The organism is Novosphingobium chloroacetimidivorans (assembly GCF_014204535.1).
GTDB classification, from domain to species: Bacteria; Pseudomonadota; Alphaproteobacteria; order Sphingomonadales; family Sphingomonadaceae; genus Novosphingobium; species Novosphingobium chloroacetimidivorans.
Map to the genome: position 1 here is coordinate 56,590 of NZ_JACHLR010000011.1, position 57,671 is coordinate 114,260.

The 57,671-nt window shown below is 66.5% G+C and carries 50 protein-coding genes and 1 pseudogene (2 of these 51 only partly in view); 31 read left to right on the forward strand and 20 right to left on the reverse strand.

Going from position 1 to position 57,671, the window contains the following annotated elements; translation table 11 throughout:
- The 7 genes from HNO88_RS13275 to recQ all read left to right on the forward strand — a co-directional run.
- Positions 1–703: the 3' portion of an ArsR/SmtB family transcription factor gene (locus HNO88_RS13275; RefSeq protein ID WP_184246159.1), read on the forward strand. 293 nt of this gene lie to the left of the window's left edge; the window shows 703 of its 996 coding nt (coding positions 294–996); the start codon falls outside the window, past its left edge; it ends in the stop codon at positions 701–703.
- The gene (metF, locus tag HNO88_RS13280) at positions 703–1,632 is read left to right on the forward strand and encodes a methylenetetrahydrofolate reductase [NAD(P)H] (protein ID WP_184246162.1); all 930 of its coding nucleotides are present in this window, start codon (positions 703–705) and stop codon (positions 1,630–1,632) included. Before HNO88_RS13275 ends, metF begins: the two co-directional genes overlap by 1 nt.
- A 1-nt stretch (position 1,633) precedes the next feature.
- Positions 1,634–2,683, forward strand: coding sequence for a homocysteine S-methyltransferase family protein (locus tag HNO88_RS13285; protein WP_184246165.1), 1,050 nt, complete (start codon positions 1,634–1,636; stop codon positions 2,681–2,683).
- Between the two features lies 1 nt (position 2,684).
- On the forward strand, positions 2,685–3,203 hold the full coding sequence (locus HNO88_RS13290; protein WP_184246168.1) for a GNAT family N-acetyltransferase: 519 nt from the start codon (positions 2,685–2,687) through the stop codon (positions 3,201–3,203).
- A gap of 141 nt (positions 3,204–3,344) precedes the next feature.
- Entirely contained in the window at positions 3,345–6,089 is a 2,745-nt protein-coding gene (metH, locus tag HNO88_RS13295; RefSeq protein ID WP_184246171.1) for a methionine synthase, read from the forward strand.
- A gap of 103 nt (positions 6,090–6,192) precedes the next feature.
- Entirely contained in the window at positions 6,193–6,774 is a 582-nt protein-coding gene (locus HNO88_RS13300; protein WP_184246174.1) for an NUDIX hydrolase, read from the forward strand.
- Positions 6,775–6,892: 118 nt separating this feature from the next.
- A complete protein-coding gene (gene recQ, locus HNO88_RS13305) occupies positions 6,893–8,680 on the forward strand; it encodes a DNA helicase RecQ (protein ID WP_184246178.1) in 1,788 nt (595 codons plus the stop codon).
- A 102-nt stretch (positions 8,681–8,782) separates the two neighbouring features.
- Here recQ and HNO88_RS13310 read toward each other — a convergent pair whose 3' ends face one another.
- Positions 8,783–9,070 carry a hypothetical protein gene (locus tag HNO88_RS13310; protein ID WP_184246181.1) on the reverse strand — a complete coding sequence of 96 codons (288 nt, stop codon included), beginning with the start codon at positions 9,068–9,070 and terminating at the stop codon, positions 8,783–8,785.
- Between the two features lie 208 nt (positions 9,071–9,278).
- Between HNO88_RS13310 and HNO88_RS13315 the strand changes: the two genes are divergently transcribed.
- Positions 9,279–10,562, forward strand: a complete 1,284-nt coding sequence (locus HNO88_RS13315) for a cytochrome P450 (protein WP_184246184.1) — start codon at positions 9,279–9,281, stop codon at positions 10,560–10,562.
- Between the two features lie 77 nt (positions 10,563–10,639).
- On the opposite strand, the gene HNO88_RS13320 is transcribed toward HNO88_RS13315, so the two are convergent.
- From HNO88_RS13320 to HNO88_RS13335, 4 genes are all read right to left on the reverse strand, one after another.
- Positions 10,640–11,881 carry a sulfotransferase family protein gene (locus HNO88_RS13320; protein ID WP_184246187.1) on the reverse strand — a complete coding sequence of 414 codons (1,242 nt, stop codon included), beginning with the start codon at positions 11,879–11,881 and terminating at the stop codon, positions 10,640–10,642.
- A gap of 302 nt (positions 11,882–12,183) precedes the next feature.
- Positions 12,184–14,472, reverse strand: coding sequence for an FdhF/YdeP family oxidoreductase (locus tag HNO88_RS13325; RefSeq protein ID WP_184246190.1), 2,289 nt, complete (start codon positions 14,470–14,472; stop codon positions 12,184–12,186).
- A gap of 114 nt (positions 14,473–14,586) precedes the next feature.
- Complete coding sequence (locus HNO88_RS13330; RefSeq protein WP_184246193.1) at positions 14,587–15,120, reverse strand: phosphoribosyltransferase; 534 nt, start codon at positions 15,118–15,120, stop codon at positions 14,587–14,589.
- 299 nt (positions 15,121–15,419) lie between these two features.
- On the reverse strand, positions 15,420–16,589 hold the full coding sequence (locus HNO88_RS13335) for an isovaleryl-CoA dehydrogenase (RefSeq protein WP_184246196.1): 1,170 nt from the start codon (positions 16,587–16,589) through the stop codon (positions 15,420–15,422).
- 268 nt (positions 16,590–16,857) lie between these two features.
- Between HNO88_RS13335 and HNO88_RS13340 the strand changes: the two genes are divergently transcribed.
- The 3 genes from HNO88_RS13340 to HNO88_RS13350 all read left to right on the forward strand — a co-directional run bounded on the left by HNO88_RS13340 (position 16,858) and on the right by HNO88_RS13350 (position 20,133).
- Positions 16,858–17,727 (forward strand): SDR family NAD(P)-dependent oxidoreductase, encoded by an 870-nt coding sequence (locus HNO88_RS13340; protein ID WP_184246199.1) that lies wholly within the window; start codon positions 16,858–16,860, stop codon positions 17,725–17,727.
- A 211-nt stretch (positions 17,728–17,938) separates the two neighbouring features.
- Positions 17,939–19,129, forward strand: a complete 1,191-nt coding sequence (locus HNO88_RS13345; protein ID WP_184246201.1) for a sulfotransferase family protein — start codon at positions 17,939–17,941, stop codon at positions 19,127–19,129.
- On the forward strand, positions 19,126–20,133 hold the full coding sequence (locus HNO88_RS13350) for an alcohol dehydrogenase catalytic domain-containing protein (protein ID WP_184246204.1): 1,008 nt from the start codon (positions 19,126–19,128) through the stop codon (positions 20,131–20,133). Before HNO88_RS13345 ends, HNO88_RS13350 begins: the two co-directional genes overlap by 4 nt.
- Before the next feature lie 17 nt (positions 20,134–20,150).
- Here the strand turns inward: HNO88_RS13350 and HNO88_RS13355 are convergent, their stop codons facing one another.
- From HNO88_RS13355 to HNO88_RS13375, 5 genes are all read right to left on the reverse strand, one after another.
- On the reverse strand, positions 20,151–20,966 hold the full coding sequence (locus HNO88_RS13355; RefSeq protein WP_184246207.1) for a sugar phosphate isomerase/epimerase family protein: 816 nt from the start codon (positions 20,964–20,966) through the stop codon (positions 20,151–20,153).
- A gap of 153 nt (positions 20,967–21,119) precedes the next feature.
- Positions 21,120–21,395, reverse strand: coding sequence for a hypothetical protein (locus tag HNO88_RS13360; RefSeq protein WP_184246210.1), 276 nt, complete (start codon positions 21,393–21,395; stop codon positions 21,120–21,122).
- A gap of 86 nt (positions 21,396–21,481) precedes the next feature.
- Positions 21,482–22,945, reverse strand: coding sequence for an efflux transporter outer membrane subunit (locus HNO88_RS13365; protein ID WP_184246212.1), 1,464 nt, complete (start codon positions 22,943–22,945; stop codon positions 21,482–21,484).
- Positions 22,946–22,948: 3 nt separating this feature from the next.
- On the reverse strand, positions 22,949–26,113 hold the full coding sequence (locus HNO88_RS13370) for an efflux RND transporter permease subunit (protein ID WP_184246215.1): 3,165 nt from the start codon (positions 26,111–26,113) through the stop codon (positions 22,949–22,951).
- Positions 26,114–26,119: 6 nt separating this feature from the next.
- Complete coding sequence (locus tag HNO88_RS13375) at positions 26,120–27,286, reverse strand: efflux RND transporter periplasmic adaptor subunit (protein WP_184246218.1); 1,167 nt, start codon at positions 27,284–27,286, stop codon at positions 26,120–26,122.
- Positions 27,287–27,382: 96 nt separating this feature from the next.
- Here HNO88_RS13375 and HNO88_RS13380 point away from each other — a divergent pair, with 96 nt between their 5' ends.
- From HNO88_RS13380 to HNO88_RS13390, 4 genes and pseudogenes are all read left to right on the forward strand, one after another.
- Entirely contained in the window at positions 27,383–28,009 is a 627-nt protein-coding gene (locus HNO88_RS13380; RefSeq protein ID WP_184246221.1) for a TetR/AcrR family transcriptional regulator, read from the forward strand.
- A gap of 60 nt (positions 28,010–28,069) precedes the next feature.
- Positions 28,070–28,363: pseudogene (locus HNO88_RS22340) on the forward strand (thiamine pyrophosphate-dependent enzyme); the annotation flags it as partial.
- 254 nt (positions 28,364–28,617) lie between these two features.
- Entirely contained in the window at positions 28,618–29,610 is a 993-nt protein-coding gene (locus HNO88_RS13385) for a sterol desaturase family protein (RefSeq protein ID WP_184246224.1), read from the forward strand.
- An 87-nt stretch (positions 29,611–29,697) separates the two neighbouring features.
- Positions 29,698–30,390 carry a hypothetical protein gene (locus HNO88_RS13390; RefSeq protein ID WP_184246227.1) on the forward strand — a complete coding sequence of 231 codons (693 nt, stop codon included), beginning with the start codon at positions 29,698–29,700 and terminating at the stop codon, positions 30,388–30,390.
- A gap of 485 nt (positions 30,391–30,875) precedes the next feature.
- On the opposite strand, the gene pgl is transcribed toward HNO88_RS13390, so the two are convergent.
- On the reverse strand, positions 30,876–31,583 hold the full coding sequence (gene pgl, locus HNO88_RS13395) for a 6-phosphogluconolactonase (protein ID WP_312857075.1): 708 nt from the start codon (positions 31,581–31,583) through the stop codon (positions 30,876–30,878).
- A 262-nt stretch (positions 31,584–31,845) separates the two neighbouring features.
- Between pgl and HNO88_RS13400 the strand changes: the two genes are divergently transcribed.
- Positions 31,846–32,622 (forward strand): 16S rRNA (uracil(1498)-N(3))-methyltransferase, encoded by a 777-nt coding sequence (locus tag HNO88_RS13400; RefSeq protein WP_184246233.1) that lies wholly within the window; start codon positions 31,846–31,848, stop codon positions 32,620–32,622.
- A 10-nt stretch (positions 32,623–32,632) separates the two neighbouring features.
- Positions 32,633–34,018 (forward strand): glutamate--cysteine ligase, encoded by a 1,386-nt coding sequence (locus HNO88_RS13405; protein ID WP_184246236.1) that lies wholly within the window; start codon positions 32,633–32,635, stop codon positions 34,016–34,018.
- Between the two features lie 862 nt (positions 34,019–34,880).
- Here the strand turns inward: HNO88_RS13405 and HNO88_RS13410 are convergent.
- Positions 34,881–37,412, reverse strand: coding sequence for a TonB-dependent receptor (locus tag HNO88_RS13410; RefSeq protein ID WP_184246239.1), 2,532 nt, complete (start codon positions 37,410–37,412; stop codon positions 34,881–34,883).
- Positions 37,413–37,723: 311 nt separating this feature from the next.
- On the opposite strand from HNO88_RS13410, the gene ahpC reads away from it, so the two are divergent.
- The 7 genes from ahpC to HNO88_RS13445 all read left to right on the forward strand — a co-directional run bounded on the left by ahpC (position 37,724) and on the right by HNO88_RS13445 (position 42,628).
- Positions 37,724–38,290 carry an alkyl hydroperoxide reductase subunit C gene (gene ahpC, locus HNO88_RS13415; RefSeq protein WP_184246242.1) on the forward strand — a complete coding sequence of 189 codons (567 nt, stop codon included), beginning with the start codon at positions 37,724–37,726 and terminating at the stop codon, positions 38,288–38,290.
- 183 nt (positions 38,291–38,473) lie between these two features.
- Positions 38,474–40,084, forward strand: coding sequence for an alkyl hydroperoxide reductase subunit F (gene ahpF / locus HNO88_RS13420; RefSeq protein WP_184246245.1), 1,611 nt, complete (start codon positions 38,474–38,476; stop codon positions 40,082–40,084).
- 291 nt (positions 40,085–40,375) lie between these two features.
- Positions 40,376–40,582 (forward strand): cold-shock protein, encoded by a 207-nt coding sequence (locus tag HNO88_RS13425; protein ID WP_184246248.1) that lies wholly within the window; start codon positions 40,376–40,378, stop codon positions 40,580–40,582.
- An 82-nt stretch (positions 40,583–40,664) separates the two neighbouring features.
- Positions 40,665–40,874: a hypothetical protein gene (locus HNO88_RS13430; RefSeq protein ID WP_184246251.1), complete on the forward strand. Its 210-nt coding sequence runs from the start codon at positions 40,665–40,667 to the stop codon at positions 40,872–40,874.
- Between the two features lie 141 nt (positions 40,875–41,015).
- A complete protein-coding gene (locus tag HNO88_RS13435) occupies positions 41,016–41,231 on the forward strand; it encodes a hypothetical protein (protein WP_184246254.1) in 216 nt (71 codons plus the stop codon).
- A 204-nt stretch (positions 41,232–41,435) separates the two neighbouring features.
- Positions 41,436–42,470: a ribosome small subunit-dependent GTPase A gene (gene rsgA, locus HNO88_RS13440; RefSeq protein ID WP_184246257.1), complete on the forward strand. Its 1,035-nt coding sequence runs from the start codon at positions 41,436–41,438 to the stop codon at positions 42,468–42,470.
- 2 nt (positions 42,471–42,472) lie between these two features.
- Positions 42,473–42,628, forward strand: a complete 156-nt coding sequence (locus HNO88_RS13445) for a hypothetical protein (protein ID WP_184246260.1) — start codon at positions 42,473–42,475, stop codon at positions 42,626–42,628.
- A gap of 21 nt (positions 42,629–42,649) precedes the next feature.
- On the opposite strand, the gene HNO88_RS13450 is transcribed toward HNO88_RS13445, so the two are convergent.
- From HNO88_RS13450 to HNO88_RS13460, 3 genes are read right to left on the reverse strand one after another with little or no spacing between them, the layout of a single operon-like run.
- Positions 42,650–43,222: a Smr/MutS family protein gene (locus tag HNO88_RS13450; protein WP_184246263.1), complete on the reverse strand. Its 573-nt coding sequence runs from the start codon at positions 43,220–43,222 to the stop codon at positions 42,650–42,652.
- On the reverse strand, positions 43,219–44,448 hold the full coding sequence (mltA, locus tag HNO88_RS13455; protein WP_184246266.1) for a murein transglycosylase A: 1,230 nt from the start codon (positions 44,446–44,448) through the stop codon (positions 43,219–43,221). Before mltA ends, HNO88_RS13450 begins: the two co-directional genes overlap by 4 nt.
- 2 nt (positions 44,449–44,450) lie before the next feature.
- Entirely contained in the window at positions 44,451–45,125 is a 675-nt protein-coding gene (locus tag HNO88_RS13460; RefSeq protein ID WP_184246269.1) for a Tim44/TimA family putative adaptor protein, read from the reverse strand.
- A 287-nt stretch (positions 45,126–45,412) separates the two neighbouring features.
- On the opposite strand from HNO88_RS13460, the gene secB reads away from it, so the two are divergent.
- The 4 genes from secB to HNO88_RS13480 all read left to right on the forward strand — a co-directional run bounded on the left by secB (position 45,413) and on the right by HNO88_RS13480 (position 49,888).
- Complete coding sequence (gene secB / locus HNO88_RS13465; RefSeq protein WP_184246272.1) at positions 45,413–45,922, forward strand: protein-export chaperone SecB; 510 nt, start codon at positions 45,413–45,415, stop codon at positions 45,920–45,922.
- A gap of 150 nt (positions 45,923–46,072) precedes the next feature.
- A complete protein-coding gene (murJ, locus tag HNO88_RS13470) occupies positions 46,073–47,668 on the forward strand; it encodes a murein biosynthesis integral membrane protein MurJ (RefSeq protein ID WP_184246275.1) in 1,596 nt (531 codons plus the stop codon).
- A gap of 13 nt (positions 47,669–47,681) precedes the next feature.
- On the forward strand, positions 47,682–48,701 hold the full coding sequence (trpS, locus tag HNO88_RS13475; RefSeq protein WP_184246278.1) for a tryptophan--tRNA ligase: 1,020 nt from the start codon (positions 47,682–47,684) through the stop codon (positions 48,699–48,701).
- Positions 48,702–49,198: 497 nt separating this feature from the next.
- On the forward strand, positions 49,199–49,888 hold the full coding sequence (locus HNO88_RS13480; protein WP_376768775.1) for a DUF4136 domain-containing protein: 690 nt from the start codon (positions 49,199–49,201) through the stop codon (positions 49,886–49,888).
- 367 nt (positions 49,889–50,255) lie between these two features.
- On the opposite strand, the gene dut is transcribed toward HNO88_RS13480, so the two are convergent.
- The 5 genes from dut to HNO88_RS13505 all read right to left on the reverse strand — a co-directional run bounded on the left by dut (position 50,256) and on the right by HNO88_RS13505 (position 55,699).
- Complete coding sequence (gene dut, locus HNO88_RS13485; RefSeq protein ID WP_184246284.1) at positions 50,256–50,726, reverse strand: dUTP diphosphatase; 471 nt, start codon at positions 50,724–50,726, stop codon at positions 50,256–50,258.
- Positions 50,713–51,948 carry a bifunctional phosphopantothenoylcysteine decarboxylase/phosphopantothenate--cysteine ligase CoaBC gene (gene coaBC, locus HNO88_RS13490; RefSeq protein WP_184246287.1) on the reverse strand — a complete coding sequence of 412 codons (1,236 nt, stop codon included), beginning with the start codon at positions 51,946–51,948 and terminating at the stop codon, positions 50,713–50,715. Before coaBC ends, dut begins: the two co-directional genes overlap by 14 nt.
- Before the next feature lie 130 nt (positions 51,949–52,078).
- A complete protein-coding gene (locus HNO88_RS13495) occupies positions 52,079–53,245 on the reverse strand; it encodes a hypothetical protein (RefSeq protein WP_246381745.1) in 1,167 nt (388 codons plus the stop codon).
- Positions 53,212–54,786 carry a 2-polyprenylphenol 6-hydroxylase gene (gene ubiB / locus HNO88_RS13500; protein WP_184246290.1) on the reverse strand — a complete coding sequence of 525 codons (1,575 nt, stop codon included), beginning with the start codon at positions 54,784–54,786 and terminating at the stop codon, positions 53,212–53,214. Before ubiB ends, HNO88_RS13495 begins: the two co-directional genes overlap by 34 nt.
- 181 nt (positions 54,787–54,967) lie before the next feature.
- Positions 54,968–55,699: a class I SAM-dependent methyltransferase gene (locus HNO88_RS13505; protein WP_184246293.1), complete on the reverse strand. Its 732-nt coding sequence runs from the start codon at positions 55,697–55,699 to the stop codon at positions 54,968–54,970.
- 84 nt (positions 55,700–55,783) lie between these two features.
- Between HNO88_RS13505 and mutM the strand changes: the two genes are divergently transcribed.
- The 3 genes from mutM to dnaA all read left to right on the forward strand — a co-directional run.
- Positions 55,784–56,596: a bifunctional DNA-formamidopyrimidine glycosylase/DNA-(apurinic or apyrimidinic site) lyase gene (mutM, locus tag HNO88_RS13510; protein ID WP_184246296.1), complete on the forward strand. Its 813-nt coding sequence runs from the start codon at positions 55,784–55,786 to the stop codon at positions 56,594–56,596.
- Positions 56,597–56,840: 244 nt separating this feature from the next.
- The gene (gene rpsT, locus HNO88_RS13515; protein ID WP_184246299.1) at positions 56,841–57,101 is read left to right on the forward strand and encodes a 30S ribosomal protein S20; all 261 of its coding nucleotides are present in this window, start codon (positions 56,841–56,843) and stop codon (positions 57,099–57,101) included.
- 514 nt (positions 57,102–57,615) lie between these two features.
- Positions 57,616–57,671: the 5' portion of a chromosomal replication initiator protein DnaA gene (gene dnaA / locus HNO88_RS13520; protein WP_184246446.1), read on the forward strand. It continues 1,372 nt past the right edge of the window; 56 of the gene's 1,428 nt are visible here — the first part of the coding sequence; it begins with the start codon at positions 57,616–57,618; its stop codon lies off the right edge, out of view.

Below are 57,671 nucleotides of genomic sequence, written 5' to 3' on the forward strand. Positions count from 1 at the left end.
CGCCCGCTGCGCCGAGGATCGCCGCCACCTCGCCGCGATCCGGGCCAGCCGTCAGGCCAGCGCCGAAGCCTACTTCGCGCGCCACGCGGGCGACTGGGATACCCTGCGCTCGCTCCACAGCCCCGACCTTCCGGTCGAGGAAGCGCTCGCCGTGATGCTGGGCGAAGGCTCGCTCGGCACGCTGCTGGATGTCGGCACCGGCACCGGCCGCATGGCCGAGCTGTTCGCACCTCGTGCCGAGCGTGTCGCCGCGCTCGACAAGAGTCCGGAGATGCTCCGGGTCGCGCGGGCCCGATTGGACAAGCTGCCGTCGGGGACGGTCGATCTCGTGCAGGGGGATTTCACCGCCCTCCCCTTTGCCGAAGGTCAGTTCGAAACCGTCCTGTTCCACCAGGTGCTGCACTATGCGCAGGAGCCGCAGCACGTGCTGGCCGAGGCGTCCCGCGTGACGCGCGAAGGCGGGCAGCTGGCCATCGTCGACTTTGCCGCGCACGATCGCGAGGAATTGCGCGAGCGCCACGCCCATGCCCGCCTCGGCTTCACCGACGAGCAGATGCTCGGCTTTTTCGCCGACGCGGGCTTTGCCGGGCAGGCCGTGCGCGCCTTGCCCGGACAATCGCTGACGGTGAAGATTTGGACCGCGCGCAAGAGCGCGGCGGCGCAGGGTGCGGATGCACGCCTGCTGGAACGGGAAGAGGGATGATGAGCGACGTGATCGATGCCGAACGAGCCGCTCCGGCCTCAAGCCCCGCTGCCGGCGTCTCTCCGTTCGCCGAGCTGCCGGGCGACATCGCCGTGTCGTTCGAGTTCTTCCCGCCCAAGACCGAGAAGATGGACGCGCAGCTGTGGGATGCGATCACGCAGCTGGCTCCGCTCTCGCCCAGCTTCGTGTCGGTCACCTACGGCGCCGGAGGCTCCACCCGTGAGCGCACGCACGCCACCGTCGCGCGGATCGCGCGCGAAACCGACCTGCGCCCTGCCGCGCACCTGACGTGCGTCGCGGCGAGCAAGGCGGAGATCGCCGAGGTGGCCGACCAGTACTGGCAGGCCGGCGTGCGCCACATCGTTGCCCTGCGCGGCGATCCGCCACCGGCCGACGGCGGCACCTTCGTGCCCCATCCGGAGGGTTACGCCAGCGCCGCGGATCTCGTCGCCGGCCTGAAGGCGCAGCACGACTTCGAGATCTCGGTCGCGGCCTATCCCGAAGTTCACCCCGAAGCGCTGAGCGACCAGCATGACCTCGACAACCTGAAGCGCAAGCTGGATGCCGGGGCGACGCGGGCGATCACACAGTTCTTCTATTCGACCGATGCCTATTTCCGTTTCCTCGACAAGGTTCTGGCGGCCGGGATCGACGCACCGATCCTGCCGGGGATCATGCCGGTGACCAACTTCGCCGCGATCCGCCGCATGTCGGGCAACACCGAGATCCCCGGCTGGCTGGAGACGATGTTCGAAGGCCTCGACGAACGTCCTGGTCCGCGCGCGCTGGTCGCGGCGGTGGCGGCGGCGGACTTGTGCCGGCGCCTCTACGAAGGCGGCGTGCGCGACTTCCACTTCTATACGCTCAACCGGGCGGAGCAGGCCTATGCGGTCTGCCAGCTGCTCGGCGTGCGGCCCAAGGAGGCCTGACATGACCACCCCCCGCGAACAATTCCTGGCCGAAGCGGCCAAGCGCATCCTCATCACCGACGGCGCATTCGGGACCGAGATCCAGAACTGGAAGCTGGCCGAAGCCGACTACGCCGGCGCGCTGGGGCTGAGCCACGACCAGAAGGGCAATAACGACATCCTCGCGCTGACCAAGCCCGAGGTGCCCGAGTCCATCCACCGCGCCTATTTCGAGGCGGGCGCCGACATCGCCGAAACCAATACCTTTTCCGCCAACCGCATCAGCCAGGCCGATTATGGCGCCGAGCACCTCGTACGCGAGATCAACGTGGAGAGCGCCAGGCTCGCCCGCCGTCTGGCCGACGAATATGCCGCCAAGGACGGCCGCCCCCGCTTCGTCGCCGGCGCGATCGGGCCGACCAACAAGACGCTGTCGCTCAGCCCCGACGTCAACGACCCGGGCTATCGCGAGATCGACTGGGACACGCTGGTCGACGTCTATCTCGAACAAGCCCGTGCCTTGGTCGAAGGCGGAGCCGACTTCATCCTGATCGAGACGGTGTTCGATACGCTGAACGCCAAGGCCGGGATCATGGCCGTGCGCAAGCTGGAAGCCGAACTGGGCCGTGAAGTGCCGATCATGCTGTCGATGACGCTGACCGACCTTTCGGGCCGCAACCTCTCGGGCCATACGGTCGAGGCGTTCTGGCACGCGGTGCGCCACGCCAAGCCGCTGACGATCGGGCTCAACTGCTCGTTCGGCGCCACCCAGCTGCGCCCGCACGTCAAGACGCTGGCCGAGACCGCCGACACGCTGATCATGATCTACCCCAACGCGGGCCTGCCCAACGAACTGGGCGCTTACGATGAGATGCCCGACACCACCGCCGGTTTCGTGTCCGAGTGGGCGATCGCGGGCCAAGTCAACGTACTGGGCGGCTGCTGCGGTTCCACCCCGGCGCACATCGCGGCAATGGCCAAGGCGGTGGCCGGCCTGCCCGCGCGGCAGCTGCCGGCGCTGGAGCCGGTGACGCGTCTCGCGGGCCTCGAACCGTTCATCATGGCCGCCTGACTTGGCCGAGAGACCTGCCTGGACCGTCCGGACCGCCGGACCCGACGACGCGAGCGCACTGGCTCTCGTGGGCGCGGCGACGTTCCTGGATACGTTTGCCGGCGTGATCGAAGGGTCGGCCATCGTCGGGCACTGCGCCGCCAATCACACTGCGGAAAGCTATGCCGACCTGTTCGCCAAGGGCGCGCAGGCCTGGCTCGGCGAAGCGGAGGGCGGCGCTCCGGTCGGTTATGCGCTGATCGCAGAGCCGGACTTGGCAGCGGCCCTGCCCGGCGATGTCGAACTGAAGCGCATCTATTCACTCTCCCGCTTCCACGGCAGCGGCCTGGGCGGAGCGCTGATGTCGGCCGCGGTCGCGGGTGCAGCTGAGCATGACCGCTTGCTGCTCGGCGTCAAGGCCGACAACCATCGCGCTATCGCTTTCTACCGCAAGCAAGGCTTTGACCCTCTCGCCACGCGCCAGTTCAACGTCGGCGGCAAGCTGTTCGATGATCTCGTTTTAGCCCGACCTCTCTCATGACCATCACCCGACAGCCGTTCGTGTCGAGCCCTTCGGCAGGCTCGGGACAGGCTGCCGATTTTCAATCGTCAGTCGAGACACGGCAACACAGCGCCTGCCCCACGTGTCTCGACTTCGCTCGACACGAACGGAGTTTTTGACTTGAACGCCTCGACTCCCACATCCGCCCGCTTCGTCAACATCGGCGAGCGCACCAACGTCACCGGCTCGGCGAAGTTCAAGAAGCTGATCATGGCGGGCGACTACCCCGCCGCGGTCGAGATCGCCCGCCAGCAGGTCGAGAACGGCGCGCAGGTGATCGACGTCAACATGGACGAGGGCCTGCTCGACGCGGTCCACGCCATGACCACGTTCCTCAAGCTGATCGCCGCCGAACCCGACATCGCCCGCGTGCCGGTCATGGTCGACAGTTCGAAGTGGGAGGTGATCGAGGCGGGCCTCAAGTGCGTCTCGGGCAAGCCGATCGTCAACTCGATCAGCATGAAGGAAGGCGAGGCGCCGTTCCTGGAAGCCGCGCGAAAGTGCATGGACTACGGCGCAGCCGTCGTCGTCATGGCCTTCGACGAGGTCGGCCAGGCCGATACCAAGGAGCGCAAGATCGAGATCTGCGAGCGCGCCTACAAGCTGCTCACCGGCATCGGCTTCCCCCCGGAGGACATCATCTTCGACCCCAACGTCTTCGCGGTCGCCACCGGCATCGAGGAGCACAACAACTACGGCGTCGACTTTATCGAGGCGGTTAAGGTGATCCGTGAGCGCTGCCCGCACGTCCACTTCTCGGGCGGCTTGTCCAACCTGTCGTTCTCGTTCCGAGGCAACGAGCCGGTGCGGCGGGCGATGCATTCGATTTTCCTCTATCACGCCATCCCCGCCGGACTCGACATGGCGATTGTCAACGCCGGGCAGCTCGACGTCTACGACCAGATCGATCCCGAACTGCGCGAAGCGTGCGAGGACGTGATCCTCAATCGCCCTGCCCGGTCCGAAAACGAGACTCCGACCGAGCGCCTCGTCACCCTCGCCGAGAAATTCCGCGGCACCGATGCCGTCGCCGAAAAGTCGGCCGAGGAATGGCGCGGCTGGGAAGTGACCAAGCGGATCGAGCATGCACTGGTACGCGGCATCGACGCCTATGTGGTCGACGATACCGAGGAAGCCCGCGCCGCGATCTTCGCGCGCGGGGGGCGTCCGATCGAGGTCATCGAAGGCCCGCTGATGGATGGCATGAACGTGGTCGGCGACCTGTTCGGATCGGGCAAGATGTTCCTGCCACAGGTGGTCAAGTCCGCCCGCGTGATGAAGAAGGCGGTCGCCCACCTGATCCCCTTCATCGAAGCGGAGAAGCAGCCGGGCGCCAAGGCCAAGGGCCGGATCATCATGGCCACCGTCAAGGGCGACGTCCACGACATCGGCAAGAACATCGTCGGCGTGGTCCTGCAGTGCAACGGCTACGAAGTGATTGACCTCGGCGTCATGGTCCCGTGGTCGAAGATCCTCGAAGCCGCCAACGAGAACGATGCCGACATCATCGGCTTGTCGGGCCTGATCACCCCCTCGCTGGACGAGATGGTGACCGTGGCCGAGGAGATGCAGCGTTCCGAGATGAGCATTCCCCTGCTGATCGGCGGCGCCACCACCAGCAAGGTGCACACCGCGCTGCGCATCGACCCGGCCTACAAGGGACCGGTGATCCATGTGCTGGATGCCAGCCGGGCGGTGGGCGTCGCCTCGCAGCTCTTGTCGGACACCCAGCGCGACGATTTCGTCGCCAACACCGCCATCGACTACAACCGCGTGCGAGAGGCGCGTGAGGGCAAGGGGCAGAGCGACCTGCTGCCGCTCGCCGAGGCCCGCGCCAACGCCTTCGTGCCCGACTTCGCCGACAAACCGCCGGCGCCTGCGCAGCCGGGCGTTCACGTGTTCGAGAATTGGGACCTGGCCGACCTGGTCGACATCTTCGACTGGACCCCGTTCTTCCGCGCCTGGGAACTGGCCGGCACCTATCCCGCCATTTTGACCGACGACGTGGTGGGCGAGAGCGCAACCAGCCTCTTCGCCGATGCCCAGGCAATGCTGGAGACGATCGTCTCGGAGAAGTGGCTGACCGCCAAGGGGGTCTGCGGCTTCTGGCCGGCTCGGCGCGACGGGGATGACGTGATCTTGTCCTCCCCGGCACGGGGAGGGGGACCGGCGCAGCCGGTGGAGGGGACTCTCCACCAAGCGCCGCGCTCTGCCGAGACTCCCCTCCACCATCCTGCGGATGGTCCCCCTCCCCGTACCGGGGAGGAACTTGAAGTGCGCCTGCCCTTCCTGCGCCAGCAGTTCAAGAAATCGCGCGGCCGCGCTAACTTCTGCCTGGCCGACTTCATCGATCCCGCCGGCGACTGGCTCGGAGGTTTCGCGGTCGGCATCCACGGCATCGAACCGCACCTCGCCAGGTTCCAGGCGAGCCATGACGACTATTCCGACATCCTGCTCAAAGCCCTCGCCGATCGCTTCGCCGAAGCCTTCGCCGAACGCCTGCACCAGCACGTTCGCACCACGCTGTGGGGTTACGCGCCGGGCGAGCAGCTGACCAACCATGCCCTGATCCGCGAGGAGTACCGCGGCATCCGCCCCGCGCCGGGCTACCCGGCCTGCCCCGACCATTCGCTGAAACCCATCCTGTTCGACCTGCTTCGGGCGCAGGACAACGCTGGCATCGTCCTGACCGAAAGCCAGGCGATGCTGCCGACGGCCGCTGTCTCGGGCTTCTACTTCGCGCATCCCGAAAGCCAGTACTTCGGCGTCGCCCGCATCGGCCGCGACCAGGTAGAGGACTATGCGGTGCGTCGTGGAGTCGAGTTGCCGGTGGCCGAGCGCTGGTTGCGCCCGAACCTCGATTAAGGCGCTCCCCCTCTCCGTTCGTGTCGAGCGAAGGCGAGACACAACAGTGCTGGAACCGCGTGTATCGGCTTCTCGACACGATCGGCATGGTAGGAACAATGGCATGAACAGCACCGGCTCAACCGCCAAGATCGTCAGCCGTGAGGTGGTGTTCCAGGGCTGGTACACCTTCTTCCGCCTCTTGGTGGAGATGCCGGATGGCCAGGTGGTCGACCGCGAGCTGCTCCATCGTGGCATGGCCTGCGCTGTCCTGCCTTATGACCCCGTGCGCCGCGTCGCGATGCTGATCACCCAGCCGCGGCCCGGCGCGCTTCACCTTGGCGTGCCGAGCCCATACGAGGTCATCGCCGGCAGCCTCGACGGCGCGTCCCCCGCCGAGCGCATCGTCGAAGAGGCGATGGAGGAAGGTGGCTTGCGGCTAGGCCGCGTCGAGCCGATCACCAACATGTGGTCGATGATCCCGGTCTCCACCGAGCGGGTCCAGCTCTACCTCGCCGAATATGGCGCCGCCGATCGGGTCGCCGCTGGCGGCGGCAATGCGAACGAGCACGAGAACATCGTCGTTCACGAACTCGGCTTGGACGAGCTGCGCGACCTGACGATGTCGGGCGAGCTGAGCGATGCCAAGACGCTGATCCTGGCCCAGGCCCTGATGCTGCGGCATCCGGAGCTCTGGCGGGCTTGAGCGGCAAAGGCGGGCCAGGGCGGAGCGGGCTTCGGGTAGACCGCCGCCAGACACCTCTCCTCCTCAGACCGCAGCAAGCCCCTCCCACGTCCCGACCCGATCTGCCATAGGGGCGGCAATGCTCGAAACTGCTCCGCCGCAAGCTCTAACCGCCCTCCACGACACGTTCGGCTTTCCCGCCTTCCGGGGCGTGCAGGAGCAGGTGGTGGCACGTGTGCTGGACGGACGCTCGACCCTGGCGGTGATGCCCACGGGCGCCGGCAAGTCGCTGACCTATCAGTTGCCCGCGGTCATGCTGGAGGGCACGTGCGTGGTCGTCTCGCCGCTGATCGCGCTGATGCACGACCAGCTGCGCAGCGCGACGGCGAACGGCATCCGCGCCGCGACGCTCACCAGCGCCGACAGCGACCGCGAAGTGACAATCGAGCGCTTCCGCAACGGCGAGCTCGATTTGCTCTACGTCGCGCCCGAGCGTGCCAGCCAGTCGCACTTCCGCGACCTGCTCAGCCGTGCGCGCGTCTCGCTGTTCGCCATCGACGAGGCGCACTGCGTCTCGGAGTGGGGCCACGATTTCCGCCCCGATTACCGCCTGCTGCGCCCCTTGCTCGACAGCTTCCCGCAAGTGCCACGCCTCGCCCTCACCGCCACTGCCGACGCGCACACCCGCGCGGACATCCTGGCGCAGCTGGGTATTCCGGATGACGGGCTGATCGTCGCCGGGTTCGACCGGCCGAACATCCGCTACGCCATTCGGCCGCGCGACAGCCTGCAGCGTCAGTTGAAGTCCCTGCTCGACGAGCACTCGGGCCCGGGCATCATCTATGCCCCGACGCGCGCTCGCGTCGAGCAGCTGGCCGAGCAGCTGAGCGCCGGCGGTCGGCGCGTGCTGCCCTACCATGCCGGCCTCGATCCCGCTGTCCGCGCGCGCAACCAGGCGGCGTTCGTCGCCTCGGAGGACATGGTGATGGTGGCGACGGTCGCCTTCGGCATGGGCATCGACAAGCCCGACGTGCGCTTCGTCGCCCATGCCGGCATCCCCAAGTCGATCGAGGCCTACTACCAGGAGACCGGCCGCGCCGGACGCGACGGCGACCCGTCCGTCGCCGTGATGCTGTGGGGCGCGGAGGACTTCGCGCGCGCGCGCCAGCGGCTGTCCGAAGTGGAGGAGCATCGCCGCGCCTCGGAACGCCAGCGCCTGGACGCGCTGGCCGCGCTGGTAGAGACGGCGCAGTGCCGCCGCGCCATCCTCTTGCGCCACTTCGGCGAAGACCCGCCACAGACTTGCGGCAACTGCGACAACTGCCTGGAGCCGGCCGGCGTCACCGACCTGACCCAGCTGGCGCGCAAGCTGCTGTCGGCCGTGTTCCGCACCGGGCAGAGTTTCGGCCTGGGTCACCTGGAGAAGGTACTAACGGGGCAGAGCGACGATCGCGTGCTCCAGCGTGGGCACGATCAACTGTCGGTCTTCGGCATTGTCGGCTCGGAAGAAGCGCCGCTGCTCAAGCCGATCGCCCGTGCCCTGCAGGCCCGCGGCTCGCTGGTACCGACGGAGCACGGCGGCCTGGCACTGGGCGGCAACGCGCGCGAAATCCTGAAAGGCGAGGCGGCGGTCGAGATCGTCGTGCCCCCGGCCAAGTCGAAGGGCGACCGCAGGCGCAAGCAGCGCGAGGGCAGCGCGCCCAACCCGATCGGCGATCCGCTGTTCGACGCGCTGCGCGATCTGCGACGCGAGCTGGCGCAGAGCCAGGGCGTGCCCCCGTATGTCATCTTCCACGACGCCACCTTGCGTGAAATGGCGTCCGTACGCCCATCGTCGCTAAGCGAACTCGGTCGCATTTCGGGCGTCGGCGGGCGCAAGCTGGACGCTTACGGCGACGCCTTCCTGGGCGTGATCCGGCAGCACTAGAGCATCTTCAAGTTGCCCGTTCACGGTCAACGGCTCGGAAAATGCGGCATTAAAAATCTGGAGCCTAATTCAGCCTAGCCCGGTCGGGTGCGCGCCAGCTTGTCAGTCTAAGGAGCCGGTCGCGAACTTCGCAGGCTTGGACAACAACATCGGCAGGTCGGGCGATGCGATGCGCGATTCCCGACCATTGGCGTGGATGAGGACGACCCGCCCGACACCCGGCGTCGCGACCACGGCCGTGACCGATTCCACCCAGTCGTGAAGGATTGCCTTCAGGTCCGCCAGCGCGTCGGTGTCGGTGGTTGCATCGCCCGCCGCTTCGAGTTCGGCTTCGAGTTCGACAATGCGGCTCATGGCCTCGTTCATGCGATCGTTGGACGTGTCGGTCATGCCTGTGTCCTGGCTCATCTTCGCTTCCTCATGTCGGTTCGCACCATCTGGCAACGTGCAACCTGGACACAAGCTGCACGCCGGCTTTCATCGCCGGGGCAGCAGAGACGCCTTGCGTGCGCAAGCATTGACAGGCACGCGCATCGACTTATGATCCACCGTGTATCATCAACGCCCCATCGAGAGGCGGAACTCCGGAGAGCGATCCATGGCAACTGCAGCCGAACTACCGTTGGCCGAACGCAACTACTTCACCGATCACTCGCTGCTGGTGGATCCCTACGCCTACTTCGAAGCGCTGCGCGGCGAAGGACCGATCCACCGCGCGCCCAACGGAGTCGTGTTCGTGACCGGGTTCCAGGAGTCGGTGGACATCCTCCTCGACACCGAGCATTTTTCCTCCTTCCAGACGCAGCTCGGCCCGTTGGCGCCGCTGCCGTTCGTGCCCGAGGGCGAGGACTTGTCGGACCAGATCGCCGCGCATCGTGATCCCAACACGATGTCGGAACTGATGGTCAGCTACGATGGCGAGCAGCATGCCAACGCCCGGTCGCTGCTCAACCGGCTGTTCGTGCCCTCGCGCCTGCGTGCCAACGAGGAGTACATGTGGACCTTCGCCGGCGAGCTCGTCGACGATGCCGTCGCGCGCGGAGGCTGCGAGCTGATCAGCGAGATCGCGACGCCTTACGTCACGCTGGTCATCGCCGACCTGCTCGGGGTACCCGAGGAGGATCGCGAGAAGTTCCGCGCGGTGATCGATGCCGGCCCGCCTCCCGGCAGCCTGGACGACGATGGCTACGCACGCGAGAGCCATCCCCTGATGTTCATGGCGCAGTTCTTCATGCAGTACGTTGCAGAGCGCCGCGCAAGCCCGCGCGAGGACGTGCTGAGCATGCTCGCCAACGCCAACTTCCCGGACGGCACCCAGCCCGAGGCATTGGAAGTGGTCAAGTCCGCCATGTTCCTCTTTGCCGCGGGACAGGACACCAGTGCCAAGCTGCTGGGCAATGCCATGCAGCGGGTCGCGCGCGACAAGGCCCTGCAGTCGCGCCTGCGCACCGATCCCAAGCAGATCGCCGCGTTCCTGGAGGAGACGCTGCGCCTCGAAGGCTCGACCAAGGCGACGTTCCGCCTGGTCAAAAAGGCGGTCAGGATCGGCGACTATCAGCTGGTGCCGGGCGACCGCGTGTTCGTGGGCCTCGCCGCCGCCAACCGCGATCCGGCCCGCTGGGCGAACCCGACCGAGTTCGAGATCGGGCGGCGCAAGATCCAGGAACACCTTGGCTTCGGCCGTGGCGCCCACACGTGCCTTGGCGCACCGCTCGCGCGCGTGGAGGTGAGAGTCATCTTCGAGCGCTTCTTCGAGAAGACCAGCGACATCTCGCTGAGCGACGAGCACCTGGGACCGGACGGCGAGGTTGAGCTGGACTACGAACCCAGCTTCATCATCCGCGGCCTATCCAGCCTCAAGCTGAAGCTGCAGCCCGCGTAATCGCGCTTCCCCTCTTCCCGATGAGAGCTGGGAGAGGGGCGCGCGAAGCCCAAGAACGCACGAGCCCCTCACCAAAGCTAAGCGGCGGCGAGCACGCTTGCCTTAGGCCGCAGCGTGGCGGCGATCTGCTCTTTGGTGAGGCCGTAGTCGGCGATGTCGTAGAGGTGGCGCTGCAGCTTGCGGTGCCCACGCCGGGCCATGAACTTCGCCATGGCCCGCTCCGCCTCGGGTGTGAACGGCATCTGCAGCATGGCGTAGACCCTGCGCATCTCGCGCCGCCAATCGTCATGCATGTCGCGAAAGGCGACATCGACGGACGGTACGCCATGATGCTCGCGTGCAGAGGCCGTCCGCTCGGCGCGCAGCGCAACCTTGCGCAACCACTCACGGCCGATCCAGTGGCAATCGACCTGATGCGACTGCACGATCATCTGGTTGTGCACCAGCGAGGCGGAGGAGCCGACAACCTCGTGCGGCGCGCGGTCCAGTACGACGATCCGAGCGTCGGGGAACGTGTGCAGCACCGCATCGAGATCCTGGCTGAACTGCGGCAACTTGAGGATCCAGGGGCGGTCCTGTGTGTCACGGCGCAGCCACTTGATCGTCTGCAGATGCTGGCGGAACTCGGCATAGATCGGCCGGCTGTCCAGCGCCTCGGCATGGCGCGCGAAGCTGGGGATACGCCATTGCGCTTCGAACGCGGCGCCATAAAGCGCGACGTTGTGCAATCCGATCTCCTCGTCTGCCTGATGTGGGCGGACGGGATGGATGACGCCGAACTTGGGGTTGAGCCAGTGTGCCACCCGCAACGCCAGCCAGCCGCGCAGGCGCCGGTCGTCGATCGGCAGCCAGTGCCAGCGCGGGAGTGGGTTCCAGCTTTCGAAAAAGCGCGTGTAGGCAAAACGCCGATCGCAGGCGAGCAAGCGCTGCATCCGCGTGCTGCCCGAGCGCATCTGCCCGACAACGATGATCGGCGCGCGCAGAGGCACTTCGGCGATCTCCGGACGCCGCTGCCACAAGGCCGCCGCGCGCAGCCGACCGGCGAGCGCTGCGACAAGCTGCCCATAGGCGATGGTGGTGCCGAGCGGCGTCAGCGCCGCCTCGTCATGCAACGCGGTGCTCAGTCGATCGAGACGGTCGCGCCAGCCATCCTCCTGGCCGAAATCGTGAAGTCCGCTCGTCTGCCGAGCCGCCGCGAGCAGAGCCTGAGGCTCCAGGCTGGGGCGAGAGAACCAGCCGCGCTGCCAAGCCCGCTCCAGGCCTTCGTTGACGAAGCCGAGCCGGTGGCGGCCGGTGCTGTACCCTGAAGCGTTGAACATGCCTGCGACAACTCGCGACAACTCGCAAGGTGCCGCGCAGGCTGGCTTTTCTGCCCGATGGGGCGATCCGGGCAGCGGCTGCACTCCCCTGGGCCTTGGATCAAGAGCCACACTCAAAAATGTCATCGTCGCCCCCGCGAAGGCGGGGGGCCCGCTTTCTGGCTTCTAGATCGTGCTTGGATAACAAGCGGGGCCCCCGCCTTCGCGGGGGCGACGATGGTGGAGCGTTAGAAGCGATATCGCCCAGACAGCACAGTCGCATGCTCAAGCTCCAGTCGCGCCAAACGGCACGCGAACAACCTTTACGGCGCGAGAGCCCCGACCACACGCACCGGCACGCCCTTTGCCGCAGGAGTCTTCGACTCCTCGTCATGGTACCAGACCGGGACCAGCGGGTTCAGCTCCGGATAGTATCCCGCGATGCAGCCGCGCGGCAGCAGGAACGGCGTGACGGTGAGGCCATCCACCTGCCTGTGCACCGCGTCTCCCGCATCGGTCACGAGGCCGACGACCTGCCCATTCACCAGACCTGCCGCCGCGATGTCCTCCGGGTTCATCAGGACCACGTCGCGTGTGCCCTCGATCCCGCGCAGGCGATCCGAGTAGCCGTATATCGTGGTGTTGAACTGGTCGTTGGAGCGCAAGGTGATCAGCCGGAAGAGGCCGGGCGAATCCGCGAAGCCGACGGAGCGCAGCCCGTTGGGTACGGTGAACTGCGCCTTGCCGCTTTCGGTCTTCCAGATCCGCTCGCGCGCGGCATTGCCCTTGTAGAAGCCGCCCGGTGTGAACACGCGCTCGTTGAAATCGTGGAACATCTCCGGATAAGTCTCGGCGATGGCGTCTCGGATTGTGGCGTAATCGGCGACCCACTCGTCCCAGGTGACTCGCGGATTGGGCGCCAGCGTCGCCTTGGCCATTCCCGCAACGATCGCCACTTCGGACTTCAGGTGCCTGGACGCGGGCGTGTTCTTGCCCAGCGACCCGTGGATGCACGAGAGCGAGTCCTCCATCGTCACGGCCTGTTCGCCGCTCGCCTGGTCATCCGTCTCCGAGCGGCCGAGGCACGGCAGCAGGTAGGCGACCTGACCGTTGATCAGATGACTGCGATTGAGCTTGGTGGCGATCTGCACGGTCAGGCGCAGCTTGGTCCAGGCCTGCTCCATCGCCTCGCGCTCCGGAATGGCGCGAATGAAGTTGCCTCCCAACCCGATGAACGCCTTCACTTCGCCGGACAGGATCTTCTGACAGGCGGCGACAGTGTTCATGCCCTCCTCGCGCGGGGGCTCGAACCCGAACTGCTCGGCCAGCTTATCGAGTGGCACCAGCTCGGGCTTCTCCGAGATGCCGACCGTGCGCTGGCCCTGCACGTTGGAGTGCCCGCGCACCGGCGAGATGCCCGCGCCTTCGCGCCCGACGTTGCCCTTCAGCAGCCACAGGTTGGTCAGCGTCGCCAGGTTGTGGAAGCCATGCACCTGCTGCGTCAGGCCCATGCCGTACATGCAGATCGAGGCCTTGGACTCGACGTAGATCTGCGCCGCTTCCTCGATGTCGGTGCGGGCAAGGCCGCTCTCGCGCTCGATGTCGGCCCAGCTGGTCGCGTCGGCGTGGGCCTTGATCTCGTCGAACCCGATGGTGTGCTGCGCGATGAAATCCACGTCGAGTACGTGCTGCTTCTCGGCCGCCCACTTGGCCTCCTCGGCAGCGAGCACGTACTTGATCATGCCTGTGATCGCGGCGATGTCGCCGCCCGCCTTCACCTGCAGGTAGAGCGTGGAGATCTGCGTCGCCTGGGGCGTCAGCATCTCGACCGGGCTCTGCGGATTCTTGAACAGCTCCAGCCCCTTCTCGCGAATGGGATTGAAGGTGACGATGCGGCAGCCGCGCTTCACCGCTTCCTGCAACGGATGGAGCAGCCGCGGACTGTTGGTGCCGGGGTTCTGGCCGAAGAAGAAGATGGAATCGCAATGCTCGAAATCTTCGAGCACGCATGTGCCCACCGGCGAGCCGATCACCTTCTTGAGCGCGACCGAGGTCGTCTCGTGGCACATGTTGGAGCTGTCGGGCAGGTTGTTGTGCCCGTAGAGCCGGGCGAACAGCGCGTAGAGGTAGCTCGTCTCCAGACTTGCGCGCCCCGAGGCGTAGAACACGGCGGCGCCTGGATCGATAGCCTTGAGCTCCGCGCCGATGGCAGCGAACGCCTCATCCCACGAACACGGCACGTACTTGTCGGTGGTGGGATCGTAGCGCAGGGGATGCGTCAACCGCCCCGTCTGCTCCAGGTCGTAGTCCTTCCAGCCCTTCAGTTCGGACACGGTGTGCCTGGCGAAGAAATCCGGAGTGCAGCGCCGGGTGGTCAGTTCCCACAAGGTGGCCTTGGCGCCATTCTCGCAGAACTCGAAGGCGTGGGGCTTGGCCGGCTTACCCCACGCGCACGAGACGCACATGAAGCCCTTGACCTTGTTCTGCCGCCGCAGGGTATCGAGCGCACCGGGCGTGGGCCGCTCGCGCAGCGCAGTCTCGACGATGCCGCGCATCGATCCCCAGCCGCCTTCCGTTCCGCTATAGTGAACGGTCTCGTCTTCGTCGGCCATGGGATCTGCCTCGTATTGCGCAACATGGCCCTAACGCGCCGGCTGCCGTGAGGTTCACCGGGCCCGAAGGGCAACGCTCGGAGACAAGCGACTGGGGCAACCCTCCGGGGCGTGTCAGGTGAGGCGCTCGGGAACCGCGTGTGCTTCGTGCAGCAGGACTTCCTTCGAGCTGACCGACTCCCATGGAAAGACGAACCAGCGCTTGTCTTCGTTCCGGTCGATCGCGTCGGTCCAGTAATCGACTCGAGCGCGTGAGCCCGAGTTGCTGATCAACACCGCGAAGCGCAGGTTCTCGGCCGCGCAGCCGTTGCCGACGAGCAGGTCGCGGATGTAGGTGATGGTGCTGCCGCTGTCGTTGATGTCATCGACGAACAGCAGCCGCGCGCCTTGCGCGCTCATGGTGGCGATCTTGGCGAGCAGTTCGTCGGCAAAGCCCGGCACGCGCGAGGAATGGTCGATCGAGAGCATTGGCAGGTCGAGCTGGTGCGAGACGTAGACGGCCGGCACCAGGCCGCCGCGGCCGACCCCGATCACGAACTCGGGCGCCCACGCGCTCTCCCGGATCTTGCGGGAGAGCAGCCGCACTTTGGCGAGGAACTCCTCGTAATATTCCAGGTAGTAGAGTTCGGGATCTGCAGTCTCGGTCATCGCAGGGTTCCTTGCGCGGTTAGCAGCGGGGTAACCGACGCATGCGGGATGGGCAATCCACGCAGGGCAAGGGCCGCAAGCGGCGGTCGGGGTGGACGAGGCCGAACAGTAGCCAGCGCGCCAGCATGTCCGGTTTTTGCATCGACTGAATGGCACAAAAAGAAAGGGTCGATCCGAAGACCGACCCTATGAAAGTTTGGGAGAGGATGCCTGAAAGGCCTCACCTCTCTGGCCGGGCCCGACCTTTGCTGCAAGTGCGAAGAACGGAGGCGCCCGTTCGCTTTTTGCAACTGTCGGAGTTATTGTGCCTTGGGAGCGTCATGTCCGATCAGCTCCCTGCCGATCAGCATGCGCCGCACTTCGTTGGTGCCCGCGCCGATATCGAGCAGCTTGGCGTCACGCCAATAGCGCTCGACCGGCCAGTCCCTGGTGTAGCCGGCGCCGCCCAGCGCCTGGATCGCCTCGCCAGCCACCTTCACCGCATTCTCGGATGCCAGCAGGATGCAGCCCGCCGCATCGAAGCGCGTGGTGCGTCCCGCATCGCAGGCCTTGGCCACCGCGTACACATAGGCGCGTGACGAGTTCAGCGCGACGTACATGTCAGCGACTTTGGCTTGCATCAGCTGGAACTCGCCGATCGGCCGGCCGAACTGCTTGCGCTCGCGCACATAGGGCAGCACGACATCCAGGCAGGCCTGCATGATCCCCAGCTGGATGCCCGAGAGCACGACGCGCTCGTAATCGAGACCCGACATCAGCACTTTGACCCCGCCGTTCAGCGGACCCATCACTTGCGCGTCTGGCACGAAGCAGTCGTCGAACACCAGTTCGGCGGTCGGCGAGCCGCGCATGCCGACCTTGTCGATCTTCTGCCCGATGGAGAAACCGGGAAAGTCCTTCTCGATCAGGAACGCGGTTATGCCCTTCGATCCAGCATCGGGCATCGTCTTGGCATAGACCACCAGGGTGTCGGCATAGGCGGCATTGGTGATCCAGAACTTGGTGCCATTCAGCCGATAGCCGCCCTCCACCTTGTCGGCGCGCAGCTTCATCGACACGACGTCCGACCCCGCGCCCGCCTCGGACATCGCCAGGCTGCCGACATGCTCGCCGGAGATCAGCCTGGGCAGGTACTTCGCCTTCTGTTCGGAGTTTCCCCACCGCCGGATCTGGTTGACGCACAAGTTGGAGTGCGCCCCATAGCTGAGCCCGACCGAAGCGGAGCAGCGGCTGATCTCCTCGCAGGCGATCAGGTGCTCCAGGTAGCCCAGGCCCAGACCGCCGTCCGCTTCCTCGACGGTGATTCCATGAAGGCCGAGCTCGCCCATCTGCGGCCACAACTCGCGCGGGAACGCGTCTTGCGCATCCACCCGCGCCGCGATCGGCTCGATCCGGTCGAGCGCGAAGCGCCGGGTGGTGGCGCGAATGGTCTCCGCCATCTCCCCCAGATCGAAGTCCATTTCCGCCATGTCACTCTCCTGCGTGCTCTTGCTGCCGCCGCGGGCGCAATCTGGGTGCAGACATGAGCGTGGACGGCAGAGCGGGCAAGCCACGCGTTTCGGTCACGCCGTAAGAATGTGCGCCGAGCCCGTATCGGATGGATCGGCGCAGCGCTCTCGTTTCCAAGATCGCTCCGGTGTGTTGCACACGAACGCCACAAGGCGCTAAGCAGGTGCTCAGGAAACCGGTAGCGGCAGGCAAGGCCGAGAAGATCGGGTCGGAAGAAGGGGAGAGAATATGTCGGGCAAGGCTCCAGTCGCGATCGTCACGGGCGCCAGCCGCGGAGCCGGTCGCGGGATCGCGCTGGCCTTGGGTAGCCATGGCTGCACCGTCTATGTGACCGGGCGATCGGAGAAGATCGGCGACCATGCCCTGCCCGGCACCATCTACGAGACGGCCCAGGCGGTCACTGCTGCCGGGGGAACCGGCATCGCCGTCCGCTGCGACCATGCCGACGACGCGCAGGTCAAGGCGCTGTTCGATCAGGTTCAGGCCGAGCAGGGCCGGATCGACATTCTCGTCAACAATGCCGCCGCAGTCTACGACGAGTTGAGCATGCCCGGCAACTTCTGGGAAAAGCCGCTCAAGCTCGGCGACATGATCGATGTCGGCTTGCGCAGCAGCTACGTGGCAAGCTGGCTCGCCGCATCCGTCATGGTGGCGCAGAACCACGGCCTGATCGTGTTCACCTCCGCTTCGGGCGCGGCGCATTACTCGATGGGCCCGGCCTATGGCGCGCACAAGGCCGGGCTGGACAAGCTGGCCTTCGACATGGCGGTCGATTTCCGCGATGCGGGCGTCGATGTCGTGGCGCTCTCGATCTGGATGGGCGCATTGGCGACCGACCGCCTGCTCGCCATGATCGAGGCGGATCCCGGCAAATATGGCTACTTGCGCGACCAGATCGAGACGCCCGAATACACCGGGCATGTCGTCTGGGGCCTCTACAACGATCCGCATCTGCAAGAGCTCAACGGGGAGACGGTGATCGGGGCGGAGGCCGGCGCCAAGTACGGCATCCTCGACGAAGGCGATCGCCGCCCGCCGTCGTATCGCGACACGCACAAGGTCGCTCCACAAGGGTATCACCCGCTCGTCATTCGCTGAGGCGCGCGCATCGCGCACCCTAGTCCCTGTCACACACGCGTGATCGCACTCAACAAGAAGATAGCGCCTACTATCTATCTTCCGCTCCACTGTCGCAAGTGATACGCCAGTGCCTCACGGCGAACGCTCGTCGGTGAGACGCGCGTGCCGACAGGAAGAGCCGGGAATGAAGGACTGGGAAGCCGATCTCGCGCATGTTGGAACTGCCTGAATGCGGCTCGGCTACACGCCTCCGCCGACGTTCCGCGACGCCTTGGACCATGCGCATGAACTGGTGATCGCACAGACGGGTGCGGACGATTTCGGGTCCGGCGATTATCTGCCCGGGCTGAAGGTCCTGCTTCAGTCGATGGACTATGATCCCCGCTTCAGCGAAGGCGGACGCGCGATGGCCTGGAGCATCGTCGTCGACGTGCTGCGCGGCCGAAACGAAGCGGTCAAGTCGATGAAGGCGACGCCCGGCTTCGATGCGCGACCGATTCTCAGCCCCGTGATCATCACCGGCGTGCCGCGAACCGGCACCACCGCCCTGCACCGGCTGCTGGCCATCGACGAGCGCTTCCAGGGCTTGCAGACCTGGCTGCTGGACTCACCGATGCCCCGGCCGCCGCTCGAAACCTGGCCGCACCACCCGCAGTTCCGCAAGACGGAGGCGCAGCTCGAAGCCCAGTATGCCGCGGCGCCAGGGCGTCGCGCGGCGCACCATCGCGCTGCGGAGGAAGTGCACGAGGATTGCATGCTGATGCGCCAGTCATTTGTTTCGAACCTGTGGTGCAGCGCGTGGTCGGCACCGACGTACGACGCGTGGTGGCAGGCGCAAAGCGAGGCGGAGGCTTACAAGCACTTGCACCGGTGCATCCAGCTGATCGGCAGCAACGATCCGGGCAAACGCTGGCTGCTCAAGAACCCCGGGCACATCGAGAACCTGGATTTGCTGTTCGCGGTCTTCCCTGACGCCAAGGTCATCCAGACTCATCGCGATCCCGCGAAGGCCGTGACTTCGCTGGTGTCGCTGCTGATGCAGTTGCACCCGGTGATGGAGGAAGGCCGGGCCGAGCAGCGCGGCGCGATCATGATGCGGCGCGAGACGGCCAAATGGGCCAAGGCCGTCGCCAAGGCGGAGCGGGTGCGTGAGCAGCATCCCGGCAAGGTGCTCGACGTCGTCCACGCCGATTTCCACGCCGACCCCATGGCCGTGATCGAGAGCATCTACGCCTTCATCGGCATGGACATTCCCGACACGCTGAGGCCCGCGCTTCTCCAGCGCATCGAGGAGAAGCCGGAACTTGCCCACGGCACGCACCGATATGCGATCGCCGACTACGCGATGACCCCGGAAGAGGCGCGCGAGCCCTTTCGCGCTTACATCGAGCGCTACGACTTGCTGGAGAAAGGCACGTGAAGGCGGCGATCTACCCGGGCGAAGGACGCCCCGTGATCATCGAGACCCTGCCCGACCCCGAACCGGCTGCGGGCGAGGTGCTGATCAAGGTCGACCGCTGCGGCATCTGCGGCACCGATCTGGCGATGACCAGGGGCGGCGCCTGGGACTTCGGCAGTGGCGTGCAGTTCGGCCACGAATACGCCGGCGAAGTCGTGGCGCTGGGTTCGGGCGTGTCTTCGCTCGCGGTCGGTGACCGCATCGCCGTCCTGCCCTCGACCGCCTGCGGAGAGTGCCCCGGCTGCGCGCACCAGAACAACGTGCTGTGCCGGGCAAGTCCCGGCAGGGCGGACCATGGCTTCGCGCAGTATGCCCGCGTGCCTGTCTCGGTGGCGACCAGGTTACCAGCCGTTCTTTCGCTTGCCGACGGCGCCTTGATCGAGCCGATGGCGATCAGCCTCTACGGGGTGAAGCACGCGCGCATCCAGCCTGGGGACCGAGTGGTCGTGCTGGGCGGCGGCACCGTCGCGCTCTACGCCGTCTACTGGGCAAGGCGGCTCGGAGCTGGGAGGATCGTTGTCCTGTCGCGCTCGGCGAGGCGAGCCGAACTGGCGTTGCAGATGGGCGCGGACCGCTTCATCCCCTACGGTGAGAACGAAGTCGGCGAGGTCGCGGAAACACTTGGCGGACCGCCGGAGGTCGTGCTCGAATGCGTCGGCGCGCAAGGCATGCTGGGCAAGGCGATCATGCACGCAGGGCCGTTCGGGCGTGTCGTGTCGTTGGGGTTCTGCACTTCGCCCGACCCGGTCATACCCGCGATCGCCTCGTACAAGTGCGTAAGCGTGCAGTTCCTCGTCGGCTACTCGATGGCGGAATTCCTCACCATCGCCGACCAGATGGACAAGGGCCACGTCGATCCCAAGGCGATCATCACCAGCACCGTCCCGCTCGCGGCCCTGCCTGAGACGATGACCATGCTGCGTGGGCCCAACGAGGAAACCAAGGTGCATGTCACCATGGCGTGAGTGCGCCGGGCGCTCTACTAAGGGAGCGAGTGCAGCAAGCTGCGCGCCCGGGAAACGCAATGGGCCAGGCGCTCGCGCGGCCCCTCTCCTGCCTGGGCGCGCGAGCGTTGCGGGATCTCCAGGCTGAGCGGCGCGTGCCGAGGCAGCGCCGCCAGATAATCGCGCAAGGGCAGCTCGCCGTCCCCCGGCGCCAGACGCTCGTACATCGCCTCGTCCATGTAGTCCGGCGCGCAGGCCAGCGGCACGTCGCACAGCTGGACATAGCCGATCCGATCGGGCGCAATCGCCTGCAAGTCCGTCGGCGCGACCCCGGTGCGCCCGCATTGCATGGTATCGATGATGAGGCCCAAGTCCGATGCCCCGACCTGCTCGATCACCGCCAGCGCAGTCGGCAGGTCGGCGATGGCGAAGATCGGCACGAACTCGATCAACGGCACGATCGCGTATGCGCGGCAGAGTTCGGCAAGGCGGCCGTACTGGTCGACATTGCGAGCAAAGTCCGGCTCGAAGCTGACAGAACCGACCCGCCTGGCCCCCAGCTCGCCCAACATGTCGAGGGTCGCGCGCCACTCGTCCAGGCCGTCCTGTCCCGGCATGACGGGGAGACTGTCGCCCAGTGCCAGGTGTACTCCGTTCGCCTGCAGCGCCGCCCTCAGCTCACGGCGCAGCTGCAGATCGTCGCGAATCGAGAAGGAGGGGTAGCCCTCGGGATTGTACCTCGCGCTGCCAAGACCAAGGCTGATGCTGTCGCAGCCCAGCTCGGCCGCCAGCTCCACGAACGCCACGGGCGGCAAGGCGAAAACGCTGATGTGATCGATGCCGAGGCTTCTCATGGCCCGACGCTCGAGATCATGTCCCAGGCGCGACGCAGGGTGCACGCCCCATGCTGCCGCCTGACCGCATCCGCCCGGTCTACGCGATTGTCGTCATGCCCGTTCGCGGCTCGGGCGACCCGAAGGCTCGCTACGGCTTGAAGCGTTTTAAGCTCAGTTCCGCCGGTGCTTGCCGCCGTAATACGATCCGATGAAACTGCCGATCTTCGACATTTCGGCTGCTGCCGCGACGGCACTGTCCGCACAGCATGGCAGCGGGCCCTTGTCGGCTTCCGTCGCGCGCGCGGCCACACGATCGCACAGTTCTTCGATGTCGGCGCGGCTGAGAAGGTTCTTCTCACGCAGCAGGCACAGCAGCGTCTGCAGGATCACGAGGCTCTTGTCGCCGCTATCAATTGAGTCGGCACTAAGGACATCAAGGTTACGCATGGCATCTCTCCTATTTTGTTGGGAGTGTATGCCAAATGCGCAAACGCGCAAGGGTGTAAGAATCTGTCGCGATCGAGACGCCGGACTTACTGCAAGCCACCTCCGAGCGACCGATAGAGCTCGATCAAATTGTTGATGCGCGCCAGACGCGTGGTCGCGAGCTGTTGCTGTGCGGCATACGAAGTGCGTTGAGCGTCCAGCGAGGTCAGGAAGCTGTCCACCCCTGCGCGATAGCGCGCGTCCGACAAACGAGCCGCGACTCGCGCGGCTTCGGCCCGGCGGGTCTGCGCGCCGACTTGCTCGACGATCGTCCCGCGCTGCGCCAGCGCATCGGCCACCTCGCGAAACGCAGTCTGGATCGTGCGCTCGTACGTAGCCACGGCTACCTGCTGCGACGCACGCGCGTAATCGAGGTTCGCCCGGTTGCGTCCGCCATCGAAAATGGGAAGTCCGATCGCGGGAGAGCCGGTGTAGGTATAGCTGCCCGAGCTGAACAGGCCGCCAAGCGCCGTTCCGATCGTACCCAGCGTACCGGTCAGGGAGATCTGCGGGAAGAACGCGGCGCGGGCCGCGCCGATGTTGGCGTTCTCGGCAATCAGCTGGTGCTCGGCCTGCAGAACGTCGGGACGCTTGAGCAGCACCGTTGACGACAAGTCGGACGGCAGCGAGTCGCGAGTGAGGTCCTCGCCCCCGAGTGCATCCGGTAATTGCTCCGCCGGCACCGTGGTGCCGACCAGCAGGTTGAGCGCGTTCTGATCCTGCGCGATCCGGGTCGTGAGCGTGGCGACATCGTTGCGCGCGCCTTCGTAGTTGGTCTCCGCCTGGCGGCTTTCGAGTTCCGAGGCGACGCCGATGCGGAACTGCGCGCGCGTCAGCTCCAGCGTCTGCTCGAAGGTCTTGAGCGTCTCGCGCGCGATGCGCAGCTGCTCCTGATCGGACGCCATCGTCGCCCAGGCAGTGCCGATCTCCGCGATCAGGCTGATGCGAGCGGTGCGCGCCGCTTCCTCGCTGGCGAAGTACTGCTCCTGCGCGGCACGGCTGAGATTGCGCAGGCGGCCGAACAGGTCGAGTTCGAACGACGAGAAGCCGACATTGGCCGAGTAGATCGCGAAGTCCGTCGATGTCGCACCGCCCCCGGCGCCGACGCCGACACCTGTGCCGACACCCGTACCGCCGCCCACTCCCCCGCCTGCTCCGAGCGGACTGTTGGTGTAAGTGGCACTGCCGTTGGCCGTAACGTTCGGCAGCAGGTCGGCGCGCTGCACGCGGTATTGCGCGCGTGCCTGGAGGATGTTGGCCGCGGCGATCCGCAGGTCGCGATTGTTGGCCAGGCCCGTCTCGATCACCGCGACGAGCCTGGGGTCGGTGAAGAAGTCCCGCCATCCGACCAGTGCGACGTCGGCCGGTGCGTCCGCGCGGGCGGCCGGGTAGGCGCCGCCTTGCGGAAATTGCGCGGGCGCCGCGCCCACCGGCCGGACGTACTTGGGCGCCAGATTGCACCCACCCAGGATCGTGGTTGCGGCGAGCAGGAGGATACGCGTTCTAGTCATGGCTCAGGCTCCCTGCTGCGCCGGTTCGCCTTCGGGCTCGTCGCTCACGGCCGGCTTGTTGTCGCCACCCTTGCCGAAGAGACGAAGCACGACGACGAAGAACATCGGCACCAGGAAAATCGCGAAAACTGTCGCCGTCAGCATGCCGCCGACCACGGCGCGGCCGATCGCGTTCTGGCCGCCCGCACCGGCACCGGTCGAGATCGCCAGCGGCAGCACGCCGAAGATGAACGCAAGGCTGGTCATCAGGATCGGCCGCAGGCGCAGTCGCGCCGCCTCGATCGCGGCCTGGAACGGCTTCATTCCGCCCAGCACGCGCTCTTCGGCGAACTCTACGATCAGGATCGCGTTCTTGGCGGACACGCCGATCGTCGTGATCAGGCCAACCTGCAGGTAGATGTCGTTGTTGAGGCCGGTGATCGCAGCGGCGGCGAGCGCACCGACCACGCCGAGCGGCACCACCAGGAGGACCGAGATCGGCACCGTCCAACTCTCGTAGAGCGCCGCGAGGCAGAGGAACACGATCAGCAGCGACAAGGCATAGAGCATTGGCGCCTGCCCGCTCGACAGCTGCTCTTCGTAGGAGAGGCTCGCCCATTCCAGCGAGGTGCCGGCGGGAAGCTTGCCATGCAGCTCTTTCATGATCTTCAACGCCTGTCCCGAGCTGACGCCGGGGGCCGCGGCGCCCTGGATCTGCATGGAGGGTGCGCCGTTGAAACGCGTGAGCTGCAGCGGCGCCAGGGCCCAGTCGACATTGCTGAAGGCACTATAGGGCGCCATCTGGCCGCTTTGTCCGCGCACGTAGAAGTCGTTCAAGTTCTCCGGTTGCAGGCGGAAGGGCGCGTCGGCCTGGACGTAGACGCGCTTCACGCGCCCCCGGTCGATGAAGTCGTTGACGTAGGATCCACCCCATGCGGTCGCGATCGTAGAGCTGGCCTCGCCCAGGTTCAGCCCCAGGGCCCGTGCCTTGTCCTGATCGACGTTGACCTTCAGCTGCGGAGCGTCGTCCAGGCTGAGCGGGCGCACTTGCACCAGGCGCTTGTCCTGCGCGGCCAGACCCAGCAGCTGATTGCGCGCCGCGAGCAGGCGCGCATGCCCGATGCCTTCGTTGTCGACGAGCTGGGCATCGAAGCCGGTCGCATCGCCCAGTTCCTGCACGGCCGGCGGGATCAACGCGAAGATCGTCGCATCCTTGAACGCGGGAAACTGCTTGTTCGCGCGCTGCACGACGGCCTGCGCCCGGTTGTCGGCACCCTTACGCTTGTCCCAGTCCTTGAGTTTGACGAAGGCGATACCCGCGTTCTGTCCCTGTCCGGAGAAGCTGAAGCCGTTCAGGGTGAAGGCGGATTCGACGGCGGGATCCTTGCTGAGCACTTCGCGCACGAACTCCAGCGCGCGCTCGGTGCGCGGCGCGGTGGCGCCTGAAGGACCCTGGACGACGACGAACATGGAACCCTGGTCCTCGTCGGGCAGGAAGCCGGTCGGCAGGCGCCAGAACAGCAGAGCCATGCCGCCCACGATCACCGCGTAGATGAGCAAGGACCGCTTCCAGCTGCGCGCCGTCCGCGTCACGCCGCGCTCGTAAGCCTGCGTACCGCGATCGAAGCGATCGTTGAACCAGCGGAAGAAGCGCGCGGCAAGGCCGTTGCCGTGCTTCTTCTCGGGATCGTGCGGCTTCAGGATCGTGGCGCACAGCGCCGGCGTCAGGATCAGGGCGACGAGCACGGAGAGCACCATGGCGGCGACGATCGTCAGCGAGAACTGGCGATAGATGACGCCGGTCGAGCCGCCAAAGAAGGCCATCGGCAGGAACACCGCCGAAAGCACCAGGCCGATGCCGATCAGCGCGCCGCTGATCTCGTCCATGGACTTGCGCGCGGCGTTCTTGGGACTGAGCCCCTCGGTGGTGATCAGGCGCTCGACGTTCTCCACCACGACGATGGCGTCATCGACCAGCAGGCCGATCGCCAGCACCATGCCGAACAAGGTGAGCGTGTTGATCGAGTACCCGGCCAGCGCCATCACCGCGAAGGTGCCCAGCAATACGACCGGCACCGCGATCGTCGGGATCAGCGTCGCCCGCCAGTTTTGCAGGAAGACGAACATGACCACGAACACCAGCACCACCGCTTCGACCAGCGTGTGGATCACCTGCTCGACCGACAGCCGCACGAACGGCGTGGAGTCGTAAGGGTAGACGACCTTCACGTCGCCCGGGAAGGTCTTGGAGAGTTCGGCGACCCGTTCCTTCACCGCATCCACGGTGTCGAGCGCGTTTGCGCCAGGCGCCAGGTTGATGCCAAAGCCGGTCGCCGGCTTGCCGTTGAACTTGAGGTCGAAGCCATAGACCTCGGACCCGAGCTCGACCCGCGCCACGTCCGAAAGGCGCACGATCGCGCCGTTCGCGTCGCTCTTGAGGCGGATGGCGCCGAACTCCTCGGGCGTCTGCAGCCGCGATTGCACGGAGACGGTCGCGTTCAGCATCTGCTCGCGCGGCGAGGGCTGCGCGCCCAGCTGGCCGGCGGAAACCTGCGCGTTCTGCTCGCGCAAGGCGGCCGTGACGTCGGCGATGGTGAGCTGGTAGCTGTTCAGCTTGATCGGATCGACCCAGACGCGCATGGCATATTGCGAGCCGAACGCCTGGGTCTCGCCCACACCGGTGATGCGGCTGATCGGATCGAGCAGGCGGGAAGCGACCATGTCGGCAAGGTCGGCGCCGTCGTGCGTGCCGTCTTCCGAATAGAGGCCGACCACCAGCAGGAAGCTGGCGGAAGACTTGGCCACGCGCAGGCCCTGCTGCTGCACTTCCTGCGGTAGCAGCGGTGTGGCCGCCTGCAGCTTGTTCTGGACCTGCACTTGCGCGATGTCGGGATCGGTACCCTGTTCGAACGTCAGCGTGACCGTCGCCTGGCCGGCCGACGAGGAGCTGCTGTCGAAATAGCGCAGGTTGTCGATGCCCTTGAGCTGCTGCTCGATGATCTGGGTGGTGGTATTCTCCAGCGTCTGGGCATCGGCGCCGGGATAGGTGGCGTTGATCGTCACGGTCGGTGACGCGATGGCCGGGAACTGGGCCACGGGCAGCGTGCGGATGGCGAGAATCCCCGCCAGCATCAACAGGATGGCGATGACCCATGCGAAGATGGGCCGATCAATGAAGTAGCGTGCCATGTGGGGTTACTTCGCTCCGGCCTGGGCCGGCGACGCGGGCCGAGCTGGCGCCGATGCCCGGAAAGGCACCGGCTTCACAGTGGCCCCGGGCCGGGCCGCCTGGCCTCCTTCCATGACGACGCGGTCGCCAGGTTTCAGGCCGGAAGTCACCAGCCAGTCGCTGCCGATCACCCGATCGGTCTTGAGCACGCGCTGGGCCACCTTGTTGTCGGGTCCAACCACCAGCGCGACGGGCTCGCCGCGCTCGTTGCGGGTGACGGCCTGTTGCGGGACGAACAGCGCATCGCCCTGCACGCCCTCGACGAGTTCGGCGCGCACGTACATGCCAGGCAGCAGCAACGCGCGCGGATTGGGAAACACCGCCCGGATCGTCTGTGTGCCGGTGGTCGGATCGACGCTCACGTCCGCGAACTGGAGCCGACCCTCGACCGGGTAAATTGAGCCGTCCTCCAGCCGCAGCCGCACGCGCGCCGCATCGCCACCGCGCGACAGCGCGCCGGCGAGCATCTGCTGGCGCAGCCGCAGAAGCTCGGCGCTCGATTGCGGCACATCGACGAAGATCGGGTCGAGGCGCTGGATGGTGACGAGGGCATCGCCCTGCCCGGCCGTCGCCAGACCGCCGGTCGTGACCACGCTGCGCCCGATGCGGCCCGAGATCGGCGCGCGCACGGTAGTGCGCGCCAGATCGATTTCGGCGCTGCGGACCGCCGCCTGCTGCGCCGAAACATCGGCCCTCGCCTGCTGCGCCGACGTGATCGCGTTCTCGTAGTCCTGCCGGGCGATGGCATTGATGCGCACCAGCTCGCCGTACCGACGCTGTAGCGCAGCACTGGAGGCGATCGAGGCACGCGCGCGGGCCAACGCGGCGCGCGCGCTGGCGACCTGCTGCACGTAAGGCTGAGGATCGATGCGGTAGAGCGGCTGCCCCTTGGCGACGGTATCGCCTTCCTGGAACAGGCGCGCCACGATCAGGCCGTTCACCTGCGGCCGCACTTCCGACGTCTCGAAAGCCGCGGTCCGGCCCGGCAGCGTGACAGTCAGCGTGGCGGGGCGCGCCTTCACCTCCACCACAGCCACTTCCGGAGTGGGTGGAGCGGTTTGCTCCTTCTCGCCAGACCCGCACGCCGCGAGCAGGAAGGAAGCGAGAAGTGCTGCGCGTGTTAGATGAGCCATCGAGATCCCGGTGCTTGACGCAGATTGACTTAATGTGAGTGATCGTTCACTCACATGCTGCTACTGCGAAGAAGGCGGAGCGTCAAGGGAGCAAAGATGCCTGATCCATCTAACCTGCACACACTCACAGGCGGCCGTCGCACCGCGCAGGTGCGTCGTGAACGTATCATCGCGGCGGCGCGCACCTTGTTTGCGCAGCATGGCTTCGATGGCACCGGAATGGCTCAGATCGCCAGGGAGTCGCAGGTTCTGGTCGGGCAGATCTATCGCGACTTTGCGGGCAAGGAGGACCTGATCGCCGCAATCGTGGAGCGCGACTTGGCCGACCTGCTCGACGATCCGCAGCTTGCCAACGCCATGGCATCTGGCGACGCCGATCGGCTTTCGCAGTGGGTGCGCGGGTTTATCGGCAACACCATGGATGAGGACATGCGCAAAGTGCTGGCGCATATCTTGTCGGAAGGAACCCGCAATCCGCGGATCGCGGTGATCCTTGAACAGGCCAACCAAAGCCTGCGCGATCGGATCGCCAGCGCCGCGCAGATCTGGATCCCCGATCCGGAGAAAGGTGCCGAGCGGCTCGCGCTGGCCGACCTCATTCTCACCGTCTGCGGAGCGCTTCATCACCGGCGTATATTCGGTTTGCCTGCCAATCCGCATATCACGCAAAAGATGATCGCCCTCGTCGAAGCCGAAGTCGAGCGAGTCAGCACGCCGGGCTGAGCCGCCGCTCCTTTGCGCTTGATTCGCCAAGCTGCATCACTTCGTCGAGCGGCTCCGGCCGCCGTTCGCCTGGACCTCAACCTGACGGTCCCGATCCTGAACGACAAATGCCTAGGCATGATCCAGTGGAAGCAGGCCAACATGGGCTTGCCGGACTTCGGCCTATCCTATGGCAATCGCGATTTTGTCTAGAACGCCCGCTGCTATGGCGCGCAAGGCTGCCGTGTCGAGAGCACCGCGCACTTGCAGCAGCTGCTGGCGCCTTGTCGCGACACGCCCGGCGTGCACCCGATCGACTACTTGGAAACCGACCGTATCCTCAACGTCGAGATCAAGGAACTCTCGGCACGACTCCGATACCTTCGGGCGCAAACCGTTGGGCGCGCTCTGAGCAATCCAGTGACCCGTCTCCCGGGCGGGTCATAGACGGGGACTCTGCCTCACATCCGATTTGTGCAGCTTCTCCGACATGGCTGATTGCGAGATTGTAAGCTCGGAAAAGCCGAAGGACGAAGGCGGCCCCGAACGGGTCGGCGCGACACGCGCCGCTTGCACAAGGAGCGCCTACCCCGACCGAGGCCGCAGCAACGTAATCGAGAGATGGGTTGATGAGCGACACGATTGCAGCCGAACGACCGTCCTACATGGTGAGTGCCCCCGTCACGATGGGGCTCGACAACCTTCCCCGTGTTCAGGGCGGCCCGGTCAAGCAGGCGTTCTTTACCCATTTCCAGCCGGCATTCCTCATCGCGATCGTCGCCTTCTACTACTATGCGCCGGATGCCTGGGTGAAGCCATCGGTCACGCTGTGGATCGGGCTTGGCGTCAAGTTCTTCATGCTGGCGCTCGAATGGGTCAGCCCGCGGCACAAGAGCTGGCAGCACACCTGGAAGGAGCTCGCCTGCGATACCTTCTACGTCGCCATGGGCATGATGGTGGTGCGGGTGGTCTTCGCGCCGATCAACGACGACGCGATCATCGCCTGGTTCCAGGACACCTTCGACATGGCGAAGTTCGCCTGGTTCATGAGCATGCCGCTGCTGCTCCAGGCCTTCCTGATCTCGTTCATCGGCGACTACTTCCAGTACTGGATGCATCGCGGCATGCACAACTGGTACCCGCTGTGGGTCACCCACGCGCCGCACCACTTCGTGACCCAGCTGAACATCCAGAAGGGCAGCGTCGGCAATCCGATCGAGATCTTCCTGATCGGCCTGGGCGTCGGCGGCATGTTCGACTTCCTGCCGCGCGCGGTGCTCCTGGCCGGTGCCTTCGGCCTGGCGGTCGGCACCTACCAGCACTGCAACATCCGCTTCAACACGCCTCGCTGGTGGTTCAAGATCTTCAACACGACCGAGCACCACAGCCTCCACCACGCGCAGGATTACGACAGCACGCGCAGCAACTATTCGGGCACCTGGATCTTCATCGACCGCTTCCACGGCACCTGCCGCGATGGCGAGGCGGAGCTCCTGGGCCAGGAAGGCGGCCGCCGCATGTCGATCTGGGAGACGATGCACTACACCTTCTCCGAGCCGTACAAGCTGATCAAGGCCAAGTTCGCCGACCGTCGCCCGATCACCGCAGTTCCGGCCGAGTAAGCCAAGCTGAGCTGGGATAGCCGGTCGCGGCATCGCCCGATCGAGCACGAGACCGCACACCGCGTGCGCCATTCGGAAGGAATACCTGTGAACCTGCGCGGCATCGACTGGATCTGGCGAGTTCGTGGCAGCATGAGGGTCGAGCCGATCCAGTCCCCGGCGGCCGCGTTCGCCAGGCTTGATCCCCTGTTCCAGGAACAGGGCACGTCGTACCGGGTCATCGGCGACACGCTGACCTTCACCAAGAAGGACCAGCGGCCGCAGGACAAGATGTCGGTCTTCGACCACGGGACCTTGCGCATTTCCCACGGCACGCTTCGCTACGACATGATGAGCCGGGCGCTGCTCGCCTGCTTCCTGGCGCCGGTCCTGTTCTTCGCCGTCGGCAAGGCCAGCGTGGCGATCGATACATGGCGCAATCCGCCCGAACTCGCCAAGGCCAAGGAGGAAGCGGAAAAGAAGCGCTCCCGGGTAAAGCCGGAAGACGTGCCGATGAACCCGATCGACGAATTCCTGGGCGCAGCCAAGCCCGAGAAGGAAAAGAAGAAGGAAGGCGAAGAAGTCGGCAAGCGCAAGCGCAAGCCGTCGATGACCACCGCCTACGTCTTCATGGGCATCTTCTTCGCGCTGTGGATCCTTGGCCGTATCCTCGAGAACGTCCTGATCCACAAACGCCTGCGCAAGCTGCTGGCGGGCGAAAGCCTCGATCCGGCAACCGATGAGAGCCGGTCCGCCAACTCCGATCACGTGACGAGCAGTTTGAGGGCCGGCACCCGCTAGAGCGATCCCGCGCGCTTTCTCATTCGGGACGGGGCGCTGAGGCGTAGCGGCTGCGCCGCTCGGCCCCGGTCGTTTAATCCAGGGGGCAACAGCGCCCGCCCGCCGGCCTCCCCCGAAAGATTGGTCCGCTGACCTAGTAGCGCATGTGCCGGCCGGTTCGGCGCGCGCTACGGTCGGCTATGCCGGCTACGCTCAGGTTCTTGCATCCTGATTCCACGCGAAGACGCCGAGACACTCAGGAGAAAGTATTTCGCGCGTGCAGGCGCAACGGCGCGAAGATGAGGTGGGTCGCTCTATTGCAAGGCCGAAGCCTCGTGGAAGAGGCTCGGCTCGGCAACAGGATGAGGCCGAGGCGGGCCTTATCGGCCCGGCCATCGTCCTTTGTTAGCGCCCTTGCACCTTCGCGCGCGTCTCGACCCGCTCTCTTCGCGGGTTCGCGCCAGGCGCTCGATACTGCCCGCCTTTGCACCCGACGACCGGAGGCCTCAAGGCGCCCAGTGAATGTCGACGGGCAATTCGGTGCTCGCCAGGACACGCCCGATCGGAAGGGCCGAGGCCTTGCCTTGCTTGATCCCGGCCTCGATCACCTTGCGCTTGTCCTTGCCGGTGACGGCGATCATCAGCGCGCGCGCGGTGGTGATCGCGGCCAGGCTGAGGGTGACGCGGGGCACCGGCGCGTCGGCCGGCATCGGATCGGGCATGACGCCCAGCGCGCGGCGCTCCTTCGGGCCGGCGAGTGCTTCGTCGAGGTCCGGACCGGGGAAGATCGAGGCGGTATGCCCATCGGCGCCGACACCCAGCAGGCACAAGTCGAGCGGCCAGTGCAGGTCCTGCATCAGCGCATCGGCGGAACCTCCCGCCGCCTTGTAGTCGGGAAGCGCGTTGGGAACGATCGGCATGACGCGCGCGCCCTTGGGCAGGAAGTGCTTGGCCAGCACCGTCACGTTGCTGAGCGGATCGCCGAGCGGCACGATGCGCTCGTCGCTCGGGATGATCGTCACCCGCTTCCAGTCGAGCTTGGCGGCCGCCAGCGTCTCGTAGATCGGCACAGGCGTCTTGCCACCGGCAAGCGCGATCACCGCCGCGCCGCGCGCGTCGAGCGCGCTCTCGATGATGAAGCCGATGTCGCCGGCAACCGCCGCCGCCATTTCGGCTGCATCATCGTATTCCCACCATTCGACTTCTTCGCTCACGGGCAATCCCTTCGTTGTTCCGCTTCTCGCCAGCCAGGGCGGCATGATGGGCCGATGCCTAGCCCAAGCGCCCCGACCCGCCAAACGCCGTTTGGCGAGAGATGGGGACAGCCGCGGCGCTGCTCGCTCCAGCGAACGAGACTTCGGCGCGCGCCGATGAGGCATCGGAGATCGGAACGGATGGCGCGATGCGATGGGCGTTCGGCCTCGCGTCAGCGATTCCCTGATCGACACGAACAAAGCGCGGCGGCATGGAACCGCAATGCCCGCCACTCCCGCCTGGCCGCCCCGAAGCGCCCCGCGCCTGTTCGTCACCGGTCCGCTCGCCGAAGCGATGGACCTGACGATCGACGGCCCGCAGGCGCATTACCTCACCCGCGTCATGCGCGCCGCGCCGGGCGATGCCGTCATCCTGTGCGACGACCTGACCGGCGAGTGGGCTGCGCAAGTGAGGCATGCGGGCAAGCGCGACGTCACCCTCGACATCCGCACCCGGCTGCGCCCGCGCGAGCAGGTGCCGGATTTCTGGCTGTGCGCCGCGCTGCTCAAGAAGCCCAACTTCGATCTCGTGCTCGAGAAGGCGACCGAACTGGGCGTGCGGCGTATCCAGCCCCTGGTCACCCGCCGCTGCGTCGCCGACAAGCTCAACGACGAGCGCGCCCGCACGATCGTGACCGAAGCCGCCGAGCAGTGCGCGCGGACCGCCTTGCCGGAGCTGGCCGAACCCCTCCGCCTCGATGCCCTGCTCCGCGCTTGGCCTGGGGACCGCGCGCTGTTCTTCGCCGACGAGACCGGTGGCGAGCCGGCCGGCGAGTCGTTCCGTGCCCACGCGGGTCCGGCGGCGCTGCTGATCGGCCCCGAAGGCGGCTTCGATCCGGCCGAGCGCGAGGCCATTCACGCGCTTCCGCAGGCCCGGCCCATCGGCCTTGGCCCTCGCATTCTGCGTGGCGAGACGGCTGCCATCGCGGGGTGCGCCTTGTGGATGGCCTTCGCAGGCGATTGGCACAATTCGCTGGCGCGGCAATCGCCGCTCGCTTAACGGCTCGCGAATGAGCACGCGTGAGGTTTCGGATCGCGAAGATCCGGTGATCGAGTCCATTTCGCAGCTGGCCGAGCCGATGGCTCGGGGCGAGAAGCCGCGCGACCGCTGGCGGATCGGCACCGAGCACGAGAAGCAGGTCTACCGCCTCGCCGACCATCGCGCGCCTTCCTACGACGAGCCCGGCGGCATCCGCGACTTGCTGAGCGGTTTGGGCGAATTCGGCTGGGAGCCGATCGAGGAGATCGGCCCGGGCGGCACCAGCAACGTCATCGCGCTGAAGGGCGTCGACGGCAACGTCAGCCTGGAACCGGCCGGCCAGCTCGAACTGTCGGGCGCACCGCTCGAAACGCTGCACGACACATGCAACGAGACCGGCCGCCACCTGGAGCAGGTCAAGGCGGTCGGCGACAAGCTGGGCCTGGGCTTCCTGGGCCTCGGCATGTGGCCCGACAAGACCCGCGAAGCGCTGCCCATCATGCCCAAGGGCCGCTACGACATCATGCTGCGGCACATGCCACGCGTGGGCTCGATGGGCCTCGACATGATGCTGCGCACCTGCACCATCCAGGTCAACCTCGACTACGCCAGCGAGGCGGACATGGTGCAGAAGTTCCGTGTCAGCCTGGCGCTGCAGCCGCTGGCGACCGCGCTGTTCGCCAATTCGCCGTTCACCGAAGGCAAGCCCAACGGCATGCTTTCGTACCGCAGCCACATCTGGTCCGACACCGACCCGCACCGCACCGGCATGCTGCCCTTCGTGTTCGAAGAGGGGTTCGGATACGAGCGCTACGTCGACTACATGCTCGACGTGCCGATGTACTTCGTGTTCCGCGAGGGCCGCTATATCGGTGCCGCCGGCCTGTCGTTCCGCGACTTCATGGCGGGCAAGCTGTCGGTCCTGCCCGGCGAAGTGCCGCGCATGAGCGACTGGACCGACCACCTCTCCACCGCATTCCCCGAGGTGCGCCTCAAGTCGTTCCTGGAGATGCGCGGCGCGGACGGCGGTCCATGGAACAAGATCTGCGCGCTGCCGGCGTTCTGGGTCGGCCTGCTCTACGATCAGGGCGCGCTCGACGCCGCATGGGACCTGGTCAAAGACTGGGACATGGAGGGCCGCGAACGCCTGCGCAGCGAAGTGCCGCGTCTGGGGCTCGACGCGCCGCTGCCGGGCGGGGGAACGCTGAAGGACATCGCCGCGCAAGTGGTCGGCATCTCGCGCCAGGGCCTGGCCGCGCGTGGCAGGCTGAACTCCATGGGCGAGGACGAAACCGGCTTCCTGGCGCCCCTCGCCGAGATCGCGCAATCCGGCAAGGTTCCGGCCCAGCGTCTGCTCGACAAGTTCCACGGCGAGTGGGGCGGCGACATCTCGCGAGTCTACGAAGAACGATTCTGAGGGCGAGACGCCGGTCCCTTCCGAGCTGGCGCGGCGTGAGCTGCGTGGTGGATGGTGTCGACGCCGGTGTGGTGTGCGGACGAGAGGATCGTCGATCCTGCAGACTGCCACCTGCCCCTGGACGGTAGGATCTGTCCTCCCCGGTACGGGGAGGGGGACCGCGCGCAGCGTGGTGGAGGGGAGTCTCGGCACGGCGAGAGGTCGCCGGCGGGTTCCTTTAGACTTGCGTGAGGACGCGAGTCCCCACCACCCCTCGCTGCGCGAGCGGTCCCCCTCCCCGACGCGGGGAGGACAGATCCTCCCCTGCAATGGGAGGTGGCAGCCGCGTTAGCGGCTGACGGAGGGGTGTCACCGCCGGCGGAGTGCGCGACCGAGAGGGTTACACCCCTCCACCACTCACTGCGTGAGCGGTCCCCCTCCCCTTGCAGGGGAGGATCTGGGAAGCTGCAAGAGGAGGCGTTGGGCACAACTCGACCTCCGCCGGCGAACGCGGACTTACGCCAAGAAGGAAAACCTCACGACGGACGTGCGGCCGGCGCGGCCTGGCGCGACAGGCTTGGCTCGGGTTCCGGTTTGCGAACGGCTGGCGGAGGAACACGCAAGCGTGTCGCCAACTCGGCCTTGTTGGTGCGAAGCGCCGGCGGGCAAGGCTCGCGGGAACTGTGCCGGCTCCGGGCTGGAGTGCAGCCTCCAGGCGGGATAGTGCGTCGCATCGAGGGTGCAGGCGCCCGTCTCTAGGCGCCGGCCGCATGGTGCGGGGTTGGTCGAACGAGGCCTTCGCTCACCCGCACCCGCCGTGTACCGGAGCCGAGCTTTCACCTGGCTCCGGTGCTGCGCCATATAACCCAAATGGTTCGCAATGTCAATAGTGGAACGTCGCCTGGAGCGTCACCATCCGAGGCTGGGTCGGAGTGCCGGTGATGTCGGGCAGGCGATCGCACTGCGTCTGGCTCAGTGTCGCGCACTGCACGAAGCCGCCCTTCCCCCCGCCGGTGCTGGTGCGATCGTTGGCGTTCACCAGGTTGCGCTTGTTGGTCAGGTTGCGGCCGATCAGCGCCAGTTCCCAGCGCTTGTCGCTCGAAAAGATTCGCGCCGTCGCGTCGAGCTTGGCGAAGGCCTTCTGATAGGTGTCCGGGTTGTAGTTGGTGCTGGCGATGTAGCCGCCCGAATAGGACATGTCGGCCGAGAGGCTGAACATCAGCGCCTCGCTCATGCCGAACTCGTAGTAGCCGCCCGCGTTCGCCGTCCACTTGGGCGCCTTGCGCAACCGCACGCCCGACAAGTCCTGCGAGGTGAAGCGCGGCTCCAATCGTCCGGTCGCCGGATTGAAGGCCAGCGAAGAGGCGCTGCCGACATTGTTGAGCACCCGGTCGCAGCCCAGGTCGCGAGTCTGGCCGGCGTAGCAATCGCCGATGTAGTTGCGGAACCTGGCATCGTTGAGCGCGGCCGAGGCGTGCAGGTTGAATCCGGGCAGCGTGCGCGGATTGAAGGCGGTCTGCAGCTCGATCCCGCGCACCCGCGCCTTGGCGGCGTTCTCGGTCCTGAAAGCGTGGATCTGGGTGTCGAACACCGCGACCTGCAAGTCGCTGTAATCGTACCAGTAGCCGGTCAGGTTGAAGATCAGCTGGCGGTCCAGCAGTTCGGATTTCAGCCCCGCCTCGAAGCCGTCGACTTTTTCGGGCCGGAAGGTCTGCCCCTGCGCCTGACGCGCCGGGCTGAGGATCGCGCCCGCTGTGTAGCCCGCATCGAAGCCGCCCGACTTGAAGCCCTTCTTGTAGGACGCGAACAGCATCAGGTCCGGCGTCGCCTTGTACTTGACGGTGACTTCGGGCGAGAAGTTGTCGAACGTCAGCCTGGGGTCGGGGCTGCCCGGATAAGTCGGCAGCTGCGTGACATCGACAGGGTTGCTTGGGTAGCCGCTCGCCGGATTGTAGACGGTATAGTCCTGCAGCTTCTTGATTTCGTGCGTATAGCGCCCGCCTGCCGTGATCTGCAGCTGCGAGGTGGCGTCGAACAGCAGCTGGCCGAAGCCGGAATAGCTGATCTGCTTCTGATTGGTCGTCTCGACCGGGGCGATGTTGGCCAGGTCGGGGCGGCCCAGCAGCAGTTGGTAGGGATTGCCCAGCTGGGTGCCGGTGAACAGCTCCCGGCTCTCGTAGAAGCCGCCGACCAGGAAGTTCAGCGGACCATCGAAGCCGGACGCCAGGCGAAGTTCCTCGGTGAACTGCTCGGACCGGAACTTGACCGAGAAGGCGTAGTTGGGCGTGACCTGGTAAGAGCCGTTCGACATCAGGCTCTCGCGGATCCAGTAGTAGCCCGTCACCGAAGTCAGCGTCAGGTCGTCGGTCAGCTTGTACTCGGCAGTGCCGGCGATCAGCGCCTGCTTGTTGTACCGCGCGCCGCGCCGATCGCCGAGATTGAACCGGTTGACGCCGGGATAGGCGGCCGGCAGCAAGGAGGTGACGACCGTGCCGTCGTTGCGGCAGTTGTCCGGGCTCTGGAACGTCTCCTGCGGCACGCCATACGGGCAATAGACGACATCGCTGAAGTACGATGCACCGCCGATGATATGCGTGCGGGTGTACGTGCCCTTGAGCTTGAACGAGAACCGGTCCGACGGCTCGAACGCCAGGGTGCCGCGCAGGAAGGTTTCCTTCTGCTTGGGGAAAGCCTTCAGGTCATAGGGATCGACGCCCGGCGGGTAGGCGTTGGCCGGCAGCTGCGCGATCCTGACGTAGCCGTCCATGTCCGAATAGCGACCCGCCAGGCGCAGGCCCAGCGTGTCGGTGAGCGGGGTGGAGACGATCAGCTCGCCGTATCTCTCGTCGGCCTTGAACTCGTAGCCGGCACGCGCGATCACTTCGAGCCGGTCGCCGGGGTCCTCGCTGGTCAGCGAGATCACGCCACCCGGCGAGTTCTTGCCGAAGAACAGCGCCTGGGGTCCGCGCAGCACTTCGATCTGCCGCAAGTCGAGCTGGGCGGCGCGCAGCAACTGGGCGGTGCTGATCTGCACCCCGTCGACGTTGATCGAGACGACCTGGTCGATGAACGGCTGGCTCTCGCCCGAGCCGACACCGCGCAAGGAGATCGAGCCGCCGATGGATCCCGAGCTTTCGCCGGTGATCAGGCCCGGCGTCAGCGAGGCGATGTTGTTGATGCTCTTCACCGCATAGCGATCGAGCATGGCGCTCGACAGCACCGAGATCGCCACCGGCGCTTCCTGCGCGGTTTCGGCGCGGCGGCGGGCAGTGACGATGATCGCGCCCTCGTCTATTGCACCGTCGTTCTGCGCCTGGGGTCGCGTATCGGGCGCGTCCTGCGCCAGCGCCGGCGCCACACCGACAAGCAGCGCGAACGGTGCGCAGGCACACAGCGAGATGCCTTGATTCCTCATCCGATCCTCCCCCGTCGCGCCCCTTGCGCATTGAAACGGCTCGGCATCCCGAAGCCGTATGCGCGCGCCCCTGTTCGTTTGACGTACAGTGGCCGAGTGCCAGCTTCAACACGTGTCCAGTCGGCAATGAACACGATTGTTTACAGCATCGGCGCGCAGACCCATGCTCATCTGATCGCCGCAGCCACTCAGCCTATCGCTCGGTGATCGTTACACCCGATCAAGCCAATCGAACCTTCCGGCTACCAACCCGGGCGAGCGGCCCCTATCTCCTGCCTCGGACAGTCCAACCAAGCAGGAGAATATGTTCCATGGGTATCGTCGGTAGCACCATCAAGCCGTTCAAGAACACCGCGTTCCAGGCCGGCAAGGACTTCTTCGACGTCACCGAGAAGGACATCGAGGGCAAGTGGGCCGTGTTCTTCTTCTATCCCGCCGACTTCACCTTCGTCTGCCCCACCGAGCTGGAAGACCTGGGCGAGCAGTACGACACTCTGCAGGGCCTCGGCGTCGAAGTGTACGGCGTCTCGACCGACACGCACTTCAGCCACAAGGCCTGGCACGATACGTCGGAGACGATCGGCAAGCTCAAGTACGCGTTCCTGGGCGACCAGAACCATGCGCTGACCAACAACTTCGGCGTGCTGCGCGAAGGCGCAGGCCTCGCTGATCGCGCGACCTTCGTGGTCGATCCGGACGGCGTGATCCAGCTGGTCGAGATCACTCCCGAGGGCGTGGGCCGCAACGCCACCGAACTCGTCCGCAAGATCAAGGCCGCCAAGTACTGGCGCGAGCACCCCGGCCAGGTCTGCCCGGCCAAGTGGGAAGAAGGCAGCGAGACGCTGGCTCCTTCGCTCGACCTCGTCGGCAAGATCTAATCTAGACCCGCGGCAGTTCGCTCTTCCTCTCTCACTTCGTCATTCCCGCGAAGGCGGGAATCCATCTCCGGGTTGTTCGGTTTACGCCAGCTTACGAGATGGGCCCCCGCCTTCGCGGGGGTGACGAAGGGTGGGTGGGGAGAGTGACGCCGGGGACCAAACCCGAAACAAAGGACCAATCCCATGCTCGACGCCTCCCTGAAGCAACAGCTCTCGCAATACCTCGCCATGCTGCGCGAACCGATCGAGCTCGTCGCCTCGCTGGGCGCCGATGCCAAGTCGGCCGAGACTCGCGAGCTGCTGGAGACGATCTCCGGCCTCAGCGACAAGGTCACCGCCACGTACGACGGCGACGACGCGCGCCGCCCCAGCTTCATCATCCGCCGCGCCTCGGACGCCAGCGTCTGGGTACGCTTCGCCGGCGTGCCGCTCGGCCATGAGTTCACCTCGCTGGTGCTCGCCCTTCTGTGGACCGGCGGCCACCCGCCCAAGGTTTCCGACGAGACGCTCGAGGCCATCCGCAACCTGGAAGGCGACTTCGAGTTCGAGATGTACTTCTCGCTCTCGTGCCACAACTGCCCTGACGTGGTGCAGGCACTCACCCTGCTCTCGCTCTTTAACCCGCGCGTGAACGCCACCCTGATCGAGGGCGGCACGTTCAAGCAGGAAGTCGAGACGCGCGGCGTCATGGCCGTGCCCGCGGTGTTCCTGAACGATGCGATGTGGGGCTCGGGCAAGATGAGCGTCGAGGAGATCCTCACCAAGCTCGACACCGGCGCCGAGGCACGCGCCGCCGCCAAGCTCGCCGACAAGGCGCCTTACGAGGTGCTGGTGATCGGTGGCGGTCCTGCCGGTGCGGCCGCGGCGATCTACACCGCGCGCAAGGGCTTTCGCACCGGCATCGCCGCCGAGCGCATGGGCGGCCAGGTGCAGGACACCATGGGCATCGAGAACTTCATCTCGGTCCCCTACACCGAAGGCCCCAAACTGGCGGCCTCGCTGGAGCAGCACATCAAGGAGTACGAGATCGACTCCATGAACCTGCTGCGCGCCGAGAAGCTGATCCCGGCCACACAGGTGGGCGGCATGCACGAGGTGGTGTTCAGCAACGGCGCCTCGCTCAAGGCGCGCTCGGTGATCCTCACCACCGGTGCCCGCTGGCGCAACCTCGGCGTGCCCGGCGAGGCCGAGTACCGCAACAAGGGCGTGGCCTACTGCCCGCACTGTGACGGCCCGCTCTATAAGGGCAAGCGCGTGGCGGTGATCGGCGGCGGCAACTCCGGCGTCGAGGCGGCGATTGACCTTGCCAACATTGTCGCACACGTGACGCTGGTGGAGTTCGACTCCAAGCTGCGCGCCGACCAGGTCCTGGTGGACAAGCTGCGCTCGATGCCCAACGTCGACATCCTCGTCTCCGCGCAGACCACCGAAGTCGACGGCGACGGCGAGAAGGTCAGCGCGCTGGTCTACAAGAACCGGGAGACGGGCGAGGAGCACAAGGTCGAACTGGAAGGCGTGTTCGTCCAGATCGGGCTCGTGCCCAACACCGAGTTCCTCAAGGACTCGGGCCTGGAGCTCAACCGCGGCGAGATCGTGATCGACGCTCATGCCGCGACCAACCTGCCCGGCGTCTTCGCCGCCGGCGATGCGACGACGGTGCCGTACAAGCAGATCATCGTGGCCATGGGCGAAGGCTCCAAGGCAGCGCTGAGCGCGTTCGACTACCTCATCCGCAACGAGCCGGTGGAAGAGATCGCGCAGGAGTTCCAGCAAGAGGCGGTTGCTGCCGAGTAAGCCTTCGGGTCGCTGACGAAGGCAGAGGCGGCGGTCGCAAGACCGCCGCCTTTTCTGCGCCCGCAAACCGCGTTGATCGAGCTTCGCGCAGCCGCCGGAGCCGGGCGGCGAAGGCAGAAACCGAGTTTGATTGCTATTTGCCCGGAAGCGGCCTACACAGGCTTCGCTGACGTCGCACGCGACGGACTCTCGGGCGGCCATGCTGCCCCTTTTGTCCCTAACTAGCCTCACCGAAGCCGGGATGTGCCGCTGTGGCGCATGCCCGATACCATGGGACAAAGGATACCCATCATGACCATTGGCACCGTAAAATTCTTCAATGCCGACAAGGGCTATGGTTTCATCGCACCGGAAAACGGCGGCGACGACTCCTTCGTGCACATCACCGCAGTCCAGGCTGCCGGCATGAGCACGCTCAACAAGGATCAGCGTCTGTCGTATGACGTCGAGACCGACCGCCGTGGCAAGGCTTCTGCCGTAAACCTGCAGTCCGCCTGATTTCAGGTCGGCCACGCGGACGGGTCATCCCGTCTGCGTGGCCGACGCCTGCGGGAAGCCGCCCTCCAGTCGGAGCAGACCTATGTCAGATGCCACTGCACGCCCGTTCCTGATCAACAAGGACGATGACGGCAACTTCCGTCTCACGGTCAGGACCACGCGCTACAACTCTCGCGGTTATCCGCTGGTGTCCGCAGCTCTCCAGGAAGAGCTGTTCAAGACGGCCAATGCGGCGCGGGCCTTTGCGCGGGAGAATTTCCGAGCGCAGCCCGGTCAGTACACGACCAAGTAAGTCCCGGCGAGGCAAGTCCCCCGGACAAGTAAGCCCTGGCGCCCCTGAGCACCCGCCGCACAGATCGATCCTGGCGTGGACCACAGGGTGGCGCAGGACGTTATCACGGCACGCGCGGGTCGCCTGCGCTGGAGACCTGGGATGACCACTGACGAATTCATGCGCCACCTTCGGGACGCCGGCGCCAACGAGGTCGAACTGGCCTTGAGCGGTTCCAAGGTGATGCTCCCGATTACGGAGCCGCACGAGGCGCTGGAATTCTTCAACTGCATGCTCGATGTCCTCACCGGCGTGAAGGCCGCCGAGGACGACGCCGCGCTCGACCGGATCAGGCCCGGATTTGGCAGCACCCATTAAGCGGTCGGCTGACGCCGGCCCAGGTTTTCGGAGTCACCGACATACCACGCAAACCGAACTACGACTTCGAGCGTCGCGAACGCGAGAAGGCCAAGGCCGCCGAAGCGGTCAAGAAGGCGCAAGCCAAGGCGGACAAGCGCGCAGCCGAGCAGGCGGCGCCGGACTCGGATTCATGATGCGAGCTTCGGCATCGCCGACGCACTGATGGGTTCAAACCTCACGCTGGCGCAACTCGGCTGGAAGCCCTTTTTCGACCGGCAGGTCTCGGACGTGGAAAGGCACGACTGCCAACCCGTTCGGGTGATGTCGGTCCACCGCGGCAGGGTCAGCGTCTCGGGCGAAGACTTCGAGGATTCGATCTCGTCCAGCGTGCCCCATCCTGCGGGAGCCGAGGACCGGCCGACTGTCGGCGACTGGTTGCTGGTCGATCGCGACACCCGAACCCTCGTTCGCATCCTCGAACGCACGAGCCTGTTCAAGCGGCCCGCTCCTGGTGACGACCGCCGATTGCAGTTGATCGCTGCGAACGTCGACACGCTGTTCATCGTCACGTCGTGCGATCAGGATTTCAACGTCGCCCGCATCGAGCGCTATCTCGTCCTCACCCGTGAGGTGGGCGTGCAGCCAGTGGTCATCCTCACCAAGGCCGATTTGAGTTCGAGCCCGGATTCACTGGTCGAGACAGTCGGCGCGCTCCAGTCGGGACTGCGCGTGGAACTCGTCAACGGGCGCGACCCCCTGAGCGTCGCCGGACTCAAGCGATATTGCGGGCCGGGCGACACAGTGGCGCTGGTGGGATCTTCCGGGGTGGGCAAGTCGACGCTCGTCAACACGCTCAAGGGATCGGACAGCATCGCCACGCAGCCCGTCCGCGAGGATGACGGCAAGGGCCGGCATACGACGACGGTCCGCGAGATGCACCGACTCGGCGACGGTAATGGCGACGGCGGTGGCTGGCTGGTCGATACGCCCGGTATGCGCGAGCTGCAGATGTCCGAGGTCGCCTCGGGAGTCGCCGACGTGTTCGAGGACGTCACCAGCGTGTCGCTGGCGTGCCGCTTCGCGAACTGCACGCATGCCGGAGAGCCAGGCTGCGCGATCCGGTCGGCGCTCGACGAGGGACAGCTCGATCCCGCGCGTGTCGAGCGATGGCGCAAGCTTGCGCAGGAAGATCAGGCCAACAGCGCGGACGCAGCGGCGCGCCGATCCCGGTCGAGCAAACCGAAAGACAGGAGATAACCTTGGCCGATCTGTACCTGCGAGCCCTGGAAGCCGAACGCCGCAAGCTCTGGGCGGAGTGCCGTCTCAAGGGACTTGCCAAGGGAACACCGGCGCGCCTGCGGATCGAGGAACTCGACAAGCTGCTGGCGGAACACCGGACCAAGCGGGCCGGTTAGCCTTAACCTGCGCTCTCCCGGTCAACGCTTCCTCTTCAACACCACATACAGCGCGCCCGGCCCGCCGTGCCGCCGATGCGCGCCGCGGATCGCGGCAATGGCGCTCGCATGTTCGCTGGCGCCGAGCCAGTCGACGATCTTGGCCCGGATCGCGCCCCGCGCCTGACCACGGTCCGCCGCTTCGGTCGGCCGCGGCTTGCCGGTGACCACCAGCACCACGCGCGCGCCCATCGCACGTGCCTGCGCCAGACCGTGCATCAATCGCCCATAGGCCTGATCGAGCCCGGAGCCGTGCAGGTCCAGACTGAAATCCGGCTCCAAGCCACCGCGCGTGATCTTCTTCTCCCAGGCGGCGTCCAAGCCAACCTTGTCCTCCCCGCTTCGAGGAGGGGGACCGCGCCGCGCAGCGGCGGGATGCTGGGGACTCGCGATCTTCACCGAGGCCTGCTGCACGACCGGGGCCGGCACCGGCGCCGGAGTTGGTTCGACCACCTCGACGCGACGGGCGCGGCGCCGCTCCAGCGGCGTGACCGTGTCGGCCACCTTGCGCCAGATCGCCGCCTCGTCCGGCGAGAGCCGCCGCGGCGGCCTCATCTCGCGCCGAGGCGGGTGAGCGTTCCCTTGGGCACGAGGATCAGCGCGCGACCGCGCCCGCTCATGCCACCGGCGATGCGGCGGGCGTCTTCGCCGGCGCCCCAGAAGGTGTCGAAGCGGTTCGCACCCTTGATCGCCCCGCCGGTGTCCTGCGCGATCCACAGCCCGTTAGCCTCGGTGCGATCGAGATCCAGCCAGACCGGCGCTCCCAGCGGCACGAAGTTCGGATCGGCGGCCACCGAGCTTTCCGCGCGAACCGGCACGTTGAGCGAGCCGAGCGGCCCATCGCCCTTCAGCTCGCGGAAGAACACCCAGCTGCGGTTCTCGCGCATCAGCGCCCGCCCCTCCGCCGGGTTCTCGCGAATGTAGCGGACGATGCCCTGCATCGAGCCTGGGTACTTGCCCGGCCCCTCGCCCACCAACCCGCGCTGGCGCATCACCGCACCGATGCCGGTGTAGGCCTGCCCGTTCTGGCCGGCATAGCCGATGCGCATGACCCCACCGTCCGGCAGGCGCAGCCGACCCGATCCCTGGACCTGGAGGAAGAAGAACTCGACCGGATCGCGGACCCAGGCGATCTCCGCGCCCTTTCCCGCCAGCGCGCCGTTCTCGATCTCGGCACGATCGTAGTAGGGCACGAACCTGCCGGTCTCGTCATAGCGGCCGATCGGCATGCGCCCGTTTGCCAGCGGCGGCGCATCGCCGGGCCTGGCGCGGACCAGGTCGGCCGGCATGCCGTATACGGGCGTATCGTAGCCCGGCGCATGCGTGCGCGATCCGGCGATCTCGGGCTCGAAGTAGCCGGTGGCGAAGGCCCGACCGTCGCCGACCTGGATCGTCTCGAAATAGGTGTCGAAGAAGTCCTCGGCCTGGCCGTAAGGCCAAGTGGCGAAGGCGTCGCAGGCTGGCTTCCAGTCGCTCGGCCGGGTCAGGCCGCTGGCATCGGTGCGGGTGACGAGCCTCGGGCAGCTTTCGTGAAACGACAGCAAGGCGGCCGCCGCATCGGACTGGCGGATCGAAAGCTCTGCGATGCTCGGCCCCTGGCGCAAGCTCAGCTCGCGCGCGGTCTTGACGGCGGGCGCGCTCGGCACGGATGTTGGCGGCGGCGGTCTGGTCGATACGGTGCCCGGCTCCGGCACGAGGCGTCCGCAGGCTGCGGCAAACAGCGACAGCGCGAGGACGGCTGCGAGCCGGACCCCGCGATGACACCCGGCCCTCGATCGCAAGGTCAGCCCTCGTCGGTCTCGTCGAGCAGCCAGTCCGGGTCGGCCGAAGTGACGTCGCGGCTGAAGGTCCACACGTCCACGGCTTCGATCGCGTCGTCGAGCGATCCGGCGATCACCGTGCCTTCGGCGTCACGGGTGACGGCGGCGATATCGCTGCGGAAGCGCACGGTGATGCGCGCGACGTTGCCGTCCATATGCGCAGCGCTGATCGCGCTGTCCTCGATACGGATCAGGCGGTTGTCGAGCGTCTCGCCCGCTTCCAGACGTGCGTCGATGGCCGAGGCGAAGCCTTCGTAGACATCACGGTCGCACAGCGCACGCAGTTCGTCCTTGTCGCCCTTCCAGAAGGCCTCGAGGATCATGCGATAGGCGCTGCGGGCGCCGTCGAGGAAAGTGAAGGCATCGAAACGGCGATCGGCCGTGCCGATGTCGCGCAACCCGCGCTCAACCGCCGGCGATGCGGCAGGAAGCTGACGGATATTGGCAGCGGCACCGGCGGCATTGTCATCCGCCTTGGCGGGGGCGGCGACGCGCGGCGCTCCGGCAGCGCCGCGGCGCGGATCGATGCGGCCGGCGATCGGCTCTTCCTCATGCTCGGCACGGCGGCCCAGAACGGAGTAAAGGCGCAGGCCCAGAAAGGCCGCGATCATCGCCAGGATCACGATTTCGACCGTCACGTCTAACTAACCGTCCTTCCATCGCTGCCGAACGGGTACCATCCGTGCGGTCCGGCAGCATAACCTCAGATAGGTAGGCTTTACAAATGAACAACGCGTGAGTTGCATGCCGGGGGCGAAATAGCGCCGATTTGCCCAAGTGCTGCGACCGGCGCGGGCCTGTGTGGCGCAACGGCATCGCGACCATTTCCGAGCCACCCGCCGCGACTCGCGCCATTGCCGCCCGCGTGGCGCGATGCTAGGCGCGCCGGCACATTCCCGGGACGAAAAGAAAGCACCCTCGAGCCATGGCCGACGAAGGCAACATCATCTCCGACCTCAACCTCGACAGCGCCGACGGGGACGACACCGCGCCGGCTGCGGGCATCATCTCGCAGTACGTGAAGGACCTCTCGGTCGAGAACCCCAACGCGCCGCAGAGCTTCCAGTGGCAGGACGCGCCGCAGATCGACGTGCAGTTCAACATCGGCGCCGTGCCGATCGAGGGCGAAGTCCATGAGGTCGAGCTGAAGATCGTCGTCACCTCGCGCGCCGATGCCGGCGTCGCCTTCGCGGTGGACCTCAGCTACTGCGCGCTGGTCGGCATGCGCAACCTGCCCGAGAGCCAGGCCCACGCGTTCCTGTTCGCCGAGGCGCCGCGCATCCTGTTCCCCTTCGCCCGCGCGATCATCGCCGAGGCCGTGCGCGACGCCGGTTTCGCGCCGCTGATGCTGGAGCCGATCGATTTCAACGGGCTCTATGTGCAGCAGCTCAGCGCCCAGGGCGGCGTCGGCGCTCCGCCGGCAGGGCATGCCTGAACTAGTTTCCTCCCCGGCACGGGGAGGGGGACCGCTGCCGCAGGCAGTGGTGGAGGGGGCCCTGCTCTCGACCTTGCAGTGCGCGGATGGGTGGGCCCCCTCCGTCACGCGCTATGCGCGCGCCACCTCCCCGTTCCGGGGAGGAACCCAGTGAGCCTCGTTCGCAACGTCGGCACGATCGGGGGCCTCACCGCGGTCAGCCGCGTATTCGGCTTCGTGCGCGACATGCTGCTGGCTCGCGTTCTCGGCGCTGGCCTCGCCGCCGACGCGTTCCAGCTCGCTTTCGTCCTGCCGAACACCTTCCGCCGTCTTTTCGCCGAAGGAGCGTTCTCGGTCGCCTTCGTGCCGATGTACACCCGCACGCTGCACGGTCCCGGTGGCGAAGCGGCGGCGGAACGCTTTGCGAGCGACGTGCTGGCGGTATTCGTCTGGGTGCTGCTCGGCTTTTCGGCGCTGGCCATGCTGGCCATGCCGGGCCTGGTCTGGCTGCTGGCGCGCGAGTACCTCGACGTGCCGGGCAAATTCGACCTTGCCGTCGCGCTCAGCCGCGTGGCGTTTCCCTACCTCGGCCTGGTCAGCCTGGTGGCGATGCTCTCGGGCGTGCTCAACGCCCATGCCCGCTTCGCGCCGGGCGCGTTCGTGCCGGTGCTGCTGAACCTGGTGCTGATCGCCGGGATCGTGAGCGGATACTTTCTGCGGGGCTCGGGCGGGAGCGACGTGGTGGTCGCTTGGTCGGTCGCGATCGCGGTCGCCGCGGCAGGAGCGATTCAGCTGCTCTACATGGCCTGGGCCATGCGCCGCGCCGGAGTGCGGCTGCGAATCGGCGCGCCGCGCCTGACGCCCGAGGTTCGGCGGCTCGGCCGGCTGATCCTGCCGGCGACGTTCGGCGCGGGAATCTACCAGATCAGCCAGTTCGTCGACACGTTCTTCGCCACGTCGCTGGCGCAGGGCTCGCTGACGCTGCTCAAGTACGCCGACCGGCTGAACCAGATGCCACTGGGCATCGTCGGCATCGCGCTGGGCACCGCGATCCTGCCGATGCTGGCGCGGCACATCCAGGCGGGTGACGATGCCGGCGCGCAAGGCTTGCAGTCCAACGCCGTCGAGATGGCGACGCTGCTCACCCTGCCCGCCGCCGCCGCGCTGGCGGTCTGCGCGCCGGCCTTCGTCACTGCCTTCTTCGTCGGCGGGCGGATGAGCCAGGCGCAGGGCGACGTCATGGCAGCGATCGTCGCGGCGCTGGTCTGCGGCTTGCCCGCCTACGTGCTGGTCAAGGTATTCCAGCCCGCCTTCTTCAGCCGCGAGGACACACGAACGCCGGTGCGGATCGCCTGCGCGGCGCTGGCGATCAACATCGCCGTCAATTTCCTGGTCGTGCCCCGGTTCGGCATCGTCGGGCTGGCAGGGGCGACGGCGTTCACCTCCACGCTCAACGTCCTGGCGCTCTACACCGTGCTGCATCGGCGCGGCTGGTTCCGCTTGCGCTGGCCGCTCGCCTCGCGGATCATCCGGCAGCTGGCGGCGAGCGGGGTCATGGCGCTAGCGCTCTGGGCCCTGCTGCCGCTGCTTGCGGGCCACTACGCCGGCTCCGCGGCCGAGCGCGCGGGCGCGCTGGCCCTGCTGGTGGGCGCGGGCGGGCTGGTGTTCTTCGCCACGGCCTGGCTCGTCGGCGCGCTCGACAAGAGCCACCTTGCGCAGCTACGGCGGCGCCGTCCGGTCAAGGAGCCGGTCAACCTCTCCGAATAGGTCTTCACGTCCCATGCGTATCGTCTCCGGCATCCAGCCCACCGGCAACCTGCACCTCGGCAACTACCTGGGCGCGATCCGCAACTGGGTGCGCATGCAGGACGATGCGGCGGCAAGCGGCGGGCAATGCCTGTATTTCCTGGCCGACCTCCACGCGATCTCCATGCCGCACGTGCCGGCGGACCTCGGCGCCAACACCCGCGAGATGGTCGCCGCGCTGGTCGCCTGCGGCATCGATCCCCAGCGTTCGATCCTGTTCAACCAGGCGCAAGTGCCCCAGCATGCCGAGCTGCAGTGGCTGCTGAACGGCACCGCCCGAATGGGCTGGCTCAACCGCATGACGCAGTGGAAGGACAAGGCGGGCAAGAATCGTGAAGGTGCGAGCGTCGCGCTGTTCACCTACCCGGTGCTGCAGGCCGCCGACGTGCTGCTCTACCAGGCGACGCACGTGCCGGTGGGCGACGACCAGAAACAGCACCTGGAGCTCGCCCGTGACATCGCGCAGAAGTTCAACAACGACTTCGGAACGGAAGACGCGCCCGTCTTCACCCTGCCCGAGCCGTTCATCCCGCCCGAAGCCGCGCGCATCATGTCCCTGCGCGACGGCTCGGCCAAGATGAGCAAGTCCGATCCTTCCGACATGAGCCGCATCAACCTGACCGACGATGCCGACACGATCATGCAGAAGGTCAAGAAGGCCAAGACCGACCCCGAGCCGCTGCCTTCCGACAAGGCCGGCCTGGAGGGTCGTCCGGAGGCCAAGAACCTGGTGAGCATCTATGCCGCGATGTCCGGCGCCACGGTAGAGGCGGTGCTGGCTGAGTTCGGCGGCGAAGGCTTCGGCAAGTTCAAGCCGGCGCTGGGCGAGCTGCTGACGCACAAGCTGGCGCCGATCAACGCACGCTTCGTCGAGTTGCGGCAGGACCAGGCGGCGCTCGACGCGATCCTGCGCCAGGGCGCGGAAAAGGCGCGGGCGCTGGCGGTGCCGACCTTGAATGCGGCTTATGCGGCGCTGGGGTTGGTACGAGGCTGAGCTTTTTGGGAGCGGGCGGATCAGGATCTTGTCGTTTCGAAAACTCGAAGCTCGCATTATCCAACCTCGTCGTCCCCGCGAAGGCGGGGACCCCGCTTCTTCTGAATGCCAGCGACATGACCCAGGAAGCGGGGCCCCTGCCTTCGCAGGGGCGACGAGTGGGGTATGTCGATCGTGAGCCGGTGGAGTGACGACCAGCCAAGCCACCCTCTCACCGCTGCACCTTGGTGCCCGCCGGAACCACCGTGCATTTAGATCCGTTCATCGTACGAAAGGCGCTCGTCAACGCGCGTCAGCGTTCCTACATCTCGTAGGCGGCGGCAGGCGAACTCAAGGAAAAAGGACAGCGCAATGTCCAAGTGCTCGATCTGCCGTGTAAGTGCCTCTATTCAACCGGTATTCAGCCGCGATCGGCTACGACTCGACGCAAGGGCGAGCCGGCCGCGTCGAGAGGATGGCGCCGTCCCACTCGACTTCTGGAGAACAGAACCATGACGATGAATGGCAACAACCGCCTGGGCCGGCTCAAGGTCGCGGCCGTGGCGGTGCTGCTGGTCGCGCTCGCCGCCTGCACGAACACCTTCCGTGCAGACGTTTCCCGCTTCCAATCGCAGCTGCCCGCTCCGGCGGGACAGACCTTTGCAGTGGTGGCCGACGATCCGCAGATGGCCGGCGGCATAGAGTTCAGCCAGTATGCCCGCCTCGTCGAGGCGCGACTGGCGCAGCAGGGCTACACCCCCGCAGCCAGCCCCGAGCAGGCACAACTGCTGGTCCGCTTCGATTACGGCGTAGACAATGGCCGTGAGCGCGTGCGCTCGACCGGATTCGGCGGTGGTTATGGCGGCTGGGGTCCGTGGTACGGGTACGGCGGTGGCTTTGGTCGCGGCGGCTACTGGGGCGGTCGTGGCTTCGGCGGCTGGGGTGGCCCCTGGCGCTACGGCTGGTACGATCCGTTCTTCGACAACGGCGTGGAAAGCTACACCATCTACACCAGCGGCGTGTCGCTGAAGATCGATCGCCGGGCAGACGGCACCCGCCTGTTCGAAGGCAAGGCAGAGGCGGTCTCGACTTCCAATCGCCTGCCGTATCTCGTCCCGAACCTGATCGAGGCAATGTTTACGAACTTCCCCGGGAACTCGGGCGAGACCATGCGCATTACCGTCGCGCCGGAGAAGCGGAAGAACTAGAAGGACGACGAGCCAACTGGCTCCCCCGAGAGGGAGACACCGAGGGGCGGGCCCGCTGCGAATGCGGGTCCGTCCTTTTTCGTTCAGGCGCGTCTCTGTCTCTCTCTCTCTCACTCCGGCAATGCCGCCGCGGCTGCGGGCGACACGTACGAGATCCAGTCGAGCCATACGGGGCCGGTGGCGCAGCACCATGTCGAGTTGCTGGAAGCGATGTGATGCCGACATCGTCCCGGACTTGGTCCGCGACCGGTTTCGCCATGTCGCGAGTTCGCCGGCTGGCACCGGCAGGTTCATCGCTGGCGGAACCGGTCCCGGGTCGAGCCCGGGACGACGTGCTACTCGACGCGCATGAAATCAGGGGCGAGCGTTAGTTCCCTAGTGACACCACGCCGCCGGTCGAGCCGAACCCGCCCTCGCCCCGCTCGGTGTGGTCGAGCTCGTCGACCTTGAGCCAGCTGGCCCGCGTCACCGGCGCCAGGACGAGCTGCGCCACCCGATCTCCCCGGCGAATGGCAAATGCCTCGGCGCCATGGTTGATTACAATCACCTTCAACTCGCCGCGATAGTCGGAGTCGATCGTGCCCGGCGTATTGGGCACCGTGATCCCGTGCTTCAGGGCCAGCCCCGAACGCGGACGCACCTGAATCTCGAATCCGGGCGGAATGGCGAAGGCCAAGCCGGTCGCCACCGCATGACGCGCGCCGGGGGCAAGCGTCACATCCTCGGCCGCGAGCACGTCCATGCCGGCCGCCCCATCGGTGGCGTATGCCGGCAGCTCCAGCCCCTCGAAGTGCGGCAGGCGCTTGACCGGCACGGGCACGGGATCAGGCGAGTGCATCGGCGATCCTTTCGACGAGCGCCCGGGCGACCTGGTCCTTGGGCATCCGGGGCAAGCTGTCCACCCCGCTCTCGCGCACGATGTGGACCGCGTTGGCATCGCCGCCCATGACGTCGCCGGAGACGTCGTTTGCGACGATCCAGTCGACCTGCTTGCGCAGGCGCTTGGCTTGCGCATGCGGGATGACGTCGTTGGTTTCGGCCGCGAAGCCGATGACGAGGCCCGGCCGGCGCGGACTGGCGGCGAGCGTCGCCAGGATGTCCGGGTTCTCGGCGAGCGCCAGCGGCTCGGGCTCGGTCCCGTCCTTCTTGATCTTGCGATCGGCCACGGCGGCGGGACGCCAGTCGGCGACGGCGGCGACCATCACCGCGACGTGGGCCGGCAAGGCGCTCTCCACCGCCTCCGCCATCTCGCGCGCGCTTTCGACATCGACCCGCTCTACGCCGGGCGGCGTCGGCAGATGCACCGGCCCGGCGACCAGCGTCACCCGCGCGCCGGCCTCGGCCGCGGCGGCGGCAATGGCGAAGCCCTGCTTGCCGGAGGAGCGATTGGCGATGTAGCGCACCGGGTCGATGGCCTCGTGCGTCGGCCCGGCAGTGACCAGCACGTGGCGTCCGAAGAGGGGACGGTGCCGTGCGCTGTCGAAATCGGGCTGGCCCTCCAGCGGTCGTGCGCCGAGCGCCCGCTCGATGTGCTCCCAGATCACCGGCGGCTCGGGCAGGCGGCCGGGGCCGAACTCGCCGCAGGCCATCGGGCCTTCGTCAGGCTCCACCACCGTCACGCCCGAGGCGCGCAAGGTGGCGACGTTGCGCCGGGTCGCCGCGTGCTGCCACATGCGCACGTTCATCGCCGGTACCGCCAGCACCGGCTTGTCGGTGGCAAGCAGCAGCGTGGTGGCGAGATCGTCGGCCATGCCGGCGGCCATCCGCGCCATGAGGTCGGCGGTCGCCGGGCAGACCACCACCAGGTCGGCCTGGCGCGAGAGCTGGATATGGCCCATCTCGGTCTCGTTCTTGAGGTCCCACAACGTGGTGTAGACCTCGTTCTCGGAAAGCGCGGCGAGGGTCATGGGCGTGACGAAGTGGCTGCCGCCGTCGGTCAGCACGCATGTGACCGAGCCGCCCTGCTTGCGGATGAGGCGGACGAGTTCGCAAGCCTTGTAGGCGGCGATCCCGCCTCCGATCACAAGCAGGATGCGCCGAGGAGTTCGCGGGGAGGACATGGGCGGCTTGTGCATGAGGGGGCGGGCGGGTGCAATGCCTTGCATAAACCCGTTCGTGTCGAGCGAAGTCGAGACACGTGAACACAGCGCCAGCGTGTCTCGACTTCGCTCGACACGAACGGAGGAAAGGTTACCTCGGCCGGACGGACGTGATCAGCGACCCCAGCGCGCGGGGAGCAAAGGCCAGCCCGGCAGTCAGCATCGGCGCCACCATCGCGCCCCAGTAGAAGTTGTCCCACCGCCCCACGACCATGAACAAGACGCCATAGCCAATCGCGATCAGGAACCCGAACAGCCCCGCAGGCGTGCGCCACCCCGCCCAGCCCAGCGTGGTGAGGATCACCAGCGGCCCCGCCAGCCAGTGCGGCAGCAGGCGCAGGTTGCTCGATCCCGCGACGTTGCCGAGCCAGCCCGAAAGCCCGCGGAACGCCCACCAGCTCGGCCCCTGCGGGTCGCTTGGCAGCACTTGGGGCGCGATGAGGCTGAGGTGCAGGCCAAGCACCGCGAGAAAGACCAGCACCAGCGCGCCCCAGGCAAAAGCCTCACGCCACTCGCGCCGCCAGATCGCGAACGCCCCCATCAAGAGAACGAAGGGCAGCGAATGCTCGCGGATGAAAAGCGCCAGCGCGGCGACGAGGAAGGCTGCCATCCAGCGCCCCGGCCGCTCGCCGTCACGCACCCGGTGGAGACCGAAGGACAGCATCAGCAGCATGCCCGCCCATAGCTCGTGCAGCGAGTAGTAGTGCCGGTTGAGCATCAGCGAAGCGCCGACGAAGGCCATGGCCGTCGCCACCCGGCGCAAGCGGCCTACGCCGGGCTCCTCTCCGAAGCGGCGCCACCAGGCCCAGATCGCCGCCAGCATCAGCGCGATCGACGCGGCCACGCCCAGGTGCAGCGTGTTCAGCCCCGCCTCGATGTATGCCAGCGTCGGCATCCTAACCGACAGGCCCGGCCGCACCGGATAATCGCGCAGGCGGTGCTCCTGGACGATGAAGTCGTAGTAGTTCTGCCCGGCCTGCACCTTGGCGGTCGCGGCATCGTAGAGCGCGATGTCCTGGTCGTACTCCTCGGCGCCGAGCACCGGCTTGCCGTCGTAGCGAGTGGTGACGTTCGGCCTCACGCCGGCCGGATCGTTCAAGGGCACGATCGCGGCGGCGACCAGCAGCACCGCCAGGAACATCAGCGCCAGGCGCGCCGCGTAGGCGGGCCAGTGCGCGAAGCGGTCGCTGTCGGCAGGCGCGGGCGCGAAGCTGGCCTTGGCGGCTAGCTCAGCAGTCCCGACAGTGACAGCCCCCATACAATCAGCCCTCCGCCAACGGCAGCGCCAGCGTATCCCAGCCAATGGTTAGGATGGCGTTTACGACGACGGGACCAGATCAGCTCGATCGGAGGCAACGGCGCCTGCTCGGGCGCACCGCCCTTGGGCGGATACTTCTCCTCGATCCGCCGCACCAGCGCGGGGATGCGCAGCAGCGTATCCATGTCGGTGCGCAGGCGCTCGGCGATGAACGCCTCGGGGCCCAGCTCGTCGCGGATCCAGCTGCGCACGAACGGCGCGGCGACGTCCCACATGTTGATGTCGGGATCGAGCGAAGTCGCCAGCCCCTCGACCATGACCATCGTCTTCTGCAGCAGCAGCAGGTGCGGCTGGGTCTGCATGTCGAAATCGCGGGTGATGGCGAACAGCCCGTCGAGCATCTGCCCGACCGACAGCTCGCTCACCGGCTTGCCGCGCATCGGCTCGCCCACGGCGCGCAGCGCGGTCGCGAACTCCTCGACCGAGTGGTAGCTGGGCACGTACTGCGCCTCGAAGTGGATCTCGGCCACGCGGCGGTAGTTGCCGGTGGTCAGGCCATAGAGAATCTCGGCGAGCCATTGCCGCGCCTGGCGATCGATCCGTCCCATGATGCCGAAATCGATCGCGACGATGGTGCCGGCGGGATCTGCGGCGTTGGGCTGCACGAACAGGTTGCCCTGGTGCATGTCGGCGTGGAAGTAGCCCGCGTTGATCGCCTGGGTCAGGAACGCCAGCACCAGCCGGCGCGCCAACAGACGCTTGTCGATGCCGGCCGCGTCCAGCGCCTCGCGGTTGCTGATCTTGATGCCGTCGATCCACTCGACGGTCATGACCTTGCCGTTGGTGCGGTCCCAGTCGATGTCGGGGACGCGGTAGCCCTCGTAGCCCTTCATCGCCTCGGATAGCTCGGAGGCGGAGGCCGCCTCGCGCCGCAAGTCCAGCTCGCGCAAGGTCCAGCGCTTGAGGTTGGCGATCACCGCCCGCGGGCGCAGGCGCGCAGCTTCGCCGCCAAGACCTTCGAGGTGCGCGGCGGCCCACTCGTAAGTATCGATATCCCGCGCGAAGCGTTCGCGCACGCCGGGGCGCAGGACCTTGACCGCGACGGTGCGACCCTGCGCCGTGGTCGCGCGATAGACTTGCGCGATCGAAGCCGAGCCGATCGGATCAGGGTCGATGGTGAGGAACAGCTTCTCGAGCGGGGCGCCGAAGCTGTCCTCGATCTCGTGCCGAACCACGTCGAAGGGCACCGGCGGCAGCTGATCCTGCAGGCTGAGCAGGTTGCGCACCGCCTCCTCGCCGACGAGATCGGGCCGGGTGGCGAGCGTCTGGCCCAGCTTGATGGCGGCGGGGCCGATCTCCTGGAACGCGCGCGCATAGTCAGGCTCGCGCGGCTGGCGCGCGCCGAGGCGGGCCACCCTGCACAGTCGGCGTACAGGAAGCGGCGTGTTGCGCCCCTCCTCGATGATGCGCAGCGCCCCGTGGCGCGCAAGCACGCGGCCCCACTTGAGCAGGCGCAGGATATGCGTGGCAGGACGGGTCAAAGACCGACCTCGCGCCCAAGGCCCACGAGCCCGCTGCCTAGCCTCCCGCCTGCGGAAAGGCTCGAGGGAGGGCATGTCGGCCTTCGACCTGTCGTATGGGCGAGAGCGCACAAGCCCTCCCCCAGCCCCTCCCGCAGGCGGGAGGGGAGTTGCATGGCTTCCTTCCTTCGACCGGAAGGAGTCAAACTTTCCACCCGCTGTGGATCGCCACCAGCCCGCCCATGATCGGCTCGACCTTGGTGTGCACGAACCCGGCCTTGTGGATCATCTGGCGGAACAGCGGCATGCTGGGGAACTTGCGGATCGATTCCACCAGGTACTTGTACGAGTCCGCATCACCCGCGATCGCCTGGCCCAGGCGCGGCACCAAGTGATGCGAGTAGGCATCGTAGGCTTCCTTGAAGCCCGGCCACTCGACGGTCGAGAATTCCAGGCAATAGAAGCGACCGCCGTACTTGAGCACGCGGTGCGCCTCGACCAGGGCCTTGTCGATGTGAGTGACGTTGCGGATGCCGAAGGCGATCGTATAGGCATCGAAGAACTTGTCGCCGAAGGAGAGCTCCTCGGCATTCTGGCGCGACCACACGAGGCCGTCGATCCCGCGCTCCATCGCGCGTTCAACGCCGACGTCCAGCATGTCCTGGTTGATGTCGCTGACGGTGACGCGAGCGCCCTTGGCGGCCATGCGGAAGGCGATGTCGCCGGTGCCGCCCGCCATGTCAAGGATCTGCTCGCCCTCGCGCGGTTTCACCCGGCGCACGAAGCGGTCCTTCCACAAGCGGTGCATGCCGCCCGACATCGCATCGTTCATCACGTCGTACTTGCGCGCGACGCTGGAGAAGACGGAGCCGACGCGCTCGGTCTTCTCCTCGGGACTGACCTCTTCGTAGCCGAAGGACACGGTTTCGCTCATGGGCTCACGCCTTAGAGCGTTTGCGCCGCGGCGCAAAGGGTTGCGCCTGACACCGCACCAAAGGCCTACTATATAGCCTGCCAGATGCCCGAGCTCCCCGAAGTCGAAACCACCGTGCGCGGCCTTGCGCGTTACCTCGAAGGCGAGCGGATCGCGCGCGTCGCGCTCAATCGCGCCGACTTGCGCCGCCCCTTCCCCGATGACCTCGTGCAGGCGCTGACCGGTGCCACCGCGACCAGTCTGGGCCGGCGCGCCAAGTACGGGCTGATCCATACCGACCGCAGGACGACAATGGTGTTCCACCTCGGCATGTCGGGCCGCTGGCGGATCGAGCCTGACAGGATCGAGAAGCACGATCACCTGGTGCTGGAAACCGGCTCCGGTCACGTCCTCGCCCTCAACGATGCGCGGCGGTTCGGGTCGGTCGACCTCGTCGACACCGATACGCTCGACGCCTGGCCCCCGTTCGCCGCGATGGGACCCGAACCGCTTGGACCCCATCTCACCCCCAGGCACTTGCAGCAGGCCTTCGCCGGCCGCATCGCCCCGATCAAGCAGCTGCTCCTGGATCAGCGCATCGTCGCCGGGCTCGGCAACATATACGTGTGCGAGGCCCTGCACCGCTCCGGTATCCGACCCGACAAGGAGGCGGGCAAGGTCTCGCTGCCCGCGCTCAAGCGCCTGGTGCCCGCGATCCGCGAAGTGCTCACCGAATCGATCGCGGCAGGCGGCTCGACCATCCGGGACTATGCGCAGCCCTCGGGCGAGCTCGGCTACTTCGCGAGTTCGTGGCAGGTCTACGGCCGCGAGGGTCAGGCATGCGGCTGCGGGGAGCCGGTCCAGCGCTTCGTCCAGGGCGGGCGCAGCACCTTCTGGTGCGCGAAGTGCCAGAAGTAGATGGCGATCGTGCATTCCGTCCCTCCCGGATACTCCCTTCCCGACCATCCCTTCGCGGGAATGACGAAGCTTGCCGGGCTGACGAAGAGGACGGCGGCAGATCGATCAGGCGCGAACCGGCCCCGCAGCCATTTGCTTGACGATTCGGGGGCTCGCCGCTAAGGGCCGCCCTTCGCGACGACTCTGTGGTCGGCGTTCAACCTTTAGATCAGTGAAGGCCGGACCGGCCAGTACGAGGACAGACATGGCCAATACGCCGCAAGCCCGCAAGCGCATCCGCCGCAACGATCGTCGCGCCGAGATCAACACCAACCGCGTCAGCCGCATCCGCACTTTCGTCAAGAAGGTCGAGGCTGCCCTCGCCGGTGGCGACAAGACTGCCGCTGCCGAGGCACTCAAGGCTGCCCAGCCCGAGCTGGCACGCGGCGTGTCGCGCGGCGTGATCCACAAGAACACCGCGGCGCGCAAGATGTCGCGCCTGTCGAAGCGCGTCGCCGCGCTTTGACCGATTCGGGTGTCGTTAGACACCTGACTAGTACGGATCGGGAACAAGGCCGGAGGGAAACCTCCGGCCTTTTTCGTCGGCGCGCGCTGCGATGCAGCAGGCCATTTGGCAAAGGCGCGGAAACACTGCGATTCGAGCGCGTGCATCAGCGAAGTCGCTGTTTTCGCGCATGATTTTTGCACTATTAAGGTTTTGCGTCAGTCTTGGGCATGTCAACGCCAAATACTTTTTATTTTTGGGGACGCGCTCTTGCCTTGGCCGTTGATGCCTACCTAGAACGGACCTCGGCCGCAGCGGAAATGTCGGTCGGGGTCGAATTCGAAAGCACGGATCAGCAAGGTCACAGACAGCGTCTGGGGCCTATGGCGAAGTCGTGCCCTTTGGATGGAACCTCGATGCGAGCGATGCGGTTCACGGTGGGCAGCTTCAAGACTTGGAGGCGGTTCAGATGACGGGGACTTCGGGACAGCCGGCGCAGTTTGCGGGCAAGAAAGCGAAATTGGTGCGGGTGGAAATGGAAGAGGATCAGGAAGCGGTGAACCTGGCGGCCGATTGGGCCGACATCAGCCA

Coding starts and splice junctions, on each gene's coding strand:
- metF (WP_184246162.1), top strand. CDS start 703: ATGAGCGACGTGATCGATGCCGAACGAGCCGCTCCGGCCTCAAGCCCC.
- HNO88_RS13285 (WP_184246165.1), top strand. CDS start 1,634: ATGACCACCCCCCGCGAACAATTCCTGGCCGAAGCGGCCAAGCGCATC.
- HNO88_RS13300 (WP_184246174.1), top strand. CDS start 6,193: ATGAACAGCACCGGCTCAACCGCCAAGATCGTCAGCCGTGAGGTGGTG.
- recQ (WP_184246178.1), top strand. CDS start 6,893: ATGCTCGAAACTGCTCCGCCGCAAGCTCTAACCGCCCTCCACGACACG.
- HNO88_RS13310 (WP_184246181.1), bottom strand. CDS start 9,070: ATGACCGACACGTCCAACGATCGCATGAACGAGGCCATGAGCCGCATT.
- HNO88_RS13315 (WP_184246184.1), top strand. CDS start 9,279: ATGGCAACTGCAGCCGAACTACCGTTGGCCGAACGCAACTACTTCACC.
- HNO88_RS13320 (WP_184246187.1), bottom strand. CDS start 11,881: ATGTTCAACGCTTCAGGGTACAGCACCGGCCGCCACCGGCTCGGCTTC.
- HNO88_RS13325 (WP_184246190.1), bottom strand. CDS start 14,472: ATGGCCGACGAAGACGAGACCGTTCACTATAGCGGAACGGAAGGCGGC.
- HNO88_RS13330 (WP_184246193.1), bottom strand. CDS start 15,120: ATGACCGAGACTGCAGATCCCGAACTCTACTACCTGGAATATTACGAG.
- HNO88_RS13335 (WP_184246196.1), bottom strand. CDS start 16,589: ATGGCGGAAATGGACTTCGATCTGGGGGAGATGGCGGAGACCATTCGC.
- HNO88_RS13340 (WP_184246199.1), top strand. CDS start 16,858: ATGTCGGGCAAGGCTCCAGTCGCGATCGTCACGGGCGCCAGCCGCGGA.
- HNO88_RS13345 (WP_184246201.1), top strand. CDS start 17,939: ATGCGGCTCGGCTACACGCCTCCGCCGACGTTCCGCGACGCCTTGGAC.
- HNO88_RS13355 (WP_184246207.1), bottom strand. CDS start 20,966: ATGAGAAGCCTCGGCATCGATCACATCAGCGTTTTCGCCTTGCCGCCC.
- HNO88_RS13360 (WP_184246210.1), bottom strand. CDS start 21,395: ATGCGTAACCTTGATGTCCTTAGTGCCGACTCAATTGATAGCGGCGAC.
- HNO88_RS13365 (WP_184246212.1), bottom strand. CDS start 22,945: ATGACTAGAACGCGTATCCTCCTGCTCGCCGCAACCACGATCCTGGGT.
- HNO88_RS13370 (WP_184246215.1), bottom strand. CDS start 26,113: ATGGCACGCTACTTCATTGATCGGCCCATCTTCGCATGGGTCATCGCC.
- HNO88_RS13375 (WP_184246218.1), bottom strand. CDS start 27,286: ATGGCTCATCTAACACGCGCAGCACTTCTCGCTTCCTTCCTGCTCGCG.
- HNO88_RS13380 (WP_184246221.1), top strand. CDS start 27,383: ATGCCTGATCCATCTAACCTGCACACACTCACAGGCGGCCGTCGCACC.
- HNO88_RS13385 (WP_184246224.1), top strand. CDS start 28,618: ATGAGCGACACGATTGCAGCCGAACGACCGTCCTACATGGTGAGTGCC.
- HNO88_RS13400 (WP_184246233.1), top strand. CDS start 31,846: ATGCCCGCCACTCCCGCCTGGCCGCCCCGAAGCGCCCCGCGCCTGTTC.
- HNO88_RS13405 (WP_184246236.1), top strand. CDS start 32,633: ATGAGCACGCGTGAGGTTTCGGATCGCGAAGATCCGGTGATCGAGTCC.
- HNO88_RS13410 (WP_184246239.1), bottom strand. CDS start 37,412: ATGAGGAATCAAGGCATCTCGCTGTGTGCCTGCGCACCGTTCGCGCTG.
- ahpC (WP_184246242.1), top strand. CDS start 37,724: ATGGGTATCGTCGGTAGCACCATCAAGCCGTTCAAGAACACCGCGTTC.
- ahpF (WP_184246245.1), top strand. CDS start 38,474: ATGCTCGACGCCTCCCTGAAGCAACAGCTCTCGCAATACCTCGCCATG.
- HNO88_RS13425 (WP_184246248.1), top strand. CDS start 40,376: ATGACCATTGGCACCGTAAAATTCTTCAATGCCGACAAGGGCTATGGT.
- HNO88_RS13430 (WP_184246251.1), top strand. CDS start 40,665: ATGTCAGATGCCACTGCACGCCCGTTCCTGATCAACAAGGACGATGAC.
- HNO88_RS13435 (WP_184246254.1), top strand. CDS start 41,016: ATGACCACTGACGAATTCATGCGCCACCTTCGGGACGCCGGCGCCAAC.
- rsgA (WP_184246257.1), top strand. CDS start 41,436: ATGGGTTCAAACCTCACGCTGGCGCAACTCGGCTGGAAGCCCTTTTTC.
- HNO88_RS13450 (WP_184246263.1), bottom strand. CDS start 43,222: ATGAGGCCGCCGCGGCGGCTCTCGCCGGACGAGGCGGCGATCTGGCGC.
- secB (WP_184246272.1), top strand. CDS start 45,413: ATGGCCGACGAAGGCAACATCATCTCCGACCTCAACCTCGACAGCGCC.
- trpS (WP_184246278.1), top strand. CDS start 47,682: ATGCGTATCGTCTCCGGCATCCAGCCCACCGGCAACCTGCACCTCGGC.
- HNO88_RS13480 (WP_376768775.1), top strand. CDS start 49,199: ATGAATGGCAACAACCGCCTGGGCCGGCTCAAGGTCGCGGCCGTGGCG.
- dut (WP_184246284.1), bottom strand. CDS start 50,726: ATGCACTCGCCTGATCCCGTGCCCGTGCCGGTCAAGCGCCTGCCGCAC.
- coaBC (WP_184246287.1), bottom strand. CDS start 51,948: ATGTCCTCCCCGCGAACTCCTCGGCGCATCCTGCTTGTGATCGGAGGC.
- HNO88_RS13495 (WP_246381745.1), bottom strand. CDS start 53,245: ATGGGGGCTGTCACTGTCGGGACTGCTGAGCTAGCCGCCAAGGCCAGC.
- HNO88_RS13505 (WP_184246293.1), bottom strand. CDS start 55,699: ATGAGCGAAACCGTGTCCTTCGGCTACGAAGAGGTCAGTCCCGAGGAG.
- mutM (WP_184246296.1), top strand. CDS start 55,784: ATGCCCGAGCTCCCCGAAGTCGAAACCACCGTGCGCGGCCTTGCGCGT.
- rpsT (WP_184246299.1), top strand. CDS start 56,841: ATGGCCAATACGCCGCAAGCCCGCAAGCGCATCCGCCGCAACGATCGT.